Annotated in this window: 59 protein-coding genes, 4 tRNA genes and 1 pseudogene (2 of these 64 running past the window's edge); 28 read left to right on the top strand and 36 right to left on the bottom strand. The window is 39.0% G+C overall.

From position 1 onward, the window contains the following. Together ACFE6N_RS17405 and ACFE6N_RS17400 are read right to left on the bottom strand one after the other, a co-directional pair. A protein-coding gene (locus ACFE6N_RS17405) for an NAD-dependent succinate-semialdehyde dehydrogenase (protein WP_378938500.1) crosses the window boundary here: on the bottom strand, window positions 1-1,029 show its 5' portion. 345 nt of this gene lie to the left of the window's left edge; the window shows 1,029 of its 1,374 coding nt (coding positions 1-1,029); the start codon lies at window positions 1,027-1,029; the stop codon falls past the left edge of the window. A gap of 53 nt (window positions 1,030-1,082) precedes the next feature. Next, entirely contained in the window at window positions 1,083-2,228 is a 1,146-nt protein-coding gene (locus ACFE6N_RS17400; protein WP_378938497.1) for an ATP-binding protein, read from the bottom strand. Between the two features lie 252 nt (window positions 2,229-2,480). Between ACFE6N_RS17400 and ACFE6N_RS17395 the strand changes: the two genes are divergently transcribed. Beyond that, on the top strand, window positions 2,481-4,892 hold the full coding sequence (locus ACFE6N_RS17395) for a TonB-dependent siderophore receptor (RefSeq protein WP_378938495.1): 2,412 nt from the start codon (window positions 2,481-2,483) through the stop codon (window positions 4,890-4,892). 261 nt (window positions 4,893-5,153) lie between these two features. Here ACFE6N_RS17395 and ACFE6N_RS17390 read toward each other — a convergent pair whose 3' ends face one another. From ACFE6N_RS17390 to ACFE6N_RS17380, 3 genes are all read right to left on the bottom strand, one after another. Beyond that, window positions 5,154-5,351 carry a hypothetical protein gene (locus ACFE6N_RS17390; RefSeq protein ID WP_090980079.1) on the bottom strand — a complete coding sequence of 66 codons (198 nt, stop codon included), beginning with the start codon at window positions 5,349-5,351 and terminating at the stop codon, window positions 5,154-5,156. Window positions 5,352-5,518: 167 nt separating this feature from the next. After that, on the bottom strand, window positions 5,519-6,109 hold the full coding sequence (locus tag ACFE6N_RS17385; RefSeq protein WP_090980081.1) for a DUF502 domain-containing protein: 591 nt from the start codon (window positions 6,107-6,109) through the stop codon (window positions 5,519-5,521). Window positions 6,110-6,332: 223 nt separating this feature from the next. Beyond that, complete coding sequence (locus ACFE6N_RS17380; RefSeq protein ID WP_378938492.1) at window positions 6,333-8,792, bottom strand: bifunctional UDP-N-acetylmuramoyl-tripeptide:D-alanyl-D-alanine ligase/alanine racemase; 2,460 nt, start codon at window positions 8,790-8,792, stop codon at window positions 6,333-6,335. A 61-nt stretch (window positions 8,793-8,853) separates the two neighbouring features. Here ACFE6N_RS17380 and ACFE6N_RS17375 point away from each other — a divergent pair, with 61 nt between their 5' ends. The 3 genes from ACFE6N_RS17375 to ACFE6N_RS17365 all read left to right on the top strand — a co-directional run bounded on the left by ACFE6N_RS17375 (window position 8,854) and on the right by ACFE6N_RS17365 (window position 9,665). Then, window positions 8,854-9,342, top strand: coding sequence for a regulatory protein RecX (locus ACFE6N_RS17375; RefSeq protein ID WP_293741370.1), 489 nt, complete (start codon window positions 8,854-8,856; stop codon window positions 9,340-9,342). Between the two features lie 94 nt (window positions 9,343-9,436). Next, window positions 9,437-9,512 (top strand) — tRNA-Gly (locus ACFE6N_RS17370). Window positions 9,513-9,581: 69 nt separating this feature from the next. Next, window positions 9,582-9,665, top strand: a tRNA-Leu gene (locus ACFE6N_RS17365). A 94-nt stretch (window positions 9,666-9,759) separates the two neighbouring features. On the opposite strand, the gene ACFE6N_RS17360 is transcribed toward ACFE6N_RS17365, so the two are convergent. Further along, on the bottom strand, window positions 9,760-10,203 hold the full coding sequence (locus tag ACFE6N_RS17360; protein WP_378938490.1) for a hypothetical protein: 444 nt from the start codon (window positions 10,201-10,203) through the stop codon (window positions 9,760-9,762). A 29-nt stretch (window positions 10,204-10,232) separates the two neighbouring features. Continuing rightward, window positions 10,233-10,961: a hypothetical protein gene (locus tag ACFE6N_RS17355; protein ID WP_378938488.1), complete on the bottom strand. Its 729-nt coding sequence runs from the start codon at window positions 10,959-10,961 to the stop codon at window positions 10,233-10,235. 558 nt (window positions 10,962-11,519) lie between these two features. Between ACFE6N_RS17355 and ACFE6N_RS17350 the strand changes: the two genes are divergently transcribed. From ACFE6N_RS17350 to ACFE6N_RS17340, 3 genes are all read left to right on the top strand, one after another. Further along, window positions 11,520-11,595: transfer RNA gene (locus tag ACFE6N_RS17350), tRNA-Gly, on the top strand. A 68-nt stretch (window positions 11,596-11,663) separates the two neighbouring features. Further along, window positions 11,664-11,747: transfer RNA gene (locus tag ACFE6N_RS17345), tRNA-Leu, on the top strand. Between the two features lie 109 nt (window positions 11,748-11,856). Beyond that, window positions 11,857-12,306, top strand: a complete 450-nt coding sequence (locus tag ACFE6N_RS17340) for a helix-turn-helix transcriptional regulator (protein ID WP_378938486.1) — start codon at window positions 11,857-11,859, stop codon at window positions 12,304-12,306. A 369-nt stretch (window positions 12,307-12,675) separates the two neighbouring features. Here ACFE6N_RS17340 and ACFE6N_RS17335 read toward each other — a convergent pair whose 3' ends face one another. From ACFE6N_RS17335 to ACFE6N_RS17305, 7 genes and pseudogenes are all read right to left on the bottom strand, one after another. Then, entirely contained in the window at window positions 12,676-13,239 is a 564-nt protein-coding gene (locus ACFE6N_RS17335; protein WP_378938484.1) for a hypothetical protein, read from the bottom strand. A 17-nt stretch (window positions 13,240-13,256) separates the two neighbouring features. Then, complete coding sequence (locus ACFE6N_RS17330; protein ID WP_378938482.1) at window positions 13,257-14,450, bottom strand: hypothetical protein; 1,194 nt, start codon at window positions 14,448-14,450, stop codon at window positions 13,257-13,259. An 81-nt stretch (window positions 14,451-14,531) separates the two neighbouring features. Beyond that, window positions 14,532-14,726, bottom strand: a complete 195-nt coding sequence (locus ACFE6N_RS17325; RefSeq protein WP_378938480.1) for a hypothetical protein — start codon at window positions 14,724-14,726, stop codon at window positions 14,532-14,534. A gap of 355 nt (window positions 14,727-15,081) precedes the next feature. After that, window positions 15,082-15,561, bottom strand: a pseudogene (locus ACFE6N_RS17320) (transporter); the annotation flags it as partial. A 75-nt stretch (window positions 15,562-15,636) separates the two neighbouring features. After that, window positions 15,637-15,915 carry a hypothetical protein gene (locus tag ACFE6N_RS17315; RefSeq protein ID WP_378938478.1) on the bottom strand — a complete coding sequence of 93 codons (279 nt, stop codon included), beginning with the start codon at window positions 15,913-15,915 and terminating at the stop codon, window positions 15,637-15,639. Between the two features lie 192 nt (window positions 15,916-16,107). Continuing rightward, entirely contained in the window at window positions 16,108-16,521 is a 414-nt protein-coding gene (gene arr / locus ACFE6N_RS17310; RefSeq protein WP_378938553.1) for an NAD(+)--rifampin ADP-ribosyltransferase, read from the bottom strand. A 632-nt stretch (window positions 16,522-17,153) separates the two neighbouring features. Then, window positions 17,154-18,263: an FAD-dependent monooxygenase gene (locus tag ACFE6N_RS17305; protein ID WP_378938476.1), complete on the bottom strand. Its 1,110-nt coding sequence runs from the start codon at window positions 18,261-18,263 to the stop codon at window positions 17,154-17,156. Window positions 18,264-18,367: 104 nt separating this feature from the next. On the opposite strand from ACFE6N_RS17305, the gene ACFE6N_RS17300 reads away from it, so the two are divergent. The 9 genes from ACFE6N_RS17300 to ACFE6N_RS17260 all read left to right on the top strand — a co-directional run bounded on the left by ACFE6N_RS17300 (window position 18,368) and on the right by ACFE6N_RS17260 (window position 26,519). Further along, complete coding sequence (locus ACFE6N_RS17300; protein WP_378938474.1) at window positions 18,368-19,333, top strand: helix-turn-helix domain-containing protein; 966 nt, start codon at window positions 18,368-18,370, stop codon at window positions 19,331-19,333. Between the two features lie 357 nt (window positions 19,334-19,690). After that, entirely contained in the window at window positions 19,691-20,260 is a 570-nt protein-coding gene (locus ACFE6N_RS17295) for a Crp/Fnr family transcriptional regulator (protein WP_378938472.1), read from the top strand. A 64-nt stretch (window positions 20,261-20,324) separates the two neighbouring features. Continuing rightward, a complete protein-coding gene (locus ACFE6N_RS17290; protein WP_378938470.1) occupies window positions 20,325-21,347 on the top strand; it encodes an NAD-dependent epimerase/dehydratase family protein in 1,023 nt (340 codons plus the stop codon). A gap of 200 nt (window positions 21,348-21,547) precedes the next feature. Beyond that, window positions 21,548-22,966, top strand: coding sequence for an SDR family oxidoreductase (locus ACFE6N_RS17285; RefSeq protein ID WP_378938468.1), 1,419 nt, complete (start codon window positions 21,548-21,550; stop codon window positions 22,964-22,966). Window positions 22,967-22,972: 6 nt separating this feature from the next. Next, the gene (locus ACFE6N_RS17280; RefSeq protein ID WP_090980104.1) at window positions 22,973-23,128 is read left to right on the top strand and encodes a DUF2256 domain-containing protein; all 156 of its coding nucleotides are present in this window, start codon (window positions 22,973-22,975) and stop codon (window positions 23,126-23,128) included. Window positions 23,129-23,199: 71 nt separating this feature from the next. Then, on the top strand, window positions 23,200-23,739 hold the full coding sequence (locus ACFE6N_RS17275; RefSeq protein ID WP_378938466.1) for a lipocalin family protein: 540 nt from the start codon (window positions 23,200-23,202) through the stop codon (window positions 23,737-23,739). 854 nt (window positions 23,740-24,593) lie between these two features. Then, complete coding sequence (locus tag ACFE6N_RS17270) at window positions 24,594-24,845, top strand: hypothetical protein (RefSeq protein ID WP_378938464.1); 252 nt, start codon at window positions 24,594-24,596, stop codon at window positions 24,843-24,845. 87 nt (window positions 24,846-24,932) lie between these two features. Continuing rightward, on the top strand, window positions 24,933-26,030 hold the full coding sequence (locus tag ACFE6N_RS17265) for a zinc-dependent alcohol dehydrogenase (RefSeq protein ID WP_378938462.1): 1,098 nt from the start codon (window positions 24,933-24,935) through the stop codon (window positions 26,028-26,030). A 3-nt stretch (window positions 26,031-26,033) separates the two neighbouring features. Continuing rightward, window positions 26,034-26,519 carry a hypothetical protein gene (locus tag ACFE6N_RS17260; protein ID WP_378938460.1) on the top strand — a complete coding sequence of 162 codons (486 nt, stop codon included), beginning with the start codon at window positions 26,034-26,036 and terminating at the stop codon, window positions 26,517-26,519. Window positions 26,520-26,781: 262 nt separating this feature from the next. Here ACFE6N_RS17260 and ACFE6N_RS17255 read toward each other — a convergent pair whose 3' ends face one another. Then, window positions 26,782-26,967: a hypothetical protein gene (locus ACFE6N_RS17255; RefSeq protein WP_378938458.1), complete on the bottom strand. Its 186-nt coding sequence runs from the start codon at window positions 26,965-26,967 to the stop codon at window positions 26,782-26,784. A 302-nt stretch (window positions 26,968-27,269) separates the two neighbouring features. Between ACFE6N_RS17255 and ACFE6N_RS17250 the strand changes: the two genes are divergently transcribed. Continuing rightward, complete coding sequence (locus ACFE6N_RS17250) at window positions 27,270-27,641, top strand: PleD family two-component system response regulator (protein ID WP_378938456.1); 372 nt, start codon at window positions 27,270-27,272, stop codon at window positions 27,639-27,641. Between the two features lie 27 nt (window positions 27,642-27,668). Here ACFE6N_RS17250 and ACFE6N_RS17245 read toward each other — a convergent pair whose 3' ends face one another. Both ACFE6N_RS17245 and ACFE6N_RS17240 read right to left on the bottom strand, forming a co-directional pair. Continuing rightward, window positions 27,669-28,082 (bottom strand): BLUF domain-containing protein, encoded by a 414-nt coding sequence (locus ACFE6N_RS17245; RefSeq protein ID WP_378938454.1) that lies wholly within the window; start codon window positions 28,080-28,082, stop codon window positions 27,669-27,671. Between the two features lie 214 nt (window positions 28,083-28,296). Beyond that, window positions 28,297-28,575: a hypothetical protein gene (locus ACFE6N_RS17240; RefSeq protein ID WP_378938452.1), complete on the bottom strand. Its 279-nt coding sequence runs from the start codon at window positions 28,573-28,575 to the stop codon at window positions 28,297-28,299. Between the two features lie 316 nt (window positions 28,576-28,891). Between ACFE6N_RS17240 and ACFE6N_RS17235 the strand changes: the two genes are divergently transcribed. Beyond that, window positions 28,892-29,548 (top strand): response regulator, encoded by a 657-nt coding sequence (locus ACFE6N_RS17235; RefSeq protein ID WP_378938450.1) that lies wholly within the window; start codon window positions 28,892-28,894, stop codon window positions 29,546-29,548. Between the two features lie 466 nt (window positions 29,549-30,014). Then, complete coding sequence (locus tag ACFE6N_RS17230; RefSeq protein WP_378938448.1) at window positions 30,015-30,518, top strand: RNA polymerase sigma factor; 504 nt, start codon at window positions 30,015-30,017, stop codon at window positions 30,516-30,518. Window positions 30,519-31,147: 629 nt separating this feature from the next. On the opposite strand, the gene ACFE6N_RS17225 is transcribed toward ACFE6N_RS17230, so the two are convergent. Beyond that, the gene (locus ACFE6N_RS17225; RefSeq protein ID WP_378938446.1) at window positions 31,148-31,402 is read right to left on the bottom strand and encodes a hypothetical protein; all 255 of its coding nucleotides are present in this window, start codon (window positions 31,400-31,402) and stop codon (window positions 31,148-31,150) included. Between the two features lie 233 nt (window positions 31,403-31,635). Next, entirely contained in the window at window positions 31,636-32,454 is an 819-nt protein-coding gene (locus tag ACFE6N_RS17220; protein WP_378938444.1) for an alpha/beta hydrolase, read from the bottom strand. 240 nt (window positions 32,455-32,694) lie between these two features. On the opposite strand from ACFE6N_RS17220, the gene ACFE6N_RS17215 reads away from it, so the two are divergent. Both ACFE6N_RS17215 and ACFE6N_RS17210 read left to right on the top strand, forming a co-directional pair. Then, window positions 32,695-33,213 (top strand): protease, encoded by a 519-nt coding sequence (locus ACFE6N_RS17215; RefSeq protein WP_378938442.1) that lies wholly within the window; start codon window positions 32,695-32,697, stop codon window positions 33,211-33,213. Window positions 33,214-33,451: 238 nt separating this feature from the next. Next, the gene (locus ACFE6N_RS17210; RefSeq protein ID WP_378938440.1) at window positions 33,452-33,871 is read left to right on the top strand and encodes an SRPBCC family protein; all 420 of its coding nucleotides are present in this window, start codon (window positions 33,452-33,454) and stop codon (window positions 33,869-33,871) included. A gap of 205 nt (window positions 33,872-34,076) precedes the next feature. Here ACFE6N_RS17210 and ACFE6N_RS17205 read toward each other — a convergent pair whose 3' ends face one another. Both ACFE6N_RS17205 and ACFE6N_RS17200 read right to left on the bottom strand, forming a co-directional pair. Next, a complete protein-coding gene (locus ACFE6N_RS17205) occupies window positions 34,077-37,514 on the bottom strand; it encodes a M1 family aminopeptidase (RefSeq protein ID WP_378938438.1) in 3,438 nt (1,145 codons plus the stop codon). Between the two features lie 62 nt (window positions 37,515-37,576). Continuing rightward, window positions 37,577-38,491, bottom strand: a complete 915-nt coding sequence (locus tag ACFE6N_RS17200; RefSeq protein WP_378938435.1) for an ABC transporter ATP-binding protein — start codon at window positions 38,489-38,491, stop codon at window positions 37,577-37,579. A gap of 499 nt (window positions 38,492-38,990) precedes the next feature. Between ACFE6N_RS17200 and ACFE6N_RS17195 the strand changes: the two genes are divergently transcribed. From ACFE6N_RS17195 to ACFE6N_RS17170, 6 genes are all read left to right on the top strand, one after another. Further along, the gene (locus ACFE6N_RS17195) at window positions 38,991-40,481 is read left to right on the top strand and encodes a sensor histidine kinase (protein ID WP_378938433.1); all 1,491 of its coding nucleotides are present in this window, start codon (window positions 38,991-38,993) and stop codon (window positions 40,479-40,481) included. Next, window positions 40,478-41,203 carry a LytR/AlgR family response regulator transcription factor gene (locus ACFE6N_RS17190; RefSeq protein WP_378938431.1) on the top strand — a complete coding sequence of 242 codons (726 nt, stop codon included), beginning with the start codon at window positions 40,478-40,480 and terminating at the stop codon, window positions 41,201-41,203. Before ACFE6N_RS17195 ends, ACFE6N_RS17190 begins: the two co-directional genes overlap by 4 nt. 42 nt (window positions 41,204-41,245) lie before the next feature. Continuing rightward, window positions 41,246-42,250 (top strand): phosphotransferase enzyme family protein, encoded by a 1,005-nt coding sequence (locus ACFE6N_RS17185; protein ID WP_378938429.1) that lies wholly within the window; start codon window positions 41,246-41,248, stop codon window positions 42,248-42,250. 63 nt (window positions 42,251-42,313) lie between these two features. Beyond that, the gene (locus ACFE6N_RS17180; protein ID WP_378938427.1) at window positions 42,314-43,177 is read left to right on the top strand and encodes a dienelactone hydrolase family protein; all 864 of its coding nucleotides are present in this window, start codon (window positions 42,314-42,316) and stop codon (window positions 43,175-43,177) included. Between the two features lie 333 nt (window positions 43,178-43,510). Continuing rightward, window positions 43,511-43,816 (top strand): GIY-YIG nuclease family protein, encoded by a 306-nt coding sequence (locus tag ACFE6N_RS17175; protein WP_378938425.1) that lies wholly within the window; start codon window positions 43,511-43,513, stop codon window positions 43,814-43,816. 242 nt (window positions 43,817-44,058) lie between these two features. Then, window positions 44,059-44,364, top strand: coding sequence for a GIY-YIG nuclease family protein (locus ACFE6N_RS17170; protein WP_378938423.1), 306 nt, complete (start codon window positions 44,059-44,061; stop codon window positions 44,362-44,364). A gap of 283 nt (window positions 44,365-44,647) precedes the next feature. Here the strand turns inward: ACFE6N_RS17170 and ACFE6N_RS17165 are convergent, their stop codons facing one another. The 14 genes from ACFE6N_RS17165 to ACFE6N_RS17100 form a co-directional block, all read right to left on the bottom strand. Next, the gene (locus ACFE6N_RS17165) at window positions 44,648-45,610 is read right to left on the bottom strand and encodes a hypothetical protein (protein ID WP_378938421.1); all 963 of its coding nucleotides are present in this window, start codon (window positions 45,608-45,610) and stop codon (window positions 44,648-44,650) included. A gap of 7 nt (window positions 45,611-45,617) precedes the next feature. Continuing rightward, window positions 45,618-46,715, bottom strand: a complete 1,098-nt coding sequence (locus tag ACFE6N_RS17160; protein ID WP_090980159.1) for a toxic anion resistance protein — start codon at window positions 46,713-46,715, stop codon at window positions 45,618-45,620. Between the two features lie 27 nt (window positions 46,716-46,742). Then, complete coding sequence (locus tag ACFE6N_RS17155) at window positions 46,743-47,357, bottom strand: TerD family protein (protein WP_378938418.1); 615 nt, start codon at window positions 47,355-47,357, stop codon at window positions 46,743-46,745. A 4-nt stretch (window positions 47,358-47,361) separates the two neighbouring features. Continuing rightward, on the bottom strand, window positions 47,362-47,916 hold the full coding sequence (locus ACFE6N_RS17150; RefSeq protein WP_378938416.1) for a TerD family protein: 555 nt from the start codon (window positions 47,914-47,916) through the stop codon (window positions 47,362-47,364). 3 nt (window positions 47,917-47,919) lie between these two features. Beyond that, complete coding sequence (locus tag ACFE6N_RS17145; protein WP_378938413.1) at window positions 47,920-48,756, bottom strand: phosphoribosyltransferase family protein; 837 nt, start codon at window positions 48,754-48,756, stop codon at window positions 47,920-47,922. Continuing rightward, on the bottom strand, window positions 48,743-49,447 hold the full coding sequence (locus tag ACFE6N_RS17140; RefSeq protein WP_378938411.1) for an HAD family hydrolase: 705 nt from the start codon (window positions 49,445-49,447) through the stop codon (window positions 48,743-48,745). Before ACFE6N_RS17140 ends, ACFE6N_RS17145 begins: the two co-directional genes overlap by 14 nt. A gap of 104 nt (window positions 49,448-49,551) precedes the next feature. Further along, window positions 49,552-50,367: a TerC family protein gene (locus ACFE6N_RS17135; RefSeq protein WP_378938409.1), complete on the bottom strand. Its 816-nt coding sequence runs from the start codon at window positions 50,365-50,367 to the stop codon at window positions 49,552-49,554. Window positions 50,368-50,508: 141 nt separating this feature from the next. Next, complete coding sequence (locus tag ACFE6N_RS17130; RefSeq protein WP_378938407.1) at window positions 50,509-51,528, bottom strand: WD40/YVTN/BNR-like repeat-containing protein; 1,020 nt, start codon at window positions 51,526-51,528, stop codon at window positions 50,509-50,511. A gap of 7 nt (window positions 51,529-51,535) precedes the next feature. Next, on the bottom strand, window positions 51,536-51,967 hold the full coding sequence (locus ACFE6N_RS17125) for a DUF2147 domain-containing protein (protein WP_378938405.1): 432 nt from the start codon (window positions 51,965-51,967) through the stop codon (window positions 51,536-51,538). A 100-nt stretch (window positions 51,968-52,067) separates the two neighbouring features. After that, on the bottom strand, window positions 52,068-52,448 hold the full coding sequence (locus ACFE6N_RS17120; RefSeq protein WP_378938403.1) for a DoxX family protein: 381 nt from the start codon (window positions 52,446-52,448) through the stop codon (window positions 52,068-52,070). 261 nt (window positions 52,449-52,709) lie between these two features. Then, a complete protein-coding gene (locus tag ACFE6N_RS17115; RefSeq protein WP_378938402.1) occupies window positions 52,710-53,126 on the bottom strand; it encodes a VOC family protein in 417 nt (138 codons plus the stop codon). A gap of 134 nt (window positions 53,127-53,260) precedes the next feature. Beyond that, window positions 53,261-53,674, bottom strand: a complete 414-nt coding sequence (locus ACFE6N_RS17110; protein ID WP_378938400.1) for a hypothetical protein — start codon at window positions 53,672-53,674, stop codon at window positions 53,261-53,263. A 14-nt stretch (window positions 53,675-53,688) separates the two neighbouring features. Then, entirely contained in the window at window positions 53,689-54,195 is a 507-nt protein-coding gene (locus ACFE6N_RS17105; RefSeq protein WP_378938397.1) for a DinB family protein, read from the bottom strand. Window positions 54,196-54,198: 3 nt separating this feature from the next. Beyond that, on the bottom strand, window positions 54,199-54,693 hold the full coding sequence (locus ACFE6N_RS17100; protein ID WP_378938395.1) for a DinB family protein: 495 nt from the start codon (window positions 54,691-54,693) through the stop codon (window positions 54,199-54,201). A 135-nt stretch (window positions 54,694-54,828) separates the two neighbouring features. On the opposite strand from ACFE6N_RS17100, the gene ACFE6N_RS17095 reads away from it, so the two are divergent. After that, window positions 54,829-55,788 (top strand): GlxA family transcriptional regulator, encoded by a 960-nt coding sequence (locus tag ACFE6N_RS17095; protein WP_378938393.1) that lies wholly within the window; start codon window positions 54,829-54,831, stop codon window positions 55,786-55,788. A 483-nt stretch (window positions 55,789-56,271) separates the two neighbouring features. On the opposite strand, the gene ACFE6N_RS17090 is transcribed toward ACFE6N_RS17095, so the two are convergent. Then, window positions 56,272-56,706: the end of an AraC family transcriptional regulator gene (locus ACFE6N_RS17090; protein WP_378938391.1), read on the bottom strand. Its footprint extends 435 nt past the window's final position; the window shows 435 of its 870 coding nt (coding positions 436-870); its start codon lies beyond the right edge, outside the window; its stop codon occupies window positions 56,272-56,274.

The raw sequence follows: 56,706 nt of genomic DNA, 5'->3' as shown, positions 1-56,706 counted from the left end.
ATAATAGGCATGGTGACCTGCAATAGACGGAATCTCGCCTCCCAGGATACATTTTGCCCCTTGTTCTATGCTTTTTAGTACTTGTTGATGCAGCTCATCGCGAAGTTCGGCCCTGGCCATTGGCCCAAGATCCGTTTCAGCCAATAGTGGATCGCCCGTTCTTTTGCTTTCCATTTCGCCTTTAAAAAGTTGCGTAAATTTTTCTGCTACTGATGCTTGTACAATGAAGCGTTTAGCGGCAATACAGCTTTGTCCGTTGTTGATCAACCTAGCTTCGGCACATATTTTTGCTGCCTCCTCCAAATCCGCATCTTCCAAAATAATATACGGATCGCTACCTCCAAGTTCCAAAACTGTTTTTTTAATCAGTTTGCCTGCCTGTTCCGCTACTTTTTTGCCTGCTTCGGTACTGCCCGTTAATGTTACCGCCTTGATATATGGATTTTCGATTACTTTCGGAATGGCCTTACTGCTGCAGATCAGCGTTGTAAAAACGTGTTCCGGAAATCCTGCATCTTCAATTATCCTTTCTATTTCGAACGCGCAGCCGGTAACACCCGATGAGTGTTTTAATACACCGGCATTGCCGGCCATTAAGGCCGGAGCAAGAAAGCGAAATACCTGCCAGAATGGGAAATTCCAGGGCATAATGGCCAGTACCACACCAATAGGTTGAAAGCTCACATAACTTTTAGACGCATCTGTTTCGATGAGCTGATCGGCTAAAAATCCGGCTCCATTTTTAGCATAATATTCGCAAACGGCGGCACATTTAAGTATTTCGGACACACCGGCCTTTAATGGTTTGCCCATTTCTAAGGCCATCAGTTCGGCCAACTCATCCTTGCGCCCGGTTAAAAGTTTTGAAACCTGCAACAGTAATCCGGAACGGGTTTCGAAATCAGTTTCCTTATAGTTTAACCATGCCTGATGCGCCTGATCTATCTTCTGACCGATCGAATGATCTGTATCTTCCCCGTATTTTTTTATGATTGCCCCATTTATGGGGTTTATAGACGAAATGCTCATTTAATGATAACAAATGAGCATTTTAATTGTGTTGTTTATTTTAGATTAGTGGATTAAGAAGCAAGTGGTATACAGAAATGAAAGGTAGAACCTTTGCCATATTCACTTTCTGCCCAGATTTTAGCTTTATGCGAATTAATGATCTCAGCGCTGAGGTACAATCCTATTCCAAATCCCGAAATGGTTTTGGTCTGCTGGCTTGAAACACGATAAAATCGGTCAAAAAGTTTTTCCAGATCATGGGCCTGTATACCAATACCAAAGTCAGTTACGGATACATGAACATCATTATCGCTGATCACGGATTTAACTAAAACCGTACTATTTAGATCTGAATATTTTACGGCATTGCTGATCAGATTTGAAATAACAGAACCAATTTTATCTTTATCGGCGTAAATTAATTTAGGCGCTCCTGCTTCAAAATCGATTTGATTACCGGGATAAATTAATCTTAAGTCTTCTACCACATCCAGGGCTACCTTATCCAGGTCAAAATGCGATAAATTCAATTGGATTTCTCCCGATTCCAAACGCGATACATTTAAAAAAGAACTGATCAGGGTACTCATTTTGCGAATCTGCTTCTGAACCTTCGCCAATGTGTTTGTCACAAAAACATCTGCAAGGTTTTTACTCTGCATCAGTTGCACGTAAGCACTGATGGAAGTTAAAGGTGTTTTCAGTTCATGACTTACCATGCTGATAAAATCATTTTTTTGTTGTTCTTCCTTTATGCTGATTAAAATCTGTTCCTGATCGAGGGCTTCACGCTGTAGTTCAGTTTCTTTAATGGCATTTTCGGCTTTTACCATGTCGGTAACATCACTTGCCGTATGAAGAATACAATAGGGAATTCCAGACTCATCCTTTATTGCCCGGTATTCGTAGCTATAATAAGCAGTTTGCAGCTTGCCATCCCTCATTGTTTCAGCCGGTATTGCATTACCTGTATCTGTAACTCCCGTTAACATTACATTTTTGAGCATATGGATGAAAGGTTGCCCCTTTAATTCGGGCACGGCATCTTCCAGTGGTTTACCAATAATAGAACGGTCTTTGCCCCAAAAATCAATCATCGCATCATTAGCCATTTCAATTACAATATCTGCTGAAGTGTAGATGGCTGTTGCATCTTTTGATAAAGAAAGAACCTCTAAAAGCTGATCATTGCTTAAAACTTTTGAATATCTTTCCATTTATACTTTAAATTAAAACCGGGCTACGACAATATGTTGAATAAACCAATTGAACTAGTTATGATACAAGCCTAACTTCACAAATGTTTGGCTATTCTTCCAAATTGTTGATTTTAATAATCTTTCATTGCTTTTAATTCATATAAAGAAATTCAACATGTAAATTAAGCTTATTTAGAATAAATAAAAATAATTTGATTTTGAACCGTAAAATTGTTTTCTTTGCGCTAAATAAGAATCAATCTAAATAAAATGAATAAAAATTTTACGTTTCTTTTAAATTTCATGGTACTTTTTCTGGTTTTGACAGGAAATATTATGGCACAAGATAAAACAGGATCAATTGCAGGTCTTATCAAAACCAGCGATGGCATCCCGGCAGGTTACATCAATGTTGGTTTGAAAAACACGGGTAAAACCACCCAAACTGACGGAAAAGGTAATTTCACGATCAAGAATGTTCCATCTGGCACTTACATCATCAAGATATCTTCAGTAGGCATTTCTGCTCAGGAAAAGTCAGTTGTTGTAACTACCGGTCAAACCGTAAATGCGGAGTTCACCATAGCAGAATCATCTTCACAATTAGATGAAGTAGCGGTTAATGGTTATAAAACTCCCAATAGAAAGCCGGTTAATTTAGGTAAAATTGCCATTGCGCCTATTGATCTTCCACAGGCTGTGCAAATTATAGGTAATCAGGTTATTACAGATCAGCAGGCAAATACCCTTGGTGATGTAATAAAAAATGTAAATGGCGTTGCTTTAGGTGCCAATCGCGGGGCCGTTGGCGAAAACTTCTATGCCAGGGGTTATAGCCTGGGCAGCAATAACATTTTTAAAAATGGCGCAAGAACAACTATTGGCGGCAGCCCGGAAGCGAGTACACTGGAATCAGTAGAAGTGTTAAAAGGTAGTGCTGCTTTACTTTATGGTGGTGTAACCGGTGGAGCCGTTGTAAATATGGTGACTAAAAAGCCTAAATTTGAAACTGGTGGTGAAGTCAGTATGCGGACAGGTAGTTATGATCAATACAAGCCAATGATTGATTTTTACGGTCCGATATCCAGGAAACTAGCCTTTAGGGCAATCAGCACTTATGAAAATGCAGGAAGTTTTCGGGATAACGTAAAATCAAAACGTTTTTATGTTAATCCATCAGTGTTATATCAGATAAGTGAACAGACGGAAGTTTTGATTCAGGGTGATTATTTGAAAAGTGATTTCACTCCCGATTTTGGTGTGGGATCGGTGAATAACCAGATTGTAGATTTTGGACGGAGTGCATTCATCAACACACCATGGGCTTACAATAAAACGAATACGGCTACTGCACAGGCCAATATCACACATAAATTTAACAGCAACTGGAAGTTAAATGCCATTGGTTCTTTCCAATCTTACAATCGTAATTATTATGGATCTGACCGCATCCAAGCCAATACATCGGGTATTGCAGCGAGAAATCTTTCGAGAGCACTCAGTAAAGAATTTACTTATAACCAGCAAATTAATGTTAACGGAAGTTTCCATACAGGAAAGATTAAACATACCGTTTTATTTGGTGTAGATGCCGATCAATCCAGAGTAACCAGTAGTGCCTTCGCTTATGGTAAAGATGCGAAGGGTGCCAATATCACAACCTTAAATTATGGCAATGTAAATGTATTTGATCCGGCCACGTATTATGGTTCAGGGGTGATGCCTGAAGCTTTTGCCATAACCAGCACACTTGCACCGATATACAGATATGGTGCTTTTGTTCAGGACTTGATCGAAGTAACTGAGCAATTTAAGGTTTTAGCAGGCCTACGTTATACAGACCAGAAAAATGCTAGTTCAAGGGCCTTGAATTTAGAAACCGGAATAACTACACCGGGCGCAACAAAGTTTGATGATGCTTTTTCTCCCAAATTAGGATTAATATACCAGCCTCTTAAAACTACATCGCTGTACATCAGCTATGCGGGCAACTTTATAACCAACACCGGTACCGATATTTATTTTGAGGCACTTCCGCCATCACTGGTAGATCAATATGAGGCTGGTATAAAAAATGATCTATTTGGAGGTAGGTTATCGGCCAATCTAACTTATTATAAAATCAGGAACAACAATACTGCGCAAACCGCTATGTATGATCAAAATGGTAACCTTAACTCCAATACCAACCTCAAACAATTAAACGGAACTACCGTAAGTGACGGCCTTGAAATCGATTTAACGGGCGCCATTTTAACCGGTTTAAATTTCACAGCAGGATTTAGCTACAACTTTATGCGCTTTACCAACACGCCTGATGTTACCGGTATGATTGAAAATGTTCGCCTGGTGGGTACAACAAAAAACACGGCGAACGCAACCTTATTCTATACTTTCCAGGATGGAGCAATAAAAGGTTTAAAATTAGGTGCCTCTGCATTTTATACCGGCAAACGCAACGGCGGCTGGAACGATGCTAAAAATGCGACAACACTAAGGCTAATCCCGTTAAGCGCCTTTACCACATTCGATCTTTCTGCGGGATACAGCTGGAAAAAGTTCTCGCTGCTTGCAAAAGTTTCTAACCTTACCAATGCACTGAATTATTTTGTGCACGAAAACTATAGTGTAAATCCCATTGCTCCGCGCCAATTTGCCACTACCTTGTCTTATAGATTTTAACGACAAATGGGTAAATAGCATTGTTCTTTACAAGACAGCTTAATCCAGATCCATCACTTCAAGCTCAGCGCAGGTGAGCTTGAAGTGATATTAAATGTTTTTAATAATCCAACAGGAATATCAATAGGTTGACGTTGAAAGCGTTCAACTTATTTTCTATAATAATCGACCTAGGCACAAATGATCAATGGTTTTCTTTGCGCTCTCGCACAGCAGACAGGAAGTATCCAGCAAAAACTGATCATGTAATGCCAATAGAAATTAAAGAATAATTAATATCGTGCCCGTTTTAGATAGTTTGAAATAATAGTGGTATTCACCATAGCGCTCCACCTTTTCAATTTCGCACACTTTGCCGGATTTGCCGTATTCATCTGATAAAAAATCCCCAATTCTAATGCTGTCCAGCTGGTTGATATCAAGTGATGCTCTTTTAATGAATTTTCCCTTATGTTCCATAATGATTGCGTATTTGCATACTTACGCATTCACAACCACTTTGGTTTTTTATCCGGTAAAGTAAACGCAAATCGAAACTTTATCAGATTCATATCGATTTTACACTTTCTGATTCTGCGCTTAAGGACACCGGCTTTGACGATCGTAATCGCGTTGAAAAGAGCGATCTAGAGTCCGCTTACTCCGCCACTAACCACCAGTTTCATGGCATCAGCTGCTGTCATTTTTAAATCAGTAACCTTATCACGCTGCACAATACACAGCTGACCAGCAAAGGAATAAGAGAGCGGAAAATAAACCGCCACTTCATTGGGTAAATCCAGTTTATGCAAATCGTTTTGTGTTAAAAAACCAATTTTTTTTAAACCGCCTTCTACCTCAACCAATACCGGGTGGTTAAATTTCTTCTCGTCGCCCACAAAGGCTTCGGTTAAATCTTTTATGGAAGAGTAGATGAAATTAAACAGCGGCAGGCGTTTCATCATCCGCTGAAACCAGTTGTACATGGGCTCGGTAACCAAATTGGTTACAAAAATGCCGGCCAGCAAAATAATTGTCAAAACGGTAAGCAAACCCAGGCCCGGAATATTCCTGCTTTCGCCGGTAAGTGGATTTACACCAAGCACATTTTTTACATTTAACCAGCTATCAACTGTGGTAACCGCCCAAACTACAATAAAAATACTCACCGCAATGGGTACCACAATTAATAAACCTTTAATCAGATAGTTTAATATGGCTTTCCCAACTCTATTCATGGTGTAAAATTAGTGTTTTTTTAGTTCATTTGTTCACTAGTCATTAGTTCATTGGTGCAGGGTATAAATGTGCGATCTATTATTAGACTATTAATTAGCATATTTAACAGAGATTAATGTGTAAATCTCCATTAGGCAATCTGCCATACTCATGACCAAGGGAGCAACTGAACCAATTGTCGATTTGCCGTACTAATGACTGACGAACAAATAAACCAATGCGTTATTCATAGAAATATACACGTTTAACCCGCTGCGAAATATTGGTCAGGATTTCGTAAGGAATGGTACCGATATCTTTAGCCAGCTGCATAATGGTATGCTCCTTATTAAAAACGATAGCTTCATCTCCCGGTTTCACCTCGATGTCTGTCACATCCAGCATGGTCATATCCATACAAATTGAGCCAATTGTAGGCACTAAATGGCCGTTGATAAGCATTTTGCCAACGCCATTGCCAAAATACCTGGTGTAGCCATCTGCATAACCAATTTTTACGGTTGCTATTTTTCCGCCGTTTGGCATAAACCCTCTCCTTCCATAACCTACAGTTTCGCCCGGCGCCAACTGCTTCACCTGTGTAACAGTTGTTTTAAGCACCATTACCGTTTGCAAACCGCGGTTATTGGCTACTGCAGAATCAAAACCATACAAACCTATGCCCAAACGTACCATATCCATTTGCGCATCAGGCCAGCGTGAGATGCCAGAAGTATTCGAGATATGTAATAATGGCTTATAACCTAAAATATCAACCAATTGAGTCGCTACGGTTTTAAATACATCAATCTGGTGCTGGGTAAATCCATCATGTTCTGCAGCATCGCTAGCCACCAGGTGAGAGAAAATACTCTGTACTTTTAGCCTGGCAGAATCTTTTAGCAGGATGGCTACGGCATCTATTTCAGCCTGATCGAAACCCAGGCGGTGCATGCCACTATCTATTTTAAGGTGGATGGGATAATCAAAATCGTAATCAGATAAGGCATTCAAAAAACTATTCAGGATCTCTACGCTATAAATTTCAGGCTCCAGCCGGTGTTTGATAATGGCTTCAAAGGCAGATTCTTCCGGGCTCATCACCATAATAGGCAAAGTAATTCCGGCTTTACGCAAAGCAATGCCCTCATCGGCATAAGCTACCGCCAAATAATCTACTTTGTGGAACTGCAATAAATTGGCAATTTCAAAACTTCCGCTGCCATAAGAAAAGGCCTTAACCATTGCCATTATTTTAACGCCAGGCTTTATTTTAGACCGGTAAAACTGCAGGTTTCCCACCATGGCATTCAGATCGATCTCTAAAACGGTATCGTGTATTTTTTGGGTAAGTAATTTACTGATGCGCCCAAAATCAAAGCGCCTGGCCCCTTTTACCAGTATCGTTTCGTGGTTAAAATGTAAACCCGGAAAAGCCTCAACAAAAGCACTGGTATCCTCGAAAAACTGCGTTTCGAACGTAAACAGATTGGCATAACGGGCTATGTTCGCACCGATGCCGATTAAACGGTCTATTTTTTTTTGCGATAGCAACCCGGATATTTCGGTATACAAATCAAGATCATCTCGGCCGGTTTCGAATAATTCGGAAAGAATAACGGTTTTCTTAGGATGCTGGTTTTGCTGGTTTAAAAAATCGAGTGCGATGGCTAAAGAAGAAATATCAGCACTATACGAATCGTCAATAACGGAACATTGGTTGATGCCGTTTTTTAATTCCAGACGCATGCTTACGGGGCTCAGTTTCTCCAACCGCAGATCGGCCTGCTCCGGGCTATAACCCAAAGCCAATAATGTTGCCCAGCAGATCATGCCATTTTCTATCGAAGCTTTATCTTTAAAGGGAAGAATACATTCAATCTCCCTGTTTTGATAAATGGCCCTTAAATAACATCTTCCCTCAATAGGTTCAATAGTAGTGATCTGCAGATCTGCCGCCTGTTTACTGCTCCAGCTAAACTGTTTTTTACCTGGTAGGTTTTTTATACCTATTTCACTAACATATTCCGGTGCGTAAATCAATAGTTCGGATGTTGAAAAGAGTTTCAGTTTTTCGGTAAGTTTTTCTTTTTTAGAACTGAATCCTTCAGCATGCGCCTCACCGATGTTGGTTAAAATTCCAATTTCAGGACGGATTATTTCAGCTAAATGTTCCATCTCATTCACCGCAGAAATACCGGCCTCAAAAATACCGAGGGTATGCTCAGCCTCAATCTGCCATACAGAAAGCGGTACTCCGATCTGCGAATTATAACTTTTAGGGCTTTTAACAATATTAAAGTCAGCCGCTAAAAGCTGATATAACCATTCTTTAACGATGGTTTTCCCGTTACTGCCCGTAATACCGATTGTTTTTAAATCAAATTGATTCCGGTGATATGCGCTTAATTTTTGTAGCGCCGCCAAGGCATCATTTACCAGTAAAAAATTACCATCCGGATATTCATGAATATATTTTGCTTCGGTAACTACAAAATTCCTGATTCCCTTTGCAGAGGCATCTTTAATAAATTCGTGTCCGTTACGGTGTGAAGAAAGCGCAAAAAACATCGAACTTTCCGGCAGCAAAACCGAGCGACTGTCAATAACCAGGTAATGGATAATAAGCTCTCCATCAAACAATTTGGTATTGGCATTTAAAATTTCAGCTATTTTGGAAACCGTATATATGGGATTTTGCATGCTATTATATTCAGAAAAATAAGGTAATCGCTTTTATTTTTACGAATTTCAGTAATTAATTATGAAAAGCAGTAAAGAAGAAGCAGTAATATTAGATAAAAAGCAAGCTTTGGCCAAAGCCGAAAGTTTTTGTGTTTACCAGGAGCGCTCGCAAAAAGAGGTTCGCTATAAACTGGTTGAATGGGGCATGCGCGGCGATGAACTGGAAGAAATTATTACCGAGCTGATCATCAACAATTTTTTAAATGAAGAAAGGTTTGCCAAACATTATGCATCGGGTAAATTTAACATCAAACATTGGGGCCGGATTAAAATAAAGCAGGGTTTGAAATTGAAAGGTGTTCCTGATAAAATCTTACAAAAAGCAATTTACAGTATCGATGAAGATGATTATTTACAGGCGATAGAAAAATTAGCAGTAAAAAAAGCACAAAGTTTGGGTGAAAGTGATCCGTATAAGCGGAAAAATAAGCTGATGAGCTACCTTCAGGCAAAAGGATTTGAAACTGATTTAATTTTACTTGTACTGAAAGCCAGCAATTTAAATTAAATATTAAATTTTTAATAAAAAATCCCTTGACAGATATATAAATCTGCCTATATTTGCATCACCAAAACGAAACAACAACATCAGTTTTGTAAATGCGAAAGTAGCTCAGTTGGTAGAGCACGACCTTGCCAAGGTCGGGGTCGCGAGTTCGAATCTCGTCTTTCGCTCCAAAATGCCTTCCTACCAGAAGGCATTTATTTTAAAGTTAACCAAGCCGATGGAGATCGGTAGCGGCTAATGCTCGGGTGGTGGAACTGGTAGACACGCAGGACTTAAAATCCTGTGCTTTCAAAGGCGTGCGGGTTCGATTCCCGCCCCGAGTACATCAAAAAAAATCGAATAAAAACCTTTCAGAAATGAAAGGTTTTTTGTTTTTAATCACTTTTGTAGTTGAATCCTAACGCTCAGCTGACGGGCTTACACCGGTAATGCTATTGAGTTTCTGTATTGCTTTCTAAACCGCACATATAAAATTGTGGTGATGCACGGATAAAGCAGTGCAAAGATCCATAGTTTGGTCATCACATTTTTGCTATAATGATAACCATCCATTGATAAACTGGCAATAAACAGCCCGATGAGCAAAACCGGCGCACCTGAAAAGCTAAGGCATGAAAAAAAGGAACTATTCCTGATTTCCCGAATGAAATTTAAAAGAACCGTGAAAGAACAAATGACCGCTGCAGCCAGGTACAATAACGAAAAACCAATGTTTAAAACGATATCTGCAAAATAAAGAATAGTAGCCTCCAGGCCGTTACCCGAAGCTGATGAATTCATAATGATGATGATGTAGGCTACATATAAAACAAAGCCTGCCAGTAAATCGATGATCCAATATTTTAAAATAAGTTTGGTCATTACTTCTGTAAATGAGTTTAATCAGTCAGTTAATCAAATGCAACCAGTTTATCCCTGGGAAGATCGTATTCGTAAACCCTGCCCTTCTCTTCTTCAACATAAAGCCACTGAACAATATTGCTGCCGTTTGGTCCTGTAGGTGCAATACCAATTACCCTGTAGCGCTCACCGTTCCTTTCTGCCGATTCGATAGAATAAGTCAGTTCCTCCCGTTTTTTTATGGCCGCCCGCAGTAAAGGGTTTTTGGTTTGGGTGAGGTAATATTCTGTTAAGCGATAAACCTTGTTAAGGTATGATGAAGTAAATTCCTCTTCGGCAGACCAGGTATATTTTATTTTTTTACCATAGTTATTTCTGAAGGCAGTTACCGGTCCGTCGGGCGTTTTCTTTACAGAGACCAGCAACCTGGCGGGCATTTCGGCCTCTTGATCTCCCAGAACGGTAACCGTACCGTCTTTCCAGGTAACCTGTATCTTATCTCCACGATTCAGGTTTCTGGTGGTATCCGCTTCATTGATCAGCACAATGGTACTATCGCCTTTCTTTGCCAAAATCTGAAAATAATCACCATCATCCAGATATTCTACAAAAGTCATCCGGTCAATGTGTTCACCACGGTTATTTCGTTTTTGTCCGGCAACCGGCTTTTGCAGCGCCGGGCTCACCTTTACCAAATCTTGCTTCTGTGCTGTTTTAGCATTACAGGCCAAAAGCCCGCATACTGCTATCATGAGGAATGCATCTATTCGTCTTTTCATTCGGCAACTAATCTGATGTGCTTTAATAAATAAGCCTGACATATCCAGCCGAAACCGGAAATACAAAGCTATCATTCAGCGCAATCCATAAACCAGAGTAAGTTAATAAAAGTTTTTACTATTCAATCGTCGTTTATCCGGATGATGAACCGCTTCTTTATCGTCGATAACCTGTATCTGCAAGCCATCAATATTTAAATTCCCGGGGCAATGTTATTCCAGCTATCACCACAAAAGTAAATTTCTTTGATTTTCATCCTTGCTGAAAAGTTAATATTGAATTACATCAACAATAACAGGAACAACCAATATTTTTTTATTTTTTTTACCTGAGGGATTTTTTTTCGTCTGAGCTGACCAAACCGCTTTTAACTAGCTGATAATCTTAAAATTTACAGAATTAAAATCAAAATTGAATCAACTGATTTCTGTGATATACGCCATAAAAAACCACAGGAAACACTGATTAAAGCAAAAAAAAATAAATTATTTTTTGACAGTGATATTTATATTTCTATATTTGCAACCCCAAAGGAACACAACATATGTGTTAATTTTGCGAAAGTAGCTCAGTTGGTAGAGCACGACCTTGCCAAGGTCGGGGTCGCGAGTTCGAATCTCGTCTTTCGCTCCAAATGCCTTCCTACCAGAAGGCATTTATTTTTAAGTTAACCAAGCCGATGGAGATCGGCAGCGGCTAATGCTCGGGTGGTGGAACTGGTAGACACGCAGGACTTAAAATCCTGTGCTTTCAAAGGCGTGCGGGTTCGATTCCCGCCCCGAGTACAACAAAAAATCGAACAAAGAGCCTTGACAAAAATCAAGGCTTTTTATTTTTATGATCAATCTGATTGCTGTAACTAATTAAGGTACCACATCCAAAAACGTGAAGTATGTGCCGATCAGAGCAAAAGCCGGATATATGGCCGGCTACAATGATCCGGAGTTTATTGCTGCACTGCCGAAGGTTAACTTGCCCAATTTACCCAAAGGAAAAAGTTATCGGATGTTTCCGATTATTGGGGATTCAATGGCGCCTATACCAGAGGGCAGTGATGTAATTGCAAGCTTTGTAGATAGAGGATTGGACGCAGATAAAGCCAAGGGCGGCCTGTATCGTGATCCTCAATGGTACGTGTTTAAAATGGTTACCGTCCAAGGCGACAGAACAGTGTTGCTGGAATCTTTAAATAAAGCATACCAGCCCTATTCAGTTGCGGTTAATGATGTGTTGGAGGTTTGGCAGTTTCACAGCTATCATACTAAAGAATTGCCTGCTCCAGAAACAGGTCTGGACGAAATTAAGCGCATGATCAGCAATTTGAAAGAAAGTATCTTAAAGTAGAATTCTCTCGTTAAAAGAGCTTCTGATATTTTTTTTGCGTCCGTACATAGTAGTTAGCACGGTTTAAATAGGTTACAAATTGAAAAATTATCCCGTACTATTAATTGGCACGGGTTTTAGTTAAGGTATCTTGAGAACTCTTATGCGTTGGACGTCTTCTGTCAAAATCTCATTTGACCTAACAAGGAAACGAAGAATATTAGAATGATTAAAAGCATCTTGCCAAGAAAGCGGAAAATTCAAATATGAACTTATAGCTGGAATGCTATATCCTTTACTGTATGAAGCAGTATCCCTCCCTGGGTACAGCTTCTTCATTTTAATTACTTAATAATATTTATCGTGAAATTCCTTCAAACAAATTCTGACTTAGTTTTTTGATGTAATTGGTTCTTTATCATTTTTATTGATAACATGAATCACGCGGGGATTTGCAAAGACATAATTCTGAGATCCTGATCCTGATGCGTTGTCAATAAACGAGAAGGCCCTTGCAGTAGTATTTGCGGCAGTTTCAAGGCTTATAAGCGCAACTTCTCCTTGCCTGTTATATTTGCTTGATGCAGTCTTAGATGTATTGTATATTATGACTGGGATGACCAGTGTTGCTTGTCTTTTAACTCCCAAAAGAGTTCTATAGTCAATAGTCTTAAGCTCGTTATAATTGGGGAAAATCTTGTAAAACAGATTATCGCTGGCGACCATACGGCCTATTTCTGGCTTCCCTGTTTTATTTTTTACAATTTCCAGTTTAACATTGAAACAGTATAACGCGATGCTATCTTTTATTACAGCATGAGATTTGTCATTTGCGAGAACCTTGTGGATTTTTCTTTCCCAATCAGGTATTGAAGATGTTTTTTGAGCGTTGGAGAATAGTGGAGTTAAGCCTAAGATTATAACCAGCAGTAATGTATTAAAATAATTTTTCATATCGTAGTTGGTAATATTTAATTTTCAGAGCCACATTTTGTTCCAGTTGCCCCTGGGTTGTTGGGATCTGTAGTATCTCTCTCTTGTTTATTTATATTGGCCTCAGACGGAGTAAGGCCGACTATACCTGTCTTGGAAATAGCTATTGCCCTGTCCGCGTTAAACGAGGGATTATAGGAAAGTATTGCGTCCTTAATACCTCTCAAGAATTTATCATATCCCATTGGCCAATGATCCTGGTCAACAACCTGTAGAAGCCTTCCGCCATTTACTTCAATCCCAAGGAATTGTCTCTCAAACTCTCCAGGCTGATTAGCCAAAGCCCTCTTTTTTTCTGCAAAATAAGCGTGGAGGGCTTCGTGATACAATGTAGCAAGAATGTATTCTTTGGTCGATTTATTCAATATGTCAGGGTTTATTCCAACCTGATAGGTGGCAGTTGGACCCGCAATAGCCGCACTTAAATTCTTTCCATCAACTGTTGTGCCCACTAAAGAAGGGTCTGCCTTGAAATTTATATTTACCAAATCATTTTTTCCGAATGCATTCTTAATAAGGTTTGCAATATCAGTGTTCAATGTCTTCATTTTTTCAACCAGTTCCTGAGCACAAAGATAGGCTTTAAGCTCATTTGTAATATCGGAAGAACTGGGTGCAGTACCACTGCCAGAGCCGCTTCCGCCGCCTGAGCCGCCACCCCCTGATCCTCCTGATCCTCCTGATCCATCAACACCTCCTCCATCACCAACTACCGGTACGTCTGTACAAACCGTTGTATAGTTGTATCCCTTCACATAGGGAGTGCATTCGGTATAAGTTTCAACGGTGATACAACTCATTCCATATACCGGGGAAACGTCAGTATAACAATTCTGTGCCGCCGCCAATTGTAATTTGCCGCGTCCAATCCCTGGCAGGCGAGATCTTTCATTCAATGATGCTCTATACGCTTCAGCATTCGCGCCTTTGATAGCGCTTATGGCCTTCCCCTGTTCATAAACATATCCATTGATAAAATATCCGTTTGCCCCATAGTAATATACGGCGCCGGTCAACGAACTGTATTGTTTATAATGTGGGTTTTCATCCGAAATGGAAACCATGTAATAACCGCCTGTAATTTTACCACTTTGCTTATCCTTAAAGAAAAGCATTTTAATTTTACTTTGCGCGGCAATTGAATCGACTTTCGAAGGATCAGCGAATCCCATCGATAAAAATAGTTTATCTTTGTTGATCACCTCTACTTCATATACATCCTGTTTCCCCTGATCATTGACAAAAACCTTATTTCAGTCTGGCTTCAAACTATTAAATAAAAGTGCGTTGTGATTGAAGTTTTTTGTCTCCCAGTTTTTAAGGTCAGCCAGACCGGTGATTTCATTTTCAGAATAATTCTTTTTGCAGGATGCAATGATTACTGCTGTGCTAATTAGCAGAGAGAAGATTAAGCCAAATGACTTAACTAATTGAGATTGTTTTTTCATTTTAGATTTACGTTTTTGTTTAAGCCGGACAGCTACCACAAAGCATGATAAATTTTTAATGATTTTTTCAAACCTGTGAGAGCGCCATAATTGTATGGTGCGAACTTAGCTATCGGTTTCAAACCTTCAAATACATAAATCTAATTATTACACGAACCTTGTATTTTCTTTACATGAATCTTTTTATTTTTTTACACGAAACACGGAAAAGCCTATAGTCAAGTCAGTACTCATGGTAGGATTTAGTGGCATATAAGGGAAGATATATAAAGACTCGATCAATAATAGGTATTGCGTTAGGGTATATACGGGAAGTGGCTGTTTTCGCAGATTCGTGTTTAGTTTTTTTCGCTTACTAAATCCGGACGGCTATGCCAAGAAAGTATTTTTTCATTGCATCTTTCTGAACTCCATAATTAACACCGCCATCAATTTTTACATCATGTGCGATTTCTACCTGGACCGCGGCATTAAAAAAGTTTGAATAATGATGTTGTTTAAAATCGTAAGTAAAGTAAGTTTCAGCTATACCGGTAATGTTTTTTCTGATCTCGTGGCTAACTGTTAGCGACTGAAGGTATTCTACATGCTTTTGGTCGCCAGAATTATCTTTTAAATGATCAAGCTCCACCTGCGTGCCAACTTTCCAGTCTGATGGTAATTTAACCTGCATGGGCACAATAAGCCCCTCTTCAAGTTTGCTGTTACCAAATGCTGCTGTCGGCAATGTAACATAGGGCAGTAATGCCATTGAAAAATTGCCTTTATCATTCCCGATCAGATTTTGTTTAAGCCGGAGATTTATATCGCCAAATCCTTTACTATTCTCAACTTCTCCGGTTTCATTATTCCTTTCTTTTTGCCAGGTTTAGGTTTCAACGCCCACCTGCAGGGATATGCTGCCGGTAAGTCACATTTTGAGGTTAGCCCTATTGATCGTTACCGTTTTTTGTGAGGAAGATTCCGGTCGCTCGCGTTCCAGAGCGAACAGGTCGCTTTCATACTGAAAATGGCCGGCATCCACCGTAATGGCAGATTCGGTAACGTCAGGCCGATCTGTTTCCATTTCCCGGAGTTTTTCTTTCGGTACGGGCGAAAATATAGAGTAAGGCTTTTGAGCAGTCTGTGCCATAATGAACTTCGGCATTATAAAAATCACAATAGCGGTAAGGAGATATTTTGGGTTCATATTTCAGTTTTTCTGATACTGCCACGTTCAGATTCTAGTTGCTGATAAAGTTTGTCTGATCGCATTAATAACGACATAATAGTAGTTGGTTATTTACCTTAACAGCATGGGATGAAAGATTGTTTTGCATGCCAGAGAAGCGGCGAAGTCAAACTTACCAAACGAGATTTCCGTTTGTCCTCCAGCTTCGCCTCAATTAATAATCTCTCCGTTGTTGGCGGCCAATTTTTGGCGCCATTGCTGTAGCTGTTCAGGCGTTTGCCTTAACCATTCACTTACTTCGCCAACTATTTTAAGTGGTTCTTTAGTACAATAAGAACGGGTCGGGTTACCCGGAAACTTTTTGTTAGTAACATTAGGGTCATCCTCAAAACTGCCCATAGGTTCAACAATATAAACACGTTCCGGGGCGTCATCTTTGGCCAAAGCAGCTGCGAGACCTGCGCCATTTACCAAAGCCGTAAAATAAATATGGTTCATAATGAGATCCGATTGGTAATTGGATGAATATCCGGCAGTCAGCAGATCACCTACCTTCAGGTCTGCTCTGGTGCCGTGATAAAAAGGTCCACCATCAGCGGGCTGACTAACAGATGCCAATGCCATGGCCTGATGATGCTTTGACCGTTCAATGTCGCCCAGTGCCTGGTAACAATCGGCGATGTTCAGGTACAGCGACGGAAAGGCGGCCCTGACTGCTTCATCATCCACACTGGAGGCCAGTTCCAATGCAATTTCATACCATTTTAACTTGTCGGCATTTTTTAACTGCCTCCTGGCAACGAACCAGGCGGCAATAAACCTTTCAAAGTCGTTTGTCGCTTCGCTCCAGGCCTTAAGAAATAGCTGGACCGCCGCTTCAAAATTACCTGTTTCTTCATTCTGCATGCCCTGCATACAAAGCTGAATAATGTGATTATGCGGATTGAATTCCATACTTACATGCTCGAAAATATTGATCTTTCTCCAAAAATAGCTACCAAATCCGTTAAAAGATCAGGATTTGAGGTATAATTTTCCAGGCGCACTACAGCTTCGATTCCGGCGTTATTATTACAAAAGATCACGGTTAATCAGATAATCAGCATTGAAATAATGATGATTCTGCAAAGACTAACCAACTCTCAAACAATTCATCAAATGATATAATTAAAAAAGCCTGCCAGTTGATACTTGGCAGGCTTTTCATTAACAACGAGCCACTGATTCTACCGTAAAAAACCGCTTTAACGAAGTGTTTACTGATCATTTTTCCAGGCCGCAAAAGAAGCTTGTAATTCCTCTTCGGTTTCAGGTAGCTGAATTTTGAGTGAATCGTTAACCCTTGCCTGAACGCTTTCTACAAAAGGTTTGAAACCATTATTATATTTAACGAAAGCAGTTTGATGATCCTGGTTGTGATGTAATTCTTTCGCCAACATGCTTGCGCCCTGCATAGCCAGACTGGTGCCCATTCCCGTAAAAAAACTTGGGGCATAGGCGGCATCACCGATCAGACCTACCCGACCTTTTGTCCATGAGGGCATTTTGATTTGACAGGCCTCATCGAAATAAAGGTCATCGGCAGCCAGCATGGCATCTAAAATTTCCGGAAGTTTCCAGTGTTCATTCCCGCCGAAATAATCTTTCAGGATCTGCTTTGGCCGGTCGCGGTCACGGTAGTCCCAATTTAATTGCGGTGCCCGGAACACCAGAATAGCATTTGCAGCCGCTTTAAACTGGAAGATGACCGCCTGTTTTCCCAGCTCGCGATATACAATACCAGTGGATTTTGGCCGTCCCGTCTGGATATGGTCAGCTGCTGCAAATGCAAAATACACACCCAAAAACTTTTTAAAGTCATCTTCCGGACCAAAAACAAGTTTTCGCACCATAGAATGCGTACCGTCAGCACCAAACACCAGATCGTAAATTTTATCGTCACCCTTTTCAAAGGATACTTTTACGTGATCATCTTGCTGGACCAATGCAGTTATGCTGTTGCTGAACATGATATTTACTTCGTTTTTAGGAATAACGTTGTAAATAATCTCAACCAGATCACCACGGTGAATCTCGATATCGCCCAGGTATTCTGGCAAGGTATTAATGGCAAAGTGTACCAATGTTTTTCCTTCGGCGTCAACGATTTCGTCCGTATGAACAAATTCATTGGCTTTGATTTGGTCGTAAATGCCCATTTCCCGGGCGATATCCAAAGCGGCACCACGTACATCTATTGGTGAACCGCCTGTTCTCAGATCTTTCCCTAATTCCACTACCGTAACTTCGTAATCAAATTTATTTAGCCAATAGGCCAGCGTTAAGCCCGCAAAGCTGGCACCCGATATCAACACCTGTTTTTTCATCTCTTTTTTAAAATTAATTTTTATGTAGCTTTTTATTCACCACAAAACTAATCGTATCTTTACGAGTAAAATAATCGATAAACTATCATTTTTAGTCGAAAAAGATGAGCGATAAAAAAAATGAATATGTTGACAGCGATATGCAGCAGTTCGCCAACAAGCTCGGATTGGTCGTGGAAAATGTACTGCAGAATTTTGAGGTCACCTCATTCAAAGGAATAACTTTTCTGCCTGACATGGCAATGCACTTCGGATCATTTGTTGTGAAAGAAGATTTTACCCGTGTAACCGGCCAGTCTGATCTGGTTGAAGGTATCGGAATTATATTTCATGATATCCTTGAAAACCATGGGAACAACGAAACGGAGAATCGTAAAAAGAATAACACCACGGAGCCTCCTTACGTACGCATCTTTCCGTATACGATCAGCCAAACGTTACAATTTAAAAAGAACACCCAGGTATCACATGTTTCCATTAGCATCAGTGCCCAATTTTTGAAGGATTTTTTAAAGGAAGAGGCTGATTACTTTGACTATTTGTTTGATCGTGCTAACAGTTTTTGGATAGAAGAACTGATGACAGATGATATTTTACGAACAGTTAATGATATATCAAAAAAAGAGGAACCCGCCAACCTGAAAAGCTTTTATTATAAAATGAAGGCAATGGAGTTGCTATTTTATCTGTTTGAAAGTTTAAAGAAACGGGAAAGTGCTGAACATCTGAAATTAAATGCAAAAGAAATAAAGGCGGTTTACCATGTAAGGGACAAAATTGTATCTTCCTTGAGCAGCTTTAATACGATATCTGAATTAAAACAGACTGCCGGCATGAACGAATTTAAACTCCGCAGAATATTTAAGCAGGTATTTGGAATGGGTATTTATGATTATTACCAACACCTCCGGATGAAAGAAGCCGCACGTCTTTTGCGCGAAGAGAAACTTTCGGTTTCTGAAGCCGGGTATGCAATGGGTTTTGAAAACCTTGGCCACTTTACCAGGGTATTTGAAAAGCACATCGGCAAGAAGCCTAAAAAATATGTTCAGAATATTCAACAAAATTAACATACAGGAGATTTCGGCCTGAATTATTATTACAAGATCCTAATTTTAATCATTAAATGCTAATCTACAGCAGAAAGTGGCAGGGATATTGCTTTTAAAACACGTTCAAAAATTAATTAGCCACGGAAACACAGAAATCACGGAGTAGATTAAAATTTTTCCGTGTTTTTCGTGCTTCCGTGGCAAACATAAACGCTTAGGCATGCGCAAAAAGAGCTAGAACTAACAGAGAAAAGTTAAAAGCGATTTCCCTGCAGAAAGTGGCTGACTGACCAGAAGAAAAACATGGAAATTCAAAAAGCTGAACGACCAGTGCAACCAGATGACGGCGGGAAAATGATTTTCTAACTTTGTAACATGTACGAGAAATTAATTAAACTTCTATCTGCAGATATAACATCAGACGATACGGCCTTATGCAGGCGATACTTTGAACCTGTACTTTTCACAAAAGGCCACATCCTTGAAAAAGAGGGAAAAGTTCCAGCTTACCTATACTTTGTGGTATCTGGCTTTCTACGACTTTTCCACTACGATGAACACGGGGAAGAAGTTACCACCCATATCAACTGCCCACCCGGTTTTATTACTTCTTACTTCCACTTTACCGATCAGACTAAATCAAGCGAAAACCTCGAATGCATTACGGACTGCGAATTGTTGAGGATTACCAAAAGGAACCTGGATACACTAACACAACAAAGCATGTTGTTCAAGGATTTCAGCATATCGGTTTTTCAAAAATCACTTGCTTATAACAACAACCGCTCAAAAGAACTGGCAACCCTAAGTGCCGAAGAACGCTATCAGAAATTGATGCAAGACTATCCGTATATTTTACAGAATGTCCCTTTGCAGTATATTGCCTCCTTTCTTGGAATGAACCCCAAAAGCCTGAGCAGGATTCGAAAAAAATTCATTAGGTAACATTTGCGAACCGGATTTGAAAAAACCATGCCGAATTTTGTGCTATCATTTCAAATACTAAAAGATGGCAAAAAAGAATTTAGCATTGGTTACCGGCGCAAACGGTCACCTGGGCAATAACCTGGTCAGATTACTGATCGAAAAGGGCATTCCCGTACGCGCTTCAGTCCGCAATATCGAAAATAAAGAAGCATTTAAAGGATTAGCATGCGAAGTAGTGCAGGCTGACATTACCAACAAACAGTCATTGATCAATGCATTGCAGGATGTGGAAACATTTTATGCTGTAGGCGCAATGTTTAAGCTATGGGCCAAAAACCCGAAAAAAGATATCTACGATGTAAACCTTTTTGGGACAAAAAATATGGTTGAAGCAGCCGCCGAAGCAGGTGTAAAGCGGATTGTGTATGTAAGTTCGATTGCGGCGTTGGATTATGCCACACTTCCGGCAAAAGAAAGCAATGGTTACAATCCAGACCGCAGGGATCTGTACTACAACTCAAAAAATGACGGCGAAAAACTGGCGTTTGAGCTGGCTAAAAAACATCATATCGAATTGGTTGCTGTGTTACCTTCTGCAATGATAGGCAGCGAAGCATTTGAGCCACTAAATGTTTCCTACAACATCATCAGCCTCATCCTGAAAAAAGAAATCCCAGTTGAAACCAATATTACCCTGAATTGGGTTGATGTAAAAGATGTAGCCGAAGGCTGCTACCTTGCCGCTACAAAAGGCAGGAATGGCGAACGGTATATTCTGGCAAACGAAAAATGCATGTCGATAAAGGAAACTACCAAAATTGCCCAGGAACTTTTCCCGGAACTGCAAATCAAATTACCGGCAGCTGTTCCAAAACCCATACTTTTTATCATTTCATGGCTGATGGAAATTGGAAGTAAGCTAACCGGAAAAACACCTTTGCTTACCACCAAAGACATTGCCATGTTTTCCGGACTTCAGCAAGATTTTGATATTTCCAAAGCCAGGACAGCATTAGGTTTCAACCCTAAAAAGCCGGTACACGCTGTGAAAGAGGCTATGTACTATTTGTACGACCGACAAAAAATTCCAGCTAATTACGCTTAATGCGTGTTCCGGGTCGGTTGAAATGGCCAACACGATAAGCAATTGACAATAAACAATTTATGCTTTTAACCGATGTCGATTCATATTTCTCAGAAATATACTCATGAGTTCTTAATTTTGTATCAAAGCCCTTTTAAAGTTATCTTCCTATCTAGCAAACATAACATGCAGTTAAATGTTCTTAACATTAAAATTACGGTTTGAAAATACTACTCACCGGGGCAACCGGATATATTGCTCAGCGATTGCTTCCAGTTCTTTTAGAACAGGGTCATACTGTTTTTTGCCTGGTTAGAAATGCAGCACGCTTCGACCAGAACAAATTTAGCCGTCATGCTAAGATCACTGTTATCGAAGCTGACCTCATGAAACCTGAAAGTTTGCGATCACTTCCAACAGATATCGATGCAGCTTACTACCTTGTCCATTCAATGAGCGGAAACAAAGACTTTAGCGATAGTGAGGCAAAGTCTGCCCGAAACTTTTCAAAGGCGATTAGCGAAACTTCGGCAAAGCAAATTATATTCCTGAGCGGAATTGTAAACAGCACTGAACTTTCAAAACACCTGGCCTCACGCAAAAAAGTGGAACAATTGCTGGGCGAAAGCAAAGTACCCCTCACCACATTGAGGGCCGGAATAATTGTGGGTTCTGGCAGTGCATCATTTGAAATTATACGAGATTTAGTAGAAAAGTTGCCGGTTATGGTTGCACCTAAGTGGTTACATACCAAATGCCAGCCAATTGCCATCCGTAACGTAATAGAATTCCTTTTCAAAGTGCTGCTAAAAGAATTCACCTTTGGTAAACATTATGATATTTATGGCCCCGATATATTAAGCTACAAAGAGATGCTCTTACAGTTTGCAGCCGTTAGGAAACTGCAAAGACGCATCTTCATTGTACCGGTTATGACACCCAGGCTCTCCTCTTACTGGCTGTATTTCGTCACGTCAACCTCTTATAGTCTTGCCCGGAACCTTGTAGACAGCATGCATATAGATGTAGTGGCCGATCCCAATCATTTAGCAGATGAACTCGACATCAAATTGATTCCATATAAGCAAGCTATTGAACTGGCCTTCCAGAAGATCGAGCAAAATATGGTGCTCTCAAGCTGGTACGATGCAATGGGAAAAACCTATTCGAAAGAGATGATCAAAAAGCTGCTCGCAGTGCCAAAAAATGGCGTGTTTGTAGATCGAAAATCAGCTCATACCAAAGACCGGAAATTAGCTACAGCAAGAATATTTGCCATTGGCGGACGATCGGGATGGTACTATGCAAATTGGCTCTGGAACTTCAGGGGTTTCCTGGATAAATTATTTGGTGGCGTGGGACTCAACCGTGGAAGAAAAAATCCAACAGCCATCAGTACAGGTGAACGGCTGGATTTCTGGAGGGTAATTTATTCCAATACCGAGGAAAGCCGCTTATTGTTATATGCTGAAATGAAATTACCGGGTGAAGCCTGGCTGGAGTTTAAAATAGTGGATGATTGTGTTTATCAAACAGCTACTTTCAGGCCACTTGGGTTAGCCGGTCGATTGTATTGGTACGCCGTGCTACCTTTCCATTATTTTATTTTTAATGGCATGATCAAAAAAATTGTCTCTTAAACCTGTATGAAAGGCGTAAAAAAACAGCATCTTCCCGAAAAAAACTGTCCGGTTTGTAACCGCCCCTTCATGTGGCGCGCCAAATGGGCAAAAAACTGGGACGAGGTAATCTATTGCAGTCAAAAATGCAGGCGCTCAAAAAATGCAGTCAAACCGGAGTAAATCCATTTCCGCTTTGTGCATGTCAAAACATTTGCGCTTTGCATTTGTTGGGCTTATTTAAAATGACTATTATGAAAAAAACATATAGAAATACACTTTTGTTCGCCACATTGGCCATCCTGGCAGCAGTCTATACCAGTTGTAAGGTTTCAATTCCAAATGGAGCAACAGCGGTTAAGCCATTTGATCAGGATAAATACCTGGGTATCTGGTACGAAATTGCCAGAATGGATTTTAAATTTGAAAAAAACCTGAAGAGTGTAACCGCAACCTATTCAAAAAATGACGATGGCTCTATCAAGGTAGACAATAAAGGGTATGATATGGTTAAAAAGAAATGGAAGCAGAGCATCGGAAAAGCCAAATTTGTGAAAGGTAATGACGAAGCCCGGTTAAAAGTTTCATTTTTTGGCCCTTTCTATGCTGGTTATAATGTAATTGAAATTGATAAGGACTACCAGTATGCCCTTATCGCCGGAAATAACTTGGACTATCTTTGGATACTATCCCGAACAAAACAAATTCCTGACGGGGTAAAAGCAAATTATTTAAAAAAAGCAAAGGATCTTGGCTACCAGACAAATGACCTGGTGTGGACTATACAAGATTAGGACGGAAAAAGCTAAAATGTTAAGATCAAACAGCCGGTACATCCCGTCAGACCAGGTTAAATCACTTTTAACGCGATTGAATTCCCAGCTGCCTAGTGAGGCGGTTTCTTACGATTTCTGTAGCAACCGATAGGCTTTATGCGTTCTTCTTCAGCTTTGAGCCTTTCACCGAAAATAATCTACAGGCTGTCTCTCCTTTCCTGTAATTCTCTGGTACACTTTTTTACGTCGGTTTCCAGCTGAGTACGAGACTTTTTATCGGCCATAAATTCAAGAGGCTGCCTCAGAAAATGACTTTGGAGATTTTTGGCAGAATAATATTTTTAAAGGGCGTCATTACCATGAAAACGGGAGCCACGAGTGCTCAGCGAAGCTAATCTTAATGAGATGGAACGGCACTAGTAGTCCATACAAAAGCATTAAGATGCCCATCCGATAGCGATCGGATCAAGCTGAGCATGACGACATCGCCAAATTTAATTCTATTGCTATTATTGAATCTCTCATTTTGAGACAGGCTCGTATAGATCTGTACAAATTATGTCAACGTTGTTCAATAAAAACAAACTCGAGTCAAGATCATTTTCCCGCGAAACAGGCGATGACGCGATCAGGCTTAGTTCAATATAGCTGTTAAAAACTACTGCTTAACCGCATATCACATTACCCGTTCAGGTGTTTACCACAGGGAAAAAACGTAATTAACACCTAAACTTTTATAAAAGCGCTTAGGTTTTATAAACAGGAGATAGCAAAACAAGTATGATGGGAACGGGAAATCATCTCAACATTTCGAATTGTCATTACATAACGTCGCTAAAAATTTTAGCCGTTAAAACAGTCAACATAAATACATGAAAACAAAATATAACTATAGCGGCCCGGAAATCATAAATGCCGGTAAAACGCCTTTAAGAAAACCTACAGAAGATATTGTTACCGGTGCAGGTAACCAGGATCAGCTGGACGGGCTTGAAGAAAATGCGGCCCGAAAATTTTTAAAAAATAAGAAAATCGGCACATCACCTGATATTGGCCGTGAGCCAAAAAATGGCGGGACTGAAAAATACACTCCGGCTTATACCTATGCCTGGAAGCTTGGATAAACTTACCATTTCATTTATACAAAACCTGAAAATATGCTAGCAATGAACTACCGGGGCCCATACAGGGTCAGAACCGAACAGCGCCCAATGCCAGAAATCTTGCATCCGGAAGATGCGATTGTAAGGGTAACCCGTACCTGTATCTGCGGATCCGACCTACATCTCTACCACGGGATGGTACCCGATACCAGGGTTGGCTCAACCTTCGGACATGAATTTATCGGTATTATAGAAGAGATTGGACCATTGGTAACTAATGTAAAAATTGGAGATCAGGTATTAGTACCATTTAATATCGCCTGTGGCAGGTGTAACTTTTGCAAACAGGGTCTTTATGGAAACTGTCATGAATCCAACTCTATGGCTACTGCAGTTGGAGGTATTTTTGGATATTCACATACTGCCGGTGGCTTTAACGGCGGACAGGCGGAGTATGTGCGTGTTCCATATGCCAATGTAGGTCCCACCGTAATCCCACCCGATATGGACCCTGACGATGCCGTTTTGCTAACCGATGTTGTACCTACCGGATACCAGGCTGCAGAGATGGGCGGAATTAAAGAAGGAGATACTGTAGTTGTTTTTGGCGCCGGACCAATCGGGATTATGGCAGCTAGATGTGCCTGGTTTTTTGGTGCATCCCGGGTAATTGTAATCGATCACATCGACTATAGATTGGAATTTGCCAGAAATTATGCAAAATGTGAAGCCTACAACTTTAAATCAATGGAAGATCCGGTGGTATTTCTGAAAAAAATTACCGACTGGTATGGTGCTGATGTTTGCATAGACTGCGTAGGCTGTGAAGCGGAAGGAAATGCCCTCCAAACTTTTACCGGTAAAATAACACTGATGCAGGCCGGTGCGGCAACTGCTCTTCAATGGGCCATCAACTCAGTAAAAAAAGGAGGAATTGTTTCGGTAGTGGGTGTTTATGGCCCGCCGTTCAATTACGTACCCATTGGCAATGTACTCAACAAAGGGATTACCCTGCGGGCCAACCAGGCATCGGTAAAACGATTACTACCAAAACTAATAGAACATGTACAGGCCGGAAGGCTTAATCCTAAAGGACTTATTACACATAAAGTCCCATTGGAAGAAATATCAGATGCCTACCACATATTCTCAGCTAAGCTTGATGAATGTATCAAGGTGGTACTTATCCCATCCACTAAATCTTAAAACATGGAAACCAAAAACTTTGATTATAAAAATATTCCCGGCTGGGGCCTGGATATCGATGAGCGGAATGAACCTACCTATCCGATGAAAAATTACACCGGTGATGACCACAAACGTTCAGACTATGAAAAACCTCCGAAGCAGCCAGTTGATGTAGAGATCCTGAAATCTACAGAACGCCCTGAAGTAAGTGCGGTATTTGGAAATGCATCGCCTCCGTCAGGCCTAAGTGGTATGATACGCCGTTATGCTTTCAAACATAGCGAAGATCGCTACCGGCACTGGATACCATTGATTCTTGCCGACCGTATAAATGCCTGGGAAGGAATTATAGATGACTTCAGAAGCGGCATTATACCCAATATACCTGCCGAACGCGGATGGAAGTCGGAAATGAAGTACAACCGTGCGGAATTGACTAAAAAGATCCTGGTGACAGGTGTAATCAGTTTGTTCTTACTAAGTTATCTAACCCGAAAGAAAAAATAGAATCTTCGGCAGCCAGGTGTGTGATGCATCGTCCACATTTGGCTTGCCAAAACCATTGGTAGGCTGCAATAGAATGATCGTCATTCTCGCACTTGAAGCAATCTTAATGTTTGTTGTAAGATTCTCAATCAAGTTGGGAATGACGATCTTTCCAAAGATATACTTCAGGAAATAATATTTTTATTTCTGCCTACCTTAAAAAGGTGGCTGCCCTGCCATTGATGATGAGGACAGCAATAATGGATATCCCCCATTGATACGGTTAGGTATTCCCACCTGCGTTACCGGCCAGATCGCCGCTTACATCTTCCTTGTCATCAATTTCGCCTGTCAGGCCACGTTGTACATCATTATCATCTGCTTTTTCCTCTTCATTGGGACTAACATCTGATTGATGATCATTCTTTTGGTTCTCATCCTCGTTTGGATCTACGTTTGTGTTCATCATAACTTTTTAATTAGAGAACATCATTAAAATGAGTTTAGTTTTGTAATGAGAGACTCTGAAGCCTGCAGGTATTCAAAATTTTCAACGAGTGTTTATAAACCTAAGGTTAGACGGATAATAAAACCTTAACAATTTAAATAAATATGCTCCCTGTCATTTAAAATGCAATAAATTTTAGTTTCGTTAATCGCAATAAAGCCGACAAAATAAACATAACCGTTACCGTCATAAATACCTAAATGAAATTGTCTTAACACTATTACGTAAATTAATGGTAAATTAGATTAAAATTAATCAGTCATATGCCCAAAATTCTTGTAGTAGATGATGATCCTGGCAATGCGGAAGTGATGCAGATGGTACTGGAAAGTGCAGGTTTTCAGGTGAAGCGCATTTGCCAGTCGATACAACTTGAGCCATCAATGACCAGCTTCTGCCCCGATCTGGTTTTAATGGATATCCTTTTGGATGCAAACGACGGACGGGATATTTGTAATAATCTTAAAGCAGATCGCAGTACCAGTCACATTCCTGTAATGTTGATTACCGCTATGCTGGAATCACAGGTAACTAATATCGCATGCGACGCGGACGACATTATGTTTAAACCTTTTGACTATGCCGCTCTGGTTAATAAAGTTAAAAACGTATTGCTCAAAGCAGCAACAACTTAGGCGAAATAAGATATAGACGGCCAGCTGTTATTTAATAGCTTTGATGACGGGTTTATCTTCAGCCATTGTATCATCAAGATGGAAAAAATTAGCAACATCACTGTGCTGGTCGGCATTTAACGGACTAAAGCCCATCGACCAGGCTGGAAAACTCCGTTTATGCCAGAACCCTGAACCGAGCAGAAGGATACTCCTGTAGCATTCATCGGAGCATATACTACTGTACATAGCCAAAACCTGCGCTTTTTCACCTTCCAGAAACTGGATAAACCGCCCTTCGGTTTTGGTAATAAATTTCCCTTCCATATAGAGTAGCAGTCCTGTCATTTCAAGCGCAGTGTTATTACGGCGTGACTGCTGCAATAGCAATAAAAGGTCCTCATCGCTCATGAGTCGTGAAGCTATGCTGGTATACACCAAATAATAGATTCCTTTAGACATAATGATAGGGTTAGCTTACAAGTTAACAAAAGTAATGATGGAATTTTCTGTTTTACAAGCTAAAGTTGTAGGAAATTCGACTTCAATCCGTATTGCTGCCAAAGGTAAGCTAACCAGGATTTATCAGAAATTTAGCTATGCTAAAGTTTCTCTTTAAAAGGCTGAATCCGGCAATATAATCCATTTATAATCAAACCAATATCTTCGATTTAGATTACTTTATTTCTTTAGGATCATTATCTGAGGTAGAATTTGGCATATTTCCAGCCTCACCAGGATTACCCTTTTCAGGGTCCGCTCTCGCCTCTTCAGCACCGTAATCACCTTCGCCCATTTCGCGGCCAAGCATACCTGCACCATCTTTCACTTTCTCTAATTCACTGCTGTCATTGCTACGGTGGCGGGGAACCTGGTTATCGGGCATATTTGAGTTTTCTGCGGTCTGATCTGCTTTCGGATCCGCAAGATTTTTATTTTTGTGTTCTTCTTCCATAATGAGTATAATTATTTATCACATAACAGGTAAATAGTCTGTGATGTTTTCAGTTAACGGTAAAAATCATTTTCATAGATCTGATACAACATCAAAAACCAGCAAGTTTATCTCGATCCGGCCATAAGCCAAAACTTTTGATCGAATAGGGCAGTTCTATATATATCCAACTTATGGTGAAGGAGATAAAGTTGATTAGGAGAAACCCTGATCAATGATTTCCTGAAACATAGCGGAGTAAAAATAATTAAGCATATCAATTAAATATTTTCGCATACGATCATAAGCACTTTAAGTTATATCAACTGTAATTAATATGAACAAATTAAAAATAATCCTTGCGGAGGATCATAATCTGGTAAGGAATGGGATTAAAATGTTACTTGAATCGCAGGCTGATATTGAAGTGATTGCCGAAGCCGACGATGGTAAACAGGTATTAAAACACATTGAATCAGGCGTGATTCCAGACATTGTTCTTGCTGACATCAATATGCCTGAAATGGATGGCATCAGCTTGATAAAAGCCATGAAATTAACCCATCCAGATGTTAAAGTAGTGATCCTTTCTATGCTGGACCATGAAAAATATGTGATGCAGGCATTTATGGGAGGAAGCTATGGCTATCTTTTGAAAAATGTGAACGAAAGCGAAATGCTTTTTGCCCTCAAAACCGTGGCCGGCGGAGCGAAATACCTCTGTGTAGAATTAACGGAAACACTGCTTAACAGGTTTATCAAAGAAACTTCCTCCCAACCAGAACAGGAAGAAATGCAGGTAGATCTCTCCATGAGGGAGATTGAAGTGTTGCATCTGGTGGCAGAAGGCTATACCAACCAGGAGATGGCAGACAAGTTATTCTTAAGTAAACGCACAATTGAAGGACACCGCCAGATGCTGATTGATAAAACGGGTTCAAAAAATACTGCGTCACTGATCCGTTTCGCAGTCGTAAATGGCTACTTGAATTAGTGGTTAAATCGCAGTTTATTAGAAATCTGGACGATATATAAAATTGAAGCTAATCACAAGAGCGTTGGGGCATCATATAGTGAATGGTCAATCCTAAGAAATAATGTATCGTGCAAAAACCGATAGGATCGACAGATAAATTTTATCAGCTAATATCCCTTGAGAGATCGTAATAGCGACCGCACTAGTGGATTCTGCCAATGGCAAGGTAATTTCTTGTAAAATCCATCTGGGTAAGGTTTCCGCGCCTGCACATTCTTACATCGACGCGCCGGGAATGGCCTCTATATATTTCTATACCATTTATACGGCCTAACCGTGCGGCTTATACTCCCTGAAGTTGTTGTTTATACCCGTTATTTCAACATCTATGCAATGTCTAAAACCAAAAAAAAATAAAGGAGTTCTGTTAGGTAATAAACGTTTACTGACAGAATATTTTTCATACAGGTTAAAAAAAGAGATCATGGAACAAGAGAATTTCTGTTTGGCAGCAGAACATCATAAACAGTCGTTACTGGCTCAGGCACTTAAACTCACCGCTGATGAGGACGATGCAAAAGATCTCGTGCAGGATACACTGATTAAAGCAGTCGGATCTTGCAGTAGCTTCGCACAGGGAACCAACATGAGGGGCTGGTTGTATGTAATCATGAAAAATACCTTTTATAACAACTGTTGCAAACAAAAAAGACGCACCGCCATTTGGGAAAGCGAAGATTGCCTTTACGACCAGAAAATGACGAACAGTCCGGTTAAAAATCTTTCAGAAACCAAAATGGTTCTGGAAGATATACAAAAGGCAATGAGTACTTTAAGGGCAGATTATCGGGCTGCATTTCAGCGATATTTTGAAGGCTACAGCTATGACGAGATTGCGCTCGAACTTAATATCCCCCTGGGAACAGTAAAAACCTACATTTACCAGGCACGCCAAAGTTTAAAAAAATACCTGCGCATTTATTGTTGAATTATTATACCGTACATGCGATATAAAAGATCAAAAGCGATTAGACTGATTACGCTGAACACTGTCAGATTAACCCTTTAGCAGATTATAAAAAATCCAGCAAAAAATTGAAGGATAGGAAACAGGAGGAAGATGATAAAAAAGGCTCGATGGGCTTTTACGAATGGTCCGTTTCCCGGCCATAGCGACATAGCATCCGTATCACAATCATCTGAACATCAAACAGCCGTTTTAGCAAGATCAATTGAACCTGTCTTTAGTTCAACCAAACTTTACCGAAACCGGCTATGTTCATTATTTAAAATATATCATATTGAAAAACAGCGTTTTATTATTATTTCCATCAGTGTTCAGTTCTGTCACCTTTGCATAGCATTTACAAGACGCCGCCGGAATAAAAACCAAACAAATGCAGGATCAAAAAAAGAACCAGATACGATGAAAAGGGACACCGTCCGGCGTGACGTACTTATATAAATTAAAAGGAGGCTGTGTTATAAATAAAAAATTTGTCATCCTGAACTTGCCGGAAGAACTCTTTAAATATTTTAAAGGCATCCGACAGGCTCAACTTGACAAATTAATGGTGAAACCGTAACTTACAGCCTCTTTTTACAATAACAAAGTTTTTAGCTTAAAATAATCTGGTAATTTACATTTACTCTTTTCGGATAATTGCTTTCTTCGCTATTTAGCGAAACAAACGCGGCATTGCCATGAACTTCATTTTTCAATGCGTGTTCATAATGTGCCTGGATTTCTTCCTTGTAATCATTCTGCAAACCCTTTGTAGTTTCTGCTAAAAGATTTCTATCATTCAGGTTCTCAGGCAATAATGTAATATCGCAATTTCCTTCAGTGATTTCTTTGACTAAGTATTTCATTTTGGTTTTAAATCTTCGTTTCCTGTTTATAAATAAGATTTCAAGAAAGACCAAAAATAGAGTAACTCTTTAGCTTGTATGTAATCTAAAAGTTAATTTTTAGAGCTGCGCATGTACCAGTTAAATACGGAAGGTACGATCAGAATTTACAATAAACTTGCATATAGAATATTGTTGTAAATATTCCTGATTGATAAAATAAAAAACGACCTAACTACCGGCCAATGGATGGCTCAGGGCTTCTGATTAAAATAATTACTCAAAAAAACACTTTGAAATTTGATTGCATTTGCCCAGTAATCCCAATTGTGTACACCAGGCCTGGTGGTAAAATCGTGCTGAATATTGTTATATAAAAGCTCATCGTGCAGGCGAACGTTCATTTTATAGAAAAAATCGTCAACACCACATTCAAAGGCGATGGCCAGTGCCCCTGGCTTAATTTGGTAAATCATGTCGATTACACTATTTTGTTTCCAACGTTCAGGAAATTCATCCTGCTTGCCCAGTCTTTTTGAGATCTCCCAACCGTTCGGAAAAGGTTTAATATCCACACCGCCGCTCATGCTGCCAACAGCACCATATACATCCTGGTGTTTAATGGCCAGGTAAAGTGCGCCATGTCCGCCCATACTTAACCCGGTAATCGCGCGTACCTTTTTCGTGGCAATAGTTTTATAATGTGCATCAATATAGCTTACCAGTTCGGTAGCTACATAAGTTTCGTATTTCCATGCAGGGTCCAACGGACTATCGAAATACCAACTAGTCACGTTACCATCAGGGCATACTATAATAAATTGATATTGGTCAGCCAGATTTTTTATGCCCGGCACTTTTTTAGCCCACTCTGCATAACTCCCTCCTGCTCCATGAAGCAAATAAACCACCGGAAAAGCCTTTCCTGTTTGATAACTATCAGGTTTAATCACCACGGCCTTGATATTTTTTTTCATCGATTTGCTATAGGTTAAGGCGGTATCTACCTCTGCAGCACTGATGACCTGATTAAAGAAAAACAGACAGGCAATCATTAAAAAACTATTTTTCATGGCTAATTTTTAATCATTAATATAGGATGCTAAATTTATAAAATAAACGCTTAAGCCTGCTATTTCAAAGTTGAATTAAAAGTGATATCAAAACAGCTGACCTCAATTTACCATTCAGAACTACCAAAGTAATGGTACTTAATTCAATAAATTATTAATATGCCACAATTAATCGTTTTAGTTAAATCAATTTCAGCAAACAATATCAAATCTTATTTGCTTATACCAATAAAACAACCCATGAAAAATATCAGAATAATTATCCCGGCACTCCTGCTCGTGTTTTCTGCCTGTGGTGAAGCCACCAGAAACACCGCAACTAACAAAAATGAAAATGCCGGAAAAACTGTTGCCGGAAAAACCGATTCACTGGAAGTTAAACTAAAAATAAATGGTAATGTAGTTAACGGAGAACCTTTGTTGTTGCGATTTGTGGTACTCAACAACACCGACAGCGCTAAAAAATTCTGTATCTGGCATACCCCGTTTGAACCGTTAATGAGTAGTTATTTGAGTATTACCAACGAAAAAGGAGAAGAAGCGCCATACAAAGGTGCAATGGCCAAAAGGGTTATTCCCCCACCCGCCTCTAGTTATACACAAGTAAATCCCGGAGACAGTCTGGTGGCAAATGCTGATTTACTTAAAGCGTACGACCTAAAAAAAGGATCGAGCTATAAAGCTGTTTATACAGGTGGAAACATGAGCGGTTTAGTTTCTAAAGATACAGTTACCTTCACTTACAATGAGATACGTTAATTGAATTTTCCCTGGTTCCAAATGCTCAATTTAACAAATTATTTGTGCTTGTATGGCAGATTTAAAAGCAGCATTCCCAAAAATATGTGAGGTATTGCAATTTAAATGTCCTTACAGATCGCAAACATTAACACCTGGCGATCGCACTTCACAACTAAAAACATTCTTTTCTTAATCTACGCTTTTTGATAAGCAAAACTTATTTTAACTTTATTTGATAGATTTAAACCGTTAAAAAATGGAAAACAGCTTATCAATTACTGTAGAAACTACAGTTCATGCACCAGTTGAAAAAGTTTGGGAATTTTGGAACAATCCTGATCACATTACCAAATGGAGTTTTGCTTCTCCCGATTGGCACACGCCTTATGCCGAAAACGATTTAAAAGTTGGTGGAAAATTTAAGAGTACCATGGCTGCAAAAGATGGCAGCGCGAGCTTCGATTTTGTTGGTACCTATACCACTGTTGATGTGCATAAAAAAATCGAATACACCATTGAAGATGGCAGAACTGTGATTATTGTTTTTAATGCATCAGGCAAAAAAACCAGGATAACCGAAACATTCGAGGCCGAATCTATTCATCCTGCAGAAATGCAGCGCGATGGCTGGCAGGCCATTCTGGATAATTTTAAAAATTATACGGAAAAATTGTGAATACATGGTTATTATAGCTCCCGGGCTGACAATCCACAAACTGGCTATCGTTCAAAAATTACGATAAAATCCTCATCTCGACCTAAGCAAAGCGAAGAGATCTTCGGACTATATTAAAAGACTCTCTCCGCTACGGCCTAAGGAATGAAATCAGGCAGATAAATTTAGGAGGTATGCTCCTTCAATACACCTTCATTTTACCTTATTATTTAACAATAAAAACATTATCAGTTCTATCGGTATCTAATAGGTATCGATAAGGATCAATTGCTATTGTTTTTGGCTTTTGATTAACGATAATTGTGAGCCTTGTTTTATGCTTCCTGATATGAACTTTTTGAAAATAAATCGGTTTGGTATCTGGGTACCAATCCTTTTCCAACGCATTAAAGCAGGCCAGGTCTATTTCCAGATCAGGCAATTGCCTGCTGCTGTCGCTTAGCCTTTCTGCGTCTACCAGCACATCAACATGATATTTCCCACTTTTCAAAAGATTACAATTAAGTACTTTTACACCAGTTTTGTAAGTCACTACATCATTAAAACAATCGTTGATAAAATTTCTATCTTCAGGTTGAGCCTGCTTTAACAATATGCTTACCAGATCAGCAGCTGTTGCCTTAGCCTTAGGGTATCGGTGTTCCTCAATTAGCTGATGCAGTGAGCCGTTAAATTGCTGTTCCCCCATTCTCTCTTTTATGGCATACATCATCAATCCACCCTTTTGGTAATATACGTAGGGTTGATCTAAAGTTTTGGCCAGCGGCAATTCTTCCTTATTGTAATTCCGGTTCAAAAAATAGAGTTCATTATCGTATGACATGTACTTTCTCAAGTACATTTTACCAAAATTCTTTTCAATCAATACATCTTCAGTGTATTTAGCAAGTGATTCAGTGAGCATGGCATAACCTGCACCGTCAGCAGGAGCCAGTATATTTGCCCACCATTGATGAGCAGTTTCATGTGCAGTAATGGCATAACTTTGATTAATCGTACCTTTCTCACTGTAGTTGCCGAGAAAATTAATGTTCTCAACGCTGAAAATCAGCCCCGGATAAGCTGTAGCTGCACCTTTATATTGTGGAATTTCGGCAATGGTTAGTTGTTTAGCCGGATATTTTGCAAAATGAGCATTGCCATAATCTAATGCATCTTTGAGGGCCTGAAACATACTTTTTAAGTTATATTCCTGCCCCGGCTGATAATAAATACTTAAATCAACCCCTTTGTGTTTTTCTTTTTTCAGAACATATTTTGCACTGCTCAGTGCGAACATGAAATTAATGGGAGCGGCAGTTTTGTATTTAAAGTATTTACGGTTATTGATATTCCAACTTTGTTGCAACTCGCCAACAGTTACTACCTGCTGATCGATATCGGTAGAAATAGTCGTTTCAAAGTCGATTTGCTGATATGCCCGCTTAAATGGCGGCTTACCGGCAATTTCGGGCAGGCCTGCCTTTTTACGTTCCTGCCTATCTTTAATTTCAATGTGATAACAGTATCCCAGTTGTGGTACAAATTTCTCTAATTCGATATAAGTACCATTATTAACAACTGAATTTTCCGTATCAAAAGGTGTAAATCCATTTCTGATGACTTCAATAGAAAACTTCATCAACATTTCTCCGCCGGGCTGTAGAGGCGTCTTTAACTCCAAAAACTGTTGATTAAAAACCTCATCCCTTGCAGTTTTCTTGATTCCAACTATATTTACCGAGAATGAGCGTACAGCCGGATCAACAGAGACCCATATCTTATAAATGGGTTCATTTAACTCATTTTTAAGCATATACGTTCCATCAACTGTATATTTCCCCTCGGCTGGATATAAATCTACATTGGTTTTAATTGCTTTGATCACGGGTTGGGCAAGATTAGCCAATGATTTATATTTCTGCTCATAAGCCAGGCGCCAGTTCAATAGGGCCTGTTTATTCTTGTATTTGCCAATAAAATTGGTCTGGTGATAAATAAATGCAGCACAGAAAATCCAGATCAATAATGCCGGGCTGATAACCCAGATATGTTGCTTCAAAGCCAGACCCATCGATCTGAACCTTGCTTTAATCTTTATCTCAACCAAACGTTGCCATAAGCCAATGGTTAACACCGCTACAACCGTTGCAAAGGCCAACCAGTAGAACATGTACCAGTTAAACGCATGGGTATAATAGCCAAAGCCATTAAAATAAGAGTGTTGGAGATCCGGAACGGTAGCAAAACGAAAGAGATAATGTTCAAGGCCAAAGCGTTCTGCATAAGTGATCATGAAAACAATTATCAGATTCATTAACATGCCGAGATATTTGTTTGCACTTAAATTCTGAATAAAAACCATGAGCACTACAAAAAGCAACAAAGGAAACGCGCTGTAATAGTATAAAGATAAATAGGATGGCAATTCGATCCGGAAATAACCATGGGTGAGTTGCAAAATAATACCAATTCCAATGTTTAAGGTTACGAGAACAAAAACAAGTCCGAAAAGGCTCAGGATTTTTGCCATCCAGCATACTGAATCTGGAACAGGGCTGCTATAAATGATGGAATGGATATTAACTGATTTTTCCCTGCAAATGCTTTCAGCGGCATAAAAAATAATTAAAATCAATCCGAATTTCATGGAGCGTATTTCTTCTATGATAATGCCGGTTGCCGGATAGCTATGAATGCCATAAGCGCCGCTAAACAGCCGATCTTTTAACGCTGTTCCGAACAAAAATACCCACAGCAAGAGCATCACCATAACGGGAATATTTTTAAACAGGAAGATCAGTTCCAATTTAAGCCGGGCAATGAAGGCCCTGAGATGATAAGCAATACCACTCGGTACAACTTTTAAAGTACGATAGGAAATTAAAGTGGGATATGCTATTTTATCCGCTTTAACCTTTAACTGTTGCTGTTGTGCTAACCTAAAATCAAACAAACGATAGCTTATCACTATGATCAGGCTTGTAAAACTGGTCCATAAGATCCTGTTGAGTAAAAATGTGCCTTCAAAAGGAAATAACTGGCAATTGCGTTGTGGAATAGTCCATGTCCTGGTTTCGCCAAAAAACGAAGCCAAAGCAAAAGGATCTAAAAGTACAGGCAAAATATCCGCACTGCCTGCCTTGTTTGCCGATGTAGCCAAAAATGGTGAATCGCCCAAGATAGAAGCGAGCATGTAAAAAATGTAAAGCAACACGCCAACCAAATAAATGGCCCTTACACTCTTGGTTTGGATGGCCGTACAAAATAAAATTCCTGCCGAAAACAGCACATTTGGCAAAGCAAAAATCAAAATAGGCTGCAGATAATAATACAGGTGAAATGTACCCAGCTGATTTTTATCAATAAAAAAAGAACCTATATAAATGCCCAGGGCTGCCAGTAACAATAAGCTAAAAACTGCAATGATTAAGCCCGATAACCTGATGCCAAAATAAGGTAGCTTTTTAATTGATGTGGTAAAAACAACGGCTTCCATTTTATGCATGCTATCTCTTAGCACCACGTTGGCACTAAATAGTGTGGCCGAAAAAATGGAGCATAAGGAGAGCAGTGCCATGATATTGGTGATGACATAAGGTGAATTTTTATGTACTTCGTCTGAGCCAAATCCACCCTTTACTGCGCAAAAATAGCCCAGCATCAAAAACAGAAGTGCTGCAACCTTAAAAGATATCTGCCCGAAATGATATTTCAGCTCAAATTTTAATAAATCTGCAATCGCCTCTTCACCTCCTTATTTAAATTGACTGCGCCAGATAAGGAAGAAAAATATACCTCTTCCAAACCCGGATAAACAGATTCGAAACCTGATGCCGGCAATTGATCTGCCAGTACAAACACATGAAACTTACCCAAAATGACCTTGGTAGATATTACGTTAAAAATGGATGAATAGTGGGGCAGATTGATCTTATCTATTGCCTTTCGCCAGATTTTTCCATTTAATTTTTCGGTTAGCTGCGAGGGTTTACCTTTTAAAATCAACCTGCCACTTGCCATAACGGCCATCTCAGCACAAAGGTCATTCACATCCTCTACAATATGGGTGGACAAGATTACTACACGGTTGGTGCCGATTTCACTCAAGAGGTCATGAAACCTGTTTCTCTCCTGAGGATCAAGCCCGGCAGTAGGCTCATCGACAATAATTAATTGCGGGTTACCCAACAAAGCCTGTGCAATTCCGAAACGCTGCCGCATACCACCAGAAAACGTACTGACGGATCTCTTCCTGGATTCAAATAAATTGGTCTGCTGCAGCAGTGAAGTCACCTGCTCCACTCGTTCACTCTTAGTTTGCACCCCTTTTAAGATCGCAAGATGATTCAGTAAATCTATAGCTGAAATATTTGGATAGACACCAAAATCCTGCGGCAGATACCCCAATTTGGTTCGCATCTCCTGGGGATTCCGCAATACATCGTTATCATCAAAATGGATCTGCCCGGTGTCTGGCAGTTGCAAGGTGGCAAGCGTACGCATCAGTGAAGATTTTCCGGCTCCATTAGGGCCTAATAAACCAAACATGCCGTTTGCAATATTTAGTGTAACATCATCAAGGGCTTTTACCCCGTTTTGATAAGATTTTGTAAGTTTCTGTATGTTAAGCCGCACCATATTAAGTAATTAAACAGCGGCAAATTAAGCTGGCAAACCACCAGAAAATAATTTATGTGATTAACGCACTCAAAATGATGATGAAAGCGCAGAACTGAGTTAAAATTCCTTTCGACATGAAAAACAGGCCTTTCATCATCTAAATTTCAGCATGGCTTAAAACTTTAATAACTTTAGAAATTAGTTTGACAAGGTATCAAAACAAATTTTTAACGCTTTTAAAAAAGATCCTTCGACAAGCTACCATTGACAGAATCCACTAGGTCGGTCGTCATCCGATAGCTATCGGATCCCGCGCATGCGGGAACCACGAAGTGCTCAGCGAAGCTAATCTTGATGCACGTTTTAAGATTCCCATCCGATAACCATCGGATCAAGTTGGGAATGACGATTTCTATATGGATATTACCTAAGTAAATTTTATCTGTCAATCATATTGATTTTTATATCATAATTATTCCTCAGGATGACAATTTTACTCCTATTATAGGTTATCAAAATGTTTAACACCAAGAATTTAAATTATAAATACCAGGATTTTTTCCTCAATATTGGCCTCTTGTTATGGATTGCCATATTTAATACGTACAACCTAACCAGCGAAATTTGGATAAACTATGCCAGCTGCATTTTGGCTCTAGGATTTTGTTTGCTTCCTGTACTTGTTTTTTCTTTTCTTAAAGCAACGCTAAGAAACCGCCTGAATCGAAACAGATACATTGCTTACTGGAGCACCTGCTTTCTTATCCTCCTTCCACTTTTTACAGGTATTTCAATTTACCTGCGAATTGCGAAGCTTGACCATACTGTTTTCATTTCAACAGCATTGTTAGCAACTTCCCTCGAAATGATATTGATCGTCAATCAGTATTACCAGAAAAAAGTGCTGCACATTAAATGGGTCAAAAAAATTGGCCTGGAGAATGCATTATTTGTCACCATTGTTTTACTTGCTTTAACCATCTCCATAATGGCGGTATCAAGTTTAAACAACCCGATTTACCAACGAAATGGTTTCCGTTTGGTAGGTTTCGAATTCAACGTTAAAGCACTCTGGCTTAATTTTGGAACATTTTTAGGTTTCTTTTCGCAATTTCTGATCATGTACTTATGCGGATACCTGCTTTTTCTGATCAATAGCCGGTTACTGGTATCCAAAATCCTCAAAGAAAAAGGACTGTTGATTTATCTGCTAACACTCTCTGCCACTATAGCGGTATTATATCCCCTATTGACCCAATTATTAATTTTACTCCCCATTAACACGGCTTTCGGTCGGAGCATATTCGTCACTAATCCATTCGAACCTGAAAATGCATTTGGTGCATTTGCCATTATGCTCATCAGTTTGCCTATAGTTTTGGCTTTGCAATGGGGCAAGCAAAACAATAAAATCCTTTATTTAGAGAAGGAAAAATCACAACATGAGCTTGATTTACTAAAACAACAACTAAATCCTCATTTTTTCTTTAATACGTTGAACAACCTTTATGCTTTGAGTTTGCAAAAATCGGATAAAACACCTGAAAGTATTTTACAATTATCAGAACTGATGCGCTACACCATCTATAAAGGGCAGGAAAAATCGGTCAAGCTTTCCCAGGAAGTTGATTATATAAATGATTACATTCAATTACAACAAATCCGTCTGCAAAAGAACTTACATTTTGAATTTGATAAACAGGTTACAGATGATGGGATCGGGATAGCTCCTCTCCTGCTAATTGTATTTGTAGAGAATGCATTTAAACATGGTATTGAACCTGCTGAAGGCGAAGCTTCTTTAAAACTATCACTAACTGCTAACCATACGGTTCTCATTTTCTCCTGCGAAAATTCCTTTGATCCAGAAGAAACCAACAGTTATAAGGGAATCGGGATTGATAATTTAAGAAAGAGACTCGAATTACTTTATCCTGATCGCTACAAATTGCATATCACCTCCATTCATAATATCTTTAAGGCAGAACTTAAACTCCGGTTAATATGAGCTTGCGTTGTTTAATAATAGATGATGAACCGCTTGCACATGGTGTAATTAAGGAGTATGCAAAAGACATTCCTTTTATTAACATTATTGGCGATTGTTACCGTGCTACAGCAGCACTGGATTTTTTAAGGGAACAACAGGTAGATCTCATTTTCTTGGATATCCGGATGCCAAAACTAAATGGTTTGGAATTTTTAAAAATCTTAACACATAAGCCGCTGGTAATTATAACCTCTGCATACGAGGAATATGCGCTGGCGGGTTTTGATCTGGCTGTTTGCGATTACCTTTTAAAGCCTTTCCGTCTCGACCGTTTTGTAAAAGCCGTTAACCGTGCGCTTGAATTGCATGATCTTAAAAAGCAAATAGCTACACCTAATGAAATTGAAAAAAAAGCGCCAAAAAACAATGGACAAATTTCTATTAAGGTTGACAAAAAGCATATCCTGATCAAAATAGACGAAATACAATATCTGGAAAGCCTGGGTAATTACGTTAAGGTGTGGAACGATCGCGTTTTTTTTCTTACCCCAAGAACGCTGGCCAGTTTTGAGGATCAATTGTCAACTGATTTTATTCGCATCCATAAGTCTTTTATCCTCAATAAAAAATATGTCGACTATCTGGAAGGCAATACCATTGTGCTCAAAAATGCGCAAAATATTCCTGTAGGTAAAAATTATAGGGGCATAATTAAACGATTACTTGATATAGAGACTTAAACCAGATTTAAAAATTTATATTTAAGGCCAAACCATATTTACATGCCACATTTCTTTCCCGCGCAATACTCCACTTTATCAGCCGCTGCTTTAAGAGATTATTTAATTGAAAATTATCAGTTAGACCAGTCTACAACCTGCCGTTTACTGATCAGAAATGTAAGTGACACCTATGTTCTGGAAAATCTGAACCATAAATACGTCTTCAAAATTTACCGCGATGCACACCGTAAACGCCATGAAATTGAAGCTGAAGTTGAATTGCTTAACATTTTGCACGCAAATGGAAATTCAGTTTCTTATCCAATCAAGGACCTGGAAGGCAAACAAATCCAACAGTTTAATGCGATTGAGGGATTTAGAAATGGCGTATTGTTTACATTTGCCGAGGGTAGCGTAATTTTAGACCTTGAGGATCTGCATCTGATCCAGTTGGGGCATGATATGGCTAAATTGCACCAAAGCACCTCATCAATAAAACTAAGCAATACACGACCGATCTTCAATTTCGAAACTACCTTATTCGAACCCTTAAAAAGTCTCGAACCACATTTTTCGGAAATGAAAGACGAATATGCATACTTACGGAACATTGCAAAAAAGGTAATTCTAAAGTTTGAAGAATTCGACACCGCTGCATTCAGTTATGGCTACTGCCATTATGATTTCTTTCCTAAAAATTTCCATTTCAACGCGCAGGGAAAAATTACCTTTTTCGACTTTGATTTTGCGGGAGAAGGTTACCTGGTTAACGATTTGATGTCGTTCCTTAACCATTATTTCTTTCACCAACAGAGCAACTCAATCTCAAGAGAACAGGCTGAGAAGGATTTCGCTACATTTTTAGCGGCTTATCAAGAATTGAGGCCCTTAACTGATGACGAACGAAAAGCTATTCCGTATTTGGGCATTACCTTTCACATTTTCTTTTTAAAATTCTTTTATGATCATTACGATGATTGGTCTAATATTTTTTTAACCCCCAGATATACGAAACACCGCGTAGCGCTGATCAAAAAATGGGAAGAAATGTATTGTAACTTTTAGGCAATGCGGTCTTAAATCTCGACATGCTTTTTTATCTTGTATAGCAATTCAAAAAACAATAAGATGGACCAGAAAATAATTAACCTTTACGATGAGTATACACACAGTCAGCTAAGCAGAAAAGATTTTATAAGAAAGCTGTCCACTCTGGCCGGCAGTACAGCTTTAGCCATGACTATCCTCCCTATGCTGGAGAATAATTATGCCGCTGCAGCAGAATTTAACAGTGATGACATTAAAGTAGAGAATATTACTTACACTGGGGTTGAAAGTGAAATGAAAGCAGTTTTGGCTAAACCGAAGGGTAAAAAGAATTTGGGCTGTGTATTGGTTATTCATGAAAACAGAGGCTTAAATCCACATATTATTGATGTAACCAAACGTATTGCCGCCGAAGGTTTTCTGGCTTTGGGCGTTGATGCCCTTTCACCATTTGGCGGAACACCGGCAGATGAAGATAAAGGACGCGAGCTGATTGGTAAATTGGATCCTGAAAAAAACCTGCAGAACTATTTAAGGGGGCTCGACTATTTACGCAAGAGAAAAGATGGCAATGGAAAAGTAGGCTGTGTGGGCTTTTGCTGGGGCGGCGGAATGGCCAATAAATTAGCAATTAATGATCCTAAACTGCAAGCCGCCGTCGCTTATTATGGCGCGCAGGCCAATGCGGCTGATGTTCCTAAAATTAAAGCAAGTTTAATGCTACATTACGCTGGTTTGGATGAGAGAATAAATGCCGGAATCCCAGCTTATGAACTGGCTTTAAAAGACAATAAAATTAATTATAAAATTTATATCTATGATGGCGTAAATCATGCTTTCAATAACAATACTTCACCTACCAGATATAACGAAGCCGCAGCAAAACTGGCCTGGAGCAGAACCATTGACCTGTTTAAACATAAATTGGCGGTATTGACGAGGTAAGTTAATCACCATTAGTTCCATCGTTTCGAGCGGAGCGCAGCGAAATCGAGGAATCTTTTAACGTTACTTTTAAATCAGGAAGATTTCTCCATTTCGCTACCAATGAAACCTGTGGAACAAGCAAGCATACCATTAGCAAATAAAAAACAAATGCTTAAATTGGTAAGCTTCTGTCGAAATCACGATTTTTCTAATAATTTCACCCATTAAATAATCCGTCATTTCGAGCGAAGTGCAACGAAGTCGAGAAATCTTTTAAAGTTGAAATAAATAAAACTCAAAGATTGCTCCATTACTATTAAAATAAAAAACTTTCCTCTTAAATTCATGGGTATGGAACGTGGCGGATGCATCTATATCATGACCAATTATCTAAGAACAACGTTGTACATTGGTGTTACATCAGACCTAAGAAGCCGTATTTACGAGCATCAGTATAAAATTTACCCTAAATCATTTACTGCAAAATACAACCTGAGTATTTGTGTCTATTATGAGGTTTATACCTCTATTGAAGAAGCTATTGATCGTGAAAAGCAATTAAAAAAGTGGAATAGAGCGAAAAAAGACACTTTAATTGACAAATTTAATAAAAGCTGGGATGACTTAACAGCTATCATAAATGAGTGGGAAGATTGAGAATTTCCTAAGATTTGCAAGTATTTGATGCAAAATCCATATCCAGAGTAGAGGTTAAAAGATTTCTCCGTTCCGCTACCGATGAAAAATCGGTAAGCTTCAGTCGAAATGACGCTTCATATATCCGTCATTTCGAGCGAAGTGCAACGAAGTCGAGAAATCTTTTAAAGTTGCAATAAATAAAACTCAAAGATTGCTCCATTACTGTTGAAATAAAAAACTTTCTTCTTAAATTCATGGGTATGGAACGTGGCGGATGCATCTATATCATGACCAATTATCAAAGAACAACATTGTACATTGGTGTAACGTCCGATCTCAGAAGCCGTATTTATGAGCACAGGGAAAAAGTATATCCTAAATCATTTACGGCAAAGTACGATCTGACTATCTGTGTTTACTATGAAATTTATTCTACGATAGAAGAAGCCATTGATCGGGAAAAGCAATTAAAAAAGTGGAATAGAGAGAAAAAAGATGCGCTGATTAGCAACTTTAATAAAGATTGGAATGATTTAACGAAAGTTATAAGTGAGTGGAATGAATAATGATTATTAGTGATTTTATTTTTCTTGATAGATCTCTCCGTTTCGCTATGCTTCAGTCGAGATGACGCCACATATTCATTATTTTATCACAGCAAAACTTGGTGTTGCAGAGAACCCAAAGGACTAGCGAAGCGAAATTTTCTAAAAATATGACGAAACTAAGTTCAAAGATTTCTCTATTTCTTTACCAATGCAACCTGTGGAACAAGAAGTAAACCATTAGCAAACAAAAAACCAATACTTAAATTGGTAAGCTTCAGTCGAAAGCACGATTGCTCAGACCTTAAAACAAATCTGTTTTTAACATTGTCTTCAAAATATTCGATTGAACATCAAAGTTATTAAGATGGTTGAGAAAACTGATATCCGATATTTTACCATAACTATCTTCCAATAATTGAACGACTTCATTCGGAATGGCGGTTTTTAAAACCGCAGCATTGCTTTTCAACTTATCATTTTTATACTGTAGTTCCTGTACAATCCGCTCACGCTCTGAAAGGTTGTTCGTCATGTCCAGGTCTTTCAGAATGGTCAAATCGCAAAACAGGAACAGGTTTCTACTGGGAAAAAACAGATAATAATAATCTTCATCTAAAAATTTATAAATTTCGATCACCAGCTCACCGGATTTTAAACCAATATAAAATTCAGTCCTGAAATCATTCTTGCACAACTTGCCCATCAATTTTTTTTCGATGGTTGCATACACATTGGTGTATACCTGCTTGTTCTGAAAATCAATCAGTTTTGAAAATTGATCTGTAGTGAGATCAAAATAAAAATCGTTGGCGTATTTGGAACTAAAAACGTTGATGTTTTTTGAAAATGGAAAATCTGAACTCAACTCAGACAATACGCTGAATAGCTTCCGAAGCGATAAGTTAATTTTAAGCGACTGCTTCTGCTTATCCTGCTGGAAACTTTTCTGATCAACGAGTGTTCCCGACATTCGATCGACCAGTTCTTCATTCAGGTGAATTTCATCATAGATGAGCGATACATTTTTCTCATTGCTCTTTTTAATCTTCCTGAGCAGTTCGATTACACTATCGGTAAATTGAAGATGGAAAAGATCTAATTTTTCGATCTCCAGTTCTTCGTTATTGGCAAAAAGCTGATGAATAACCTGGCTCCGCAGGTAAATTTTATAAATCACCTCATCATCAAAAAACACAGAGAGCAACTGTAAACGGTTGATCTCTGCGCTTGATTTTTTGAGAATATTTAAACGGTATTCATCCATATTTTAATTAATTCACCCTCGTTACGTTCTTTTTCAACTCTGCTTCCAAAGTTTTAAGTTCGCCATCCAGTACTCTTCTGCTCTGTGCACCTGCTTCATGAATCTGTTTCACTTCATTAAGCGTTTCAATCAGCGATGAAGTGGTTCGTTTTAGAGTTTCCAAAGATACTACTGTTTTTTCATTCTCCTTGGCTACATCAATGCTGTTCTGTTTCAGCATCTCTGCATTTTTCTGTAAAATGGTATTGGTGGTATCCGAAATTTTCTTCTGCATCTCTACATTGGCTTTTTGCCTTTGCAAAGCAACCGCAATGGTCAATTGATTTTTCCATACCGGAATGGTGGTAGACACAATCGACTGTGCCTTTTCTGCAATTGAGGTATTATTGTTCTGCACCACGCGGATCTGCGCTAAAGATTGCAACATAATGAAACGCACAATCTTCATATCGGCCAGCCTTTTATCCAAACGACTGATGAAATCCCTTAAATCAGCAATTTCATAATCCTGGTAATCAGCCGGGCGACCTTCCATTTCGGCCAATTTAATACTCAGCTCGTTGTACTTTAACTGTCCGGCAATAATCAGTTCTTCCATCTGGTGGATGTAGCCAACATTACTATCAAACATGGTTTGCAGCGAACTGTTATCTTTAATTGAATTTAACCTTCCAGCCTTGATTTTGTTGGTAATTTTATCGATATTATTCACCACCACATCATATTTCTGGAAAAGCTTTTTCACATCAACCACCAAATTTTTCAGGAATGGAATTTTAGAGATAAAACCCTTAAAGCCGCTCTGTTCAAGTTCAGATACATCGATGTAATTAAGTTCGGTTAGCAGCTCGTTAATTAAACCGCCAACTTCACCACTGTTATAGGTACGTACAGATGATAAAAAATCGTTACTGTATTTCTCCATGGAGTTTTGAGCATCGCTTCCATAATTCAGAATCGAATTTACATCCGATGGTTCTAACGATTTGCCAATCTCCTTATATTTAGCTGTTTCTTCAGCTGTTATTTTTTCGAGGTTAACATTTCCGTCCTTATCCAGTTTAACCGGTGTAAGGTCTTGATTAACGTTTGGGTTGGTTTCCATAGTTTGATTTATAACCAGCTTTACAGCTTATAAATAGTTTTGAGTTACGGTTCTAACGGTATCTTCCAGTTTTCTATCTTTAGTTGGTTCGCCAATGGCATTAAATTTCCACTCGCCGTTCTTCTTGTAAAAAACACCCATTACCATTGATACGTGACCTGCAAAATTGGCGCCGTTAGCAATGTCGAACTTGGCAAAAACCTCGTTAACACGTTTGGTAGTACCTTCATAAATGCGGATGGAAGCAAAAGGGATCGTGCCAAAATCATGACCTCTAAAGCTGTTCAATACAAAAGCAACATAATTTACATTGGCATCCAATTGTGAAAAATCAATGTTGATAATTTCGTTATCCAAACCGTCATCGCCACCCATATCGCCAGTTAAATCATCGCCGCTATGCTTTACCGAGCCGTTTTTAGATTTGAGGTTGCCAAAGTAAACCACCTCTAAAAGCTGTTTGTTTTCGTTATATAAAGCACAGCTTGCGTCTAAATCTACCGCCTCTTTTGACGATCCAAAGCCAAATAAGCCTTTCTTTTCAATTGCACCCCAGTTTATTCCAACACAAGCTTGTTGAAGTGTGCTGCCATTGCTTTTTTCCAGACTGATGCGTTGTCCTTTTTGAAGATTGATTGCCATAATATTATTGATATTTGTTTAGATAATCCTGTAAACCACCTTTCATGCCTACGCCAACAGCCTCGAACTTCCATTTGCCCTCACGTTTGTAAATCCTTCCGAATTCTACCGCAGTTTCAATGGAGAAATCTTCCTCCAATTCATATTTCAAAATCACTTCATTGGTTACGGCATCAAAAATGCGGATGAAAGAATTTCTAACCTGACCAAAATTCTGTCTTCTGTTATCTGCCTCATGCATGGTTACCACAATGCAGATCTCATTTACTTTTGAATCAATTTTGGTTAGATCGATTTTGATCTGCTCGTCATCACCATCACCATCACCTGTTAAATTATCACCGGTATGTTCTACTGCTCCGTCTGGTGAAACCAAATTGTTGTAAAACACAAAATTTTCATCAGAAATTAATTTTTTCTGATCGTTTAATATAAAAATTGAAGCATCCAAATCGAATGCAGAACCTGTTGAAGAGCTGTTGGTATCCCAACCTAAACCTATTGTAAATTTAGGTGCATCGATATTTTCACGCTGCCCCTTTTGCAAATTAATAGCCATATTTTAAATTAATTTATAGTTGTTGTTTTTGATATAGTCTTTTATAAGATGTAAATTCTTTGAATAAGCTTCTATTGTATGGTAGTTATTTCCCAGCGAGAGATCGTAAAGCTGGTTGATAAAATCAATACTCCTGCGTTCTAAAAAGATGGTAAAGCTACTTGAAGTCGTGTTTAAAATGTATTTTACAATACGGGTATTGAACCTGAAATTGCCACCATCAATAATATCTTCCAGATCGAAAATAGATTTGACCTGATGGTAATTGAGGAAGTTTTCTACATTGGGATGGATGTTTTTATTCACCAGTTCGGCAAAATAAAGCATGTGCATTTCATTTTTTAAGCCATACTCTTTTGCCATCTTTAAAATCATCCGTTCATGGCTCCCGGTAATCCGGATATCATCCAGAAATAAAAGTGTTTTACCGGTAAGAAAATCTTTATCAATATGAAATGAATCGTTACCGATTAGCGACAGCCTTTCTTCAGCACTCAATTCGCCATAATCTTCTTTATAGGTAATGGTTCTATGCACCTTAGTTTCCTGTACCGCTAAACCGCCATTTTCGACCAGCCAACGGTTAAGCTGACAAACGAAATGGTTTTTCATGGCAAAAGTTGCCGTTGGGATAAAGCTGTAAGGACTGGAAATAACCACAATTTGGCCGGTAATCAAATTATCAGCCAGGTAATACCTGATAAAACCATCGGCAAGGTCTTTTCCAAAAGATCTGGCTACCAGATCATCGCCAAATTTAAAGCGGCTGTAATCATCGGCGCTAAAACCGAAATCGACTGTATTGTCTATTTTATGAAGAGAGAAATTATACGGTATCATAGAGTAGGTTTAAGATAGATAATTTGTTAGAATTGATGAGCATACTGTTAATCCCTATGGCTTCTGCACCACGGATATCGGCATGGGGATTATCCCCCACGTGGATAACATCTGTTAACAGTAATTCAGGGTGTTTTGTTCTGTCGATACGATCTAACATCAGCTGAAAAAAGCCTGCATTGGGTTTAGACATGCGCACTTCATCAGAATAAAGCTGAAAATCGATATACTGACCTATGCCCAGATGATTAATGACTTTTTTTAAGGTTTTACCTTTAATAAAACCGGTATTACTTAATATATTGGTGGAGCTGTTTCCTGAATCTTTAATTTTTGCCAATACCCTCAAACAGTCATCACAGTAAAGTTGGGGCATGTGGTTAAATACAATCTGCTCCATATCCTCATCAAGCAACTTAAGGTCTACATCGTTAAAGTTGAAATCGTAATCATTAATCATACTGATGATCATTAAATACATTTCATCAGCATCCACATTTTTGCCTGCTTTTTCATTAATGGCATTTACCATCAAATCTACCTGACGGAAAGTGGTGGCAATTTCATCAATGCTTTTATGCTTGCTGTTAAAATTCCTGAAAAAATACTGTACCCGTTCCTGTTTATAAGTTGGATTCGACTTAATCAACGTTAACCAAAGATCGAATGAGTAGTGTTTGTAAAAAGCCATTGCACCCTATTTCCTAATCTGTTTAATAAATTCTAATATTACAAATTTGATTGTATAATCAGAAGCGGCTGATTGTAAGATTTATGACAGATAAGTCATATAAATTACGACTTATCCAATACTTCTTCAGCATCTTCCGAAATAACGATATCGCTTTTATGTTTCTTGGGATAATTGAACAAAAGAGAAGTTAATACCGGTATGATGAAAATGGCAACAGTGAAAACAGACACAAAGAGATCAGTTTTTTCTCCTTCAATGGCATGAGAAATAGGCGATTGAGGATAAAAATGGGTAAATAATGACGAGGTAAGCTTAACGCCCAGAACACCAATTACAATAAAGGCCACCGTTTCTAAAAAGGTAAATTTTTCCATCAGTTTCACAAAAGCCTGTGCCACAAAACGCATGGCCAAAATACCGATGAAAACGCCTATATAAATTAACCAGATATGATCAGTAAAAGCCACTGCGGCAAAAACATTATCGATGGAGAAAGCCAAATCCATTACCTCTACCAAAGCAACGGTAGCCCAAAAAGTCCCCACTAAGCCAACAGTAGATTTATAAATCCAGCTTTTGCTTTTATCTACTTCCTCTTCTTCCTCATTCTTTTTACTGTTCTTTTTCCTAAAATAATCGAAAGCAAGATATAATAAGTATAAACCGCCAAGTGGTTTTAACCACCAGATTTTAACTAACCACGCTGCCAGGAATAAACAGATGCCCCTGAAAACGTAAGCACCGATAATGCCATATTTGAGTGCTTTCTCTCTTTGCGATTTAGGCAGATCCATTACCATGGTTGCCAAAACAGCGGCATTATCAACTGATAATAAACTTTCGATTACAATTAAATTCAAAATAATTAATAATCCGGCTTGAATGTCATCACCTAAAATTGTGTGCAGAAAATCCATTGAGCGATTGTGTGTATGTTTTAAATTAAAGTTTTAGTTAACAGCAAAGAAACAAAATTTTATCATTTCCGCTACTTACCTCATTGTTTTTATTGTTAGAATGACAGTTATTAGAATTGTTACATATCTGAAAGCCAAATATCAATTGACAGTATCTAACTGATAGATAACGCCATTATTACCAGCTAACAAAACTGCTTTACCTCTTTTTGCCTTTTGAACAGCATTAAAACTTTTATCAGAGATGTGTTTCCAGTGCTGACCACTATCGGTAGAAATATCGGTTCCCGAAGTACCCGTAGCAATTAAAGTCTTCGCGTTGATATAGGTAACACCTGATCGGAAACCTAAAACCGGTGCGGCGGGCTTTTGCCAGGTTTTGCCTCCATCTTTGGTTAAAAGCACATTATTCGAATTTTCTTTGTCCTTTAAATAGTCACCGCCAACGGCTATACCTGTTCTAGTGTTAAAAAAATCAATTGAAAAAGGGCCTGTACTTTCCGCTCCCTGTAAAATCGGACATTTAAATACTTGCCAGCTTTCTCCATAATCAGCAGAAAAATAAATGTTAGAAACTTTGCCACCTGTTGCAATCCATGTTTTACCGCCCGGCAACGTTTTAATAGTGGTACCACTGGCGGCAAAACTGGCTTCTCCTTTAGCCAGGCTAGTTTGTACGTTTGTTGAAATGTTCTGCCAGCTTTTACCAGCATCAACGGTTTTAAGCAATTGAAGTTTATCATTTATGGGGTCGCCGAAAATAATTCCTTTACTTTTATCCCAAAAACTTAAGCCATCCAGAAATATAGCAGAATCTACATTTTTATAGTTTTCCGTCCAGGTTTCGCCTCCGTCAACAGTTTTCAGGATATAAGCCGGAGAGGCAATCCCCACAATAACGGCCTGTTGATCATCGAAGGCTTCAATATCCCTGAAATCGATTTTCTCGTAACCTTTCGGTTTTACCCATTTCCAGGTGATCCCGCCATCAGTAGTTTTACCAACCGCGCCGTTACTTCCGCTTACCCATGCAACCCGGTCTGATACGACACTTAATCCGCGTAAACTGGTTTTGGCATGTTCATTTAAAGGCTTTAAAGAATACGATTGCGCAGCGCAAAAAAAAGGTGCCAATAAAAGGCACCATAAAATCTTCTTCATTGATAACTTATTTTACCCGTCTAAAAGTTTCCGATCGTCCTAAAAGTGAAATACCTACATATCCGCGGATGTTTAGCACATCAGCACTTTTCAGACTCATATTACAGCTATAGGTTTTACCGCTCTTCGGATCATAAATGGTTCCACCAGTCCACTTGCCATCATCATACACAAAATCCTTTAATATTTCCAGGTTGAGCAAAGCGCGTTTCTGCAGGTTCTCACTAGGGTTTTTGGCATCCAGTTTAGGCTTACCATTTAGGTTTGGCTCTTTCATCCAGGCCAGTTTCCCATAGTATTTATCGCCTTTTTTATAGATTTCTATTTGTCCTTCGCCTGATGGATTAAGCCATTTGCCAACAATTGCATCTTTGTTCTGCGCAATAGCAGAAAATGATATGGCTACAAAGAGTAGCACTAAAAATGGGAACTTTCTCATATTTTTTATTTCTAGTTAGTTTTTAAATATAATCATTACACCTTATATCGAAACACTAAATAAAGAGAAAAAGTATAAGAATTTCCAAAAACCCTAAAAATTATTTTGAAACGATGTGCAGATACCTGGCGCGATAAGCATAAAAGAGGAATAAATTTAATAAAAGCATTGCGCTGACCATAGGTAAATCTTTCGGACCTAAAAAAGCATGATACAGGAAAATGTTCAGTGTAACCGGAAAAATGATCACTGCTGCCAATGGAGCGGTGCGGTTAATCAGCAATAATATTCCACTTATTAACTCTGTAGCTTTAATTAAGGGCATTAAATAAACAGATGCCATTACTCCTGACATAAATGTGGTTTGAGCCGCCGACATTGCCGGCATCTCTTTAGGCATTAAATTAAAGAAAAAGCTTACAGAAGCAAAAAGATACATGGCGGCCAGGAGCACGCGCACAACAATTACTGCTATTTTCATATGGTTTAATTTTTGGTTTTATATTTAAAAATAATAAAATTTATTGGTTCTTTTTTGGTTAATGGTTTAGTGGTTTAAGTGGTCAATCAAATGTAACGCTAAGCTTATTAATCGTTAGTTGATACCAAATTAGTAAACTTATTAAGATCGTGGATCTAACGACCATTAGTTCAATAATTTATCGGTAGATTGCCCGTTGGCCTTTGTCCTATCGACAATATTAGACTAAGGACTCAGGACTACAGACTTTGTACTGCCTACCTACTTATAATCATAGTTCACCATCCACTGAATGCCGAATTTATCCGTAGTCATACCGAAAAGTGCATTCCAAAAAGTTTTTTCTAATGCCATGGTTACTGTCCCACCTGCTGAGAGGCTGTCAAATAAGCGTTTGGCTTCGTCTTCGCTGGTGGTGTCAACTGAAAGTGAGATACCCGTGCCAAACGTTGCAGGCGGCATCGGATTGGTTATATCAGTACCCATTAAAATGTTGCCGCCAACGGGCAAAGCAATGTGCATCAATTTTTCCTGATCGCTCACAGACATGCCTTCGCAGCCTGGCGAATCTTTATACCGTTGCACTGCCAAAAATTCTCCGCCAAATACTGATTTGTAAAAATTGAATGCTTCTTCGGTGTTCCCGTTAAAATTTAAGTACATGTTGAGTGTTGCCATTTTTTTTGTTGTTTTAATCCTTTTAGGTTTTGTAATAATTTGTTTGCTGTTATGTTCTTGTGACGAACGGTCGTTATCCTGAACTTGTTTCAGGATCTATTTAGTCAATATACTGAAATAAGTTCAGCAAGACGTTACAAGTAAATCCTCGTCAATTTTATATCCATCCATTGTACCCAGTTTTTACCATCAAATTGCTCCCACGTGCCTTCGATGGTGTTGGTTTTAAAATTTCCTTTAAATCTTTCGCTATCAGCAAATATTAAAATGATATCATCGTAAATTTTAAGGGTAGATATTGAAATACATCCCTCATTATCGAAAGATTGTGAGCGGAACACCTCTTCCATATCATCGTAATGTGTAATTTCAAGCGATCGGATCGTTTTATCACCGCGCATAAGATCAACCTGATGTTTTAAGAAAAACCCACCATCAACCCACTCGTAAGTATCTGTTCCGGTAACTATATCACCCAGCATCGTTAAACCTTCTGTTTTCCATTTACCGATGTATGGATTGAGTAAATCAAGCCTCTTGTTCCTCATAAATTTAGTTAAAATCAATTGCTTTCTAAGCTATTGTAGATATTCCTTAATTGGTAAATATGCCGCTGCGTATGATAAACCACAAAATAAACAGCCTCCAAACGGGTAAGAAAACCATAACCAGGCAGTTTATAAGCGCTACAGGTTTTGGTTAAATCCAGGTTGCCTGCCGCCTCTGAGATCCCCACCCTGATCAGCTTTAAATTCCCCAATAATTCAGATGGATTGTAGGCTTTGTGTTCAGGGTAAATTTCTTCAGGTGAATTGTATTTTACGTTAAAATTTAAAAAATCTTTTTTAATGGTTTCCACCAATAAATCAGCTGGCTTATCTGTCTCCATAAAAGGACCATTAATCACCTCTAGAAAGCCCGCATTCGACAACACCAGGTGCTCAGCCAGTTGCCCTGCGGTCCAGCTGCCGTTAAAAGGCACGTTATTTAATAACGAGGCATCAAATTTTGAGAGCTCATTTTCCAACGCCAATAAGGTTTCATTGGCTTCGTTAATTACTTTTTCCATAATTTATCTATAATTCATTCCCGGATAGCCCAATAATCTACGCCACAAGGCAATTTGACCGATACAGTTTGCATCCCGATAGGTGTTGAAACTGATCATTTCGAAAAGGGTAATTTCCATCCCCGGCATGCTGAGTTTCTCTTCAAGCTTTTCATCCGTAGCCCGGATTAAGGCTTCCTGCAACTTTGGAGAAATTTCTTCCCAGTCTTTTATAAAAGCGGCAAGCGGCGGATAAATCGCATCATCAATAATCCCCTTATTATGAGCAAAAAGTTCATCTGTGACAGATGGCAGATCAATCCCAAACAACTTAGCCAGGAAATACCTTCCCTGCACCATACTACCGGTAATCCAGGCAATGTGGTTGGCTTTGGTATCCAATCTTTTTTGCGCATCTTTTTGGTCTATGCCATCTAAAGCCTTCAATAAAAAATCTGTCTGCATTTCGTACAGTACAACTAAGCCGTACATCCTGCCACTGGTTGGTTTAAGTTTCATATCATTTTATCAGGTGTTTAGTATAAGAATAAAGTTATGGCTAAATATTGATGCCTACCCGTGCCGTAAAAGTCAATCTTGAGGGGCATTTCAGACAATTTTCATATATTTACGATACCTAAAATTTTTAACCAAATGATAAATGTAGGTGTTTTAATGCCGCAAAATTTCAGATTATTAAGCCTCGCGGCAATTCTGGATGTATTTGATACGGTAAATGGTTTTTACGCAAAAGATGGACTTGAAGTTCCATTTATCATGAGTTTAATTACCATTGATGATAAAAATTATAATTTTAGCGCACATCCCTGCATATCCCTACAAAATGCCGGGCAATTTGAACTGATTTTGGTTCCATCATTTGCAAGCCTTGATATAAAAGACTGCATTGGCGCAAATAGCGGCTTTATTCCATGGCTAAATAAACAGCATGCGGAAGGAGCCGAAATTGCTACCTTTTGTACTGGTGCATTTTTAGTCGCTGCATCAGGACTGTTGGATGGTAGAGCCGCAACCACACATGTTGATGCATGTTCTGCTTTTTCTACAGCATTCCCGCTGGTGCATTTGAAGGCTGATAAAACGGTAACACAAGATGGCAGGTTATTTACAAGCGGCGGCGCTACCTCAACCTTTCATTTGTTGTTACATCTTTTACAGCTCCATTGCGGAAAAGATATGGCTATTAAGGTGGCTAAAATTTTCGCCATTGACATGGATCGCGTAACCCAGTCTTATTTTAGTACCTTTCAGCCTATCCGCCACCATAATGATGATATTGTTGCTTCTGCTCAGGAGAAAATCGAAAATAATTATCAGGATTTAGCTACGATTGAAGAGATGATTAAAGATATTCCTTCGAGCAGAAGAAATATTGTACGCCGGTTTAAGCAGGTAACCGGGATGACTCCTATTGAGTATCTTCAGCAAACGCGGATCGAAGCCGCCAAAAAATTATTGGAGCAAACTGCACAGCAGATGACAGAAGTGATTTACAACTCAGGATACAATGATCCCAAAGCATTCAGAAAAGTATTCAGAAAATCGGTAGGAATGACACCAACACAATATCGCGATAAATTCCAGCCTAAATAAGCGCGATAACTAACAATAATCAAAATATAAATAAACTAATAAAATAGTTTTCAACATAAAAAATCTATTATGTTGAAAATTAAAACAAAATAAATTCAGCATAACACCATATTAAGGATAACTTAACGTTAGAATTACACTAACCAAATAATACATGTTATGACCACATTTCTTTTAATTACGGCAGCATTTTATATTCTTTCTTTTGGATTGATGTTGTACTGCTATTTCTCCGCTGAGCAGATCCCCAGCGACGATGAAAAATTTTAACTAGCTTTTCCCGTCATCAAAATTAACGTCTCCATATTTTAAGCTATAAAATACCACTCCGTTTTAAGCAATAAACTGTAATATGCAGTTGCCTGGATGTCAATCAAAGGCAAAAGTTTATTTCCGTATTGAGTGATATGATTTCGTGATATTGTTCATGTTTTAATAGTTCCGAATAGGATTTAAAATTAAAAACAGAACTTTGAACAGGTGTTATTGCTTAGAAAAAGCCTGCTGGTATTTTAATGGGGTTTTACCCGTTATTTCCCTGAAATATTTGTGAAAACTGGTAAAATTGTAAAACCCGCAATCGTAACAGATCTCTTTCACTGTTAAGTTGTTTTCAATCAATAATTTACAGGCCTGCCCCACCCTGATTTCATTCAGAAACTGCGTGTAGGTTTTTCTGCTTTTGGTTTTAAAGAATTTACAGAACGAATTGGGACTGATTTTAGCTACTGCAGCAATTTCCTTTAGTTCGATCTTATTCTTGTAATTGCTGATGGTATAATTGTAAATAGATTGGATCCGGTCTTTTTCGTTCTCCAAAAAGTTGGGCTTAAAGCCCAGCGAAACCAATGTGTTTCTTTCTCCGCAATGGGCTATTTCTGTTAATACTTCGAGTATTCTGATAATCCGCATGGTGCC

This window comes from Pedobacter sp. BG31 (assembly GCF_042464845.1).
GTDB classification, from domain to species: Bacteria; Bacteroidota; Bacteroidia; order Sphingobacteriales; family Sphingobacteriaceae; genus Pedobacter; species Pedobacter suwonensis.
The sequence above is the reverse complement of the archived record's forward strand: the minus strand, read 5'-3'. Positions and strand labels throughout refer to the sequence as shown.

Excerpts from the sequence above, each read along its gene's own strand:
- ACFE6N_RS17400 (WP_378938497.1), bottom strand. The coding sequence starts at position 2,228 with ATGGAAAGATATTCAAAAGTTTTAAGCAATGATCAGCTTTTAGAGGTT.
- ACFE6N_RS17395 (WP_378938495.1), top strand. The coding sequence starts at position 2,481 with ATGAATAAAAATTTTACGTTTCTTTTAAATTTCATGGTACTTTTTCTG.
- ACFE6N_RS17390 (WP_090980079.1), bottom strand. The coding sequence starts at position 5,351 with ATGGAACATAAGGGAAAATTCATTAAAAGAGCATCACTTGATATCAAC.
- ACFE6N_RS17385 (WP_090980081.1), bottom strand. The coding sequence starts at position 6,109 with ATGAATAGAGTTGGGAAAGCCATATTAAACTATCTGATTAAAGGTTTA.
- ACFE6N_RS17380 (WP_378938492.1), bottom strand. The coding sequence starts at position 8,792 with ATGCAAAATCCCATATATACGGTTTCCAAAATAGCTGAAATTTTAAAT.
- ACFE6N_RS17375 (WP_293741370.1), top strand. The coding sequence starts at position 8,854 with ATGAAAAGCAGTAAAGAAGAAGCAGTAATATTAGATAAAAAGCAAGCT.
- ACFE6N_RS17360 (WP_378938490.1), bottom strand. The coding sequence starts at position 10,203 with ATGACCAAACTTATTTTAAAATATTGGATCATCGATTTACTGGCAGGC.
- ACFE6N_RS17355 (WP_378938488.1), bottom strand. The coding sequence starts at position 10,961 with ATGAAAAGACGAATAGATGCATTCCTCATGATAGCAGTATGCGGGCTT.
- ACFE6N_RS17335 (WP_378938484.1), bottom strand. The coding sequence starts at position 13,239 with ATGAAAAATTATTTTAATACATTACTGCTGGTTATAATCTTAGGCTTA.
- ACFE6N_RS17330 (WP_378938482.1), bottom strand. The coding sequence starts at position 14,450 with ATGGGATTCGCTGATCCTTCGAAAGTCGATTCAATTGCCGCGCAAAGT.
- ACFE6N_RS17325 (WP_378938480.1), bottom strand. The coding sequence starts at position 14,726 with ATGAAAAAACAATCTCAATTAGTTAAGTCATTTGGCTTAATCTTCTCT.
- ACFE6N_RS17315 (WP_378938478.1), bottom strand. The coding sequence starts at position 15,915 with ATGAACCCAAAATATCTCCTTACCGCTATTGTGATTTTTATAATGCCG.
- arr (WP_378938553.1), bottom strand. The coding sequence starts at position 16,521 with ATGGCATTGGCATCTGTTAGTCAGCCCGCTGATGGTGGACCTTTTTAT.
- ACFE6N_RS17305 (WP_378938476.1), bottom strand. The coding sequence starts at position 18,263 with ATGAAAAAACAGGTGTTGATATCGGGTGCCAGCTTTGCGGGCTTAACG.
- ACFE6N_RS17300 (WP_378938474.1), top strand. The coding sequence starts at position 18,368 with ATGAGCGATAAAAAAAATGAATATGTTGACAGCGATATGCAGCAGTTC.
- ACFE6N_RS17295 (WP_378938472.1), top strand. The coding sequence starts at position 19,691 with ATGTACGAGAAATTAATTAAACTTCTATCTGCAGATATAACATCAGAC.
- ACFE6N_RS17290 (WP_378938470.1), top strand. The coding sequence starts at position 20,325 with ATGGCAAAAAAGAATTTAGCATTGGTTACCGGCGCAAACGGTCACCTG.
- ACFE6N_RS17280 (WP_090980104.1), top strand. The coding sequence starts at position 22,973 with ATGAAAGGCGTAAAAAAACAGCATCTTCCCGAAAAAAACTGTCCGGTT.
- ACFE6N_RS17275 (WP_378938466.1), top strand. The coding sequence starts at position 23,200 with ATGAAAAAAACATATAGAAATACACTTTTGTTCGCCACATTGGCCATC.
- ACFE6N_RS17270 (WP_378938464.1), top strand. The coding sequence starts at position 24,594 with ATGAAAACAAAATATAACTATAGCGGCCCGGAAATCATAAATGCCGGT.
- ACFE6N_RS17265 (WP_378938462.1), top strand. The coding sequence starts at position 24,933 with ATGCCAGAAATCTTGCATCCGGAAGATGCGATTGTAAGGGTAACCCGT.
- ACFE6N_RS17260 (WP_378938460.1), top strand. The coding sequence starts at position 26,034 with ATGGAAACCAAAAACTTTGATTATAAAAATATTCCCGGCTGGGGCCTG.
- ACFE6N_RS17255 (WP_378938458.1), bottom strand. The coding sequence starts at position 26,967 with ATGATGAACACAAACGTAGATCCAAACGAGGATGAGAACCAAAAGAAT.
- ACFE6N_RS17250 (WP_378938456.1), top strand. The coding sequence starts at position 27,270 with ATGCCCAAAATTCTTGTAGTAGATGATGATCCTGGCAATGCGGAAGTG.
- ACFE6N_RS17245 (WP_378938454.1), bottom strand. The coding sequence starts at position 28,082 with ATGTCTAAAGGAATCTATTATTTGGTGTATACCAGCATAGCTTCACGA.
- ACFE6N_RS17240 (WP_378938452.1), bottom strand. The coding sequence starts at position 28,575 with ATGGAAGAAGAACACAAAAATAAAAATCTTGCGGATCCGAAAGCAGAT.
- ACFE6N_RS17235 (WP_378938450.1), top strand. The coding sequence starts at position 28,892 with ATGAACAAATTAAAAATAATCCTTGCGGAGGATCATAATCTGGTAAGG.
- ACFE6N_RS17230 (WP_378938448.1), top strand. The coding sequence starts at position 30,015 with ATGGAACAAGAGAATTTCTGTTTGGCAGCAGAACATCATAAACAGTCG.
- ACFE6N_RS17225 (WP_378938446.1), bottom strand. The coding sequence starts at position 31,402 with ATGAAATACTTAGTCAAAGAAATCACTGAAGGAAATTGCGATATTACA.
- ACFE6N_RS17220 (WP_378938444.1), bottom strand. The coding sequence starts at position 32,454 with ATGAAAAATAGTTTTTTAATGATTGCCTGTCTGTTTTTCTTTAATCAG.
- ACFE6N_RS17215 (WP_378938442.1), top strand. The coding sequence starts at position 32,695 with ATGAAAAATATCAGAATAATTATCCCGGCACTCCTGCTCGTGTTTTCT.
- ACFE6N_RS17210 (WP_378938440.1), top strand. The coding sequence starts at position 33,452 with ATGGAAAACAGCTTATCAATTACTGTAGAAACTACAGTTCATGCACCA.
- ACFE6N_RS17205 (WP_378938438.1), bottom strand. The coding sequence starts at position 37,514 with ATGCTGGGCTATTTTTGCGCAGTAAAGGGTGGATTTGGCTCAGACGAA.
- ACFE6N_RS17200 (WP_378938435.1), bottom strand. The coding sequence starts at position 38,491 with ATGGTGCGGCTTAACATACAGAAACTTACAAAATCTTATCAAAACGGG.
- ACFE6N_RS17195 (WP_378938433.1), top strand. The coding sequence starts at position 38,991 with ATGTTTAACACCAAGAATTTAAATTATAAATACCAGGATTTTTTCCTC.
- ACFE6N_RS17190 (WP_378938431.1), top strand. The coding sequence starts at position 40,478 with ATGAGCTTGCGTTGTTTAATAATAGATGATGAACCGCTTGCACATGGT.
- ACFE6N_RS17185 (WP_378938429.1), top strand. The coding sequence starts at position 41,246 with ATGCCACATTTCTTTCCCGCGCAATACTCCACTTTATCAGCCGCTGCT.
- ACFE6N_RS17180 (WP_378938427.1), top strand. The coding sequence starts at position 42,314 with ATGGACCAGAAAATAATTAACCTTTACGATGAGTATACACACAGTCAG.
- ACFE6N_RS17175 (WP_378938425.1), top strand. The coding sequence starts at position 43,511 with ATGGAACGTGGCGGATGCATCTATATCATGACCAATTATCTAAGAACA.
- ACFE6N_RS17170 (WP_378938423.1), top strand. The coding sequence starts at position 44,059 with ATGGAACGTGGCGGATGCATCTATATCATGACCAATTATCAAAGAACA.
- ACFE6N_RS17165 (WP_378938421.1), bottom strand. The coding sequence starts at position 45,610 with ATGGATGAATACCGTTTAAATATTCTCAAAAAATCAAGCGCAGAGATC.
- ACFE6N_RS17160 (WP_090980159.1), bottom strand. The coding sequence starts at position 46,715 with ATGGAAACCAACCCAAACGTTAATCAAGACCTTACACCGGTTAAACTG.
- ACFE6N_RS17155 (WP_378938418.1), bottom strand. The coding sequence starts at position 47,357 with ATGGCAATCAATCTTCAAAAAGGACAACGCATCAGTCTGGAAAAAAGC.
- ACFE6N_RS17150 (WP_378938416.1), bottom strand. The coding sequence starts at position 47,916 with ATGGCTATTAATTTGCAAAAGGGGCAGCGTGAAAATATCGATGCACCT.
- ACFE6N_RS17145 (WP_378938413.1), bottom strand. The coding sequence starts at position 48,756 with ATGATACCGTATAATTTCTCTCTTCATAAAATAGACAATACAGTCGAT.
- ACFE6N_RS17140 (WP_378938411.1), bottom strand. The coding sequence starts at position 49,447 with ATGGCTTTTTACAAACACTACTCATTCGATCTTTGGTTAACGTTGATT.
- ACFE6N_RS17135 (WP_378938409.1), bottom strand. The coding sequence starts at position 50,367 with ATGGATTTTCTGCACACAATTTTAGGTGATGACATTCAAGCCGGATTA.
- ACFE6N_RS17130 (WP_378938407.1), bottom strand. The coding sequence starts at position 51,528 with ATGAAGAAGATTTTATGGTGCCTTTTATTGGCACCTTTTTTTTGCGCT.
- ACFE6N_RS17125 (WP_378938405.1), bottom strand. The coding sequence starts at position 51,967 with ATGAGAAAGTTCCCATTTTTAGTGCTACTCTTTGTAGCCATATCATTT.
- ACFE6N_RS17120 (WP_378938403.1), bottom strand. The coding sequence starts at position 52,448 with ATGAAAATAGCAGTAATTGTTGTGCGCGTGCTCCTGGCCGCCATGTAT.
- ACFE6N_RS17115 (WP_378938402.1), bottom strand. The coding sequence starts at position 53,126 with ATGGCAACACTCAACATGTACTTAAATTTTAACGGGAACACCGAAGAA.
- ACFE6N_RS17110 (WP_378938400.1), bottom strand. The coding sequence starts at position 53,674 with ATGAGGAACAAGAGGCTTGATTTACTCAATCCATACATCGGTAAATGG.
- ACFE6N_RS17105 (WP_378938397.1), bottom strand. The coding sequence starts at position 54,195 with ATGGAAAAAGTAATTAACGAAGCCAATGAAACCTTATTGGCGTTGGAA.
- ACFE6N_RS17100 (WP_378938395.1), bottom strand. The coding sequence starts at position 54,693 with ATGAAACTTAAACCAACCAGTGGCAGGATGTACGGCTTAGTTGTACTG.
- ACFE6N_RS17095 (WP_378938393.1), top strand. The coding sequence starts at position 54,829 with ATGATAAATGTAGGTGTTTTAATGCCGCAAAATTTCAGATTATTAAGC.